The sequence below is a fragment of the Aeromonas aquatica genome, from assembly GCF_000764655.1.
GTDB lineage: Bacteria > Pseudomonadota > Gammaproteobacteria > Enterobacterales > Aeromonadaceae > Aeromonas > Aeromonas aquatica.
This window is the reverse complement of sequence record NZ_JRGL01000121.1, coordinates 1-56,797: the sequence shown is the minus strand read 5'-3', so window position 1 is coordinate 56,797 and position 56,797 is coordinate 1. Positions and strand designations below refer to the sequence as shown.

At 62.4% G+C, this 56,797-nt stretch carries 51 protein-coding genes and 1 pseudogene (1 of these 52 cut by a window edge); 16 read left to right on the top strand and 36 right to left on the bottom strand.

Translation table 11 applies throughout. The features are described from left to right. The 8 genes from mshE to LG30_RS0115785 all read right to left on the bottom strand — a co-directional run. Window positions 1–1,624, bottom strand: partial view of an MSHA fimbrial ATPase MshE gene (mshE, locus tag LG30_RS0115820; RefSeq protein ID WP_033131664.1) — the 5' portion only. 89 nt of this gene lie to the left of the window's left edge; only the first 1,624 of its 1,713 coding nucleotides appear in the window; its start codon is at window positions 1,622–1,624; its stop codon lies beyond the left edge, outside the window. Window positions 1,625–1,760: 136 nt separating this feature from the next. Further along, window positions 1,761–2,912 (bottom strand): tetratricopeptide repeat protein, encoded by a 1,152-nt coding sequence (locus tag LG30_RS0115815; RefSeq protein WP_033131663.1) that lies wholly within the window; start codon window positions 2,910–2,912, stop codon window positions 1,761–1,763. Then, the gene (locus LG30_RS0115810; RefSeq protein WP_033131662.1) at window positions 2,909–3,799 is read right to left on the bottom strand and encodes an ExeA family protein; all 891 of its coding nucleotides are present in this window, start codon (window positions 3,797–3,799) and stop codon (window positions 2,909–2,911) included. The genes LG30_RS0115815 and LG30_RS0115810 overlap by 4 nt, the downstream gene beginning before the upstream one ends. A gap of 53 nt (window positions 3,800–3,852) precedes the next feature. Next, the gene (gene mshL, locus LG30_RS0115805) at window positions 3,853–5,541 is read right to left on the bottom strand and encodes a pilus (MSHA type) biogenesis protein MshL (protein WP_033131661.1); all 1,689 of its coding nucleotides are present in this window, start codon (window positions 5,539–5,541) and stop codon (window positions 3,853–3,855) included. Between the two features lie 70 nt (window positions 5,542–5,611). Further along, window positions 5,612–5,923 carry a SctD/MshK family protein gene (locus LG30_RS0115800; protein ID WP_033131689.1) on the bottom strand — a complete coding sequence of 104 codons (312 nt, stop codon included), beginning with the start codon at window positions 5,921–5,923 and terminating at the stop codon, window positions 5,612–5,614. Window positions 5,924–5,972: 49 nt separating this feature from the next. Next, window positions 5,973–6,620 (bottom strand): hypothetical protein, encoded by a 648-nt coding sequence (locus LG30_RS0115795; RefSeq protein WP_033131660.1) that lies wholly within the window; start codon window positions 6,618–6,620, stop codon window positions 5,973–5,975. Next, on the bottom strand, window positions 6,620–7,213 hold the full coding sequence (locus LG30_RS0115790; RefSeq protein WP_033131659.1) for a PilN domain-containing protein: 594 nt from the start codon (window positions 7,211–7,213) through the stop codon (window positions 6,620–6,622). The genes LG30_RS0115795 and LG30_RS0115790 overlap by 1 nt, the downstream gene beginning before the upstream one ends. Further along, the gene (locus LG30_RS0115785; RefSeq protein ID WP_033131658.1) at window positions 7,213–8,076 is read right to left on the bottom strand and encodes a type IV pilus biogenesis protein PilM; all 864 of its coding nucleotides are present in this window, start codon (window positions 8,074–8,076) and stop codon (window positions 7,213–7,215) included. The genes LG30_RS0115790 and LG30_RS0115785 overlap by 1 nt, the downstream gene beginning before the upstream one ends. A 96-nt stretch (window positions 8,077–8,172) precedes the next feature. On the opposite strand from LG30_RS0115785, the gene LG30_RS0115780 reads away from it, so the two are divergent. Beyond that, a complete protein-coding gene (locus LG30_RS0115780) occupies window positions 8,173–9,093 on the top strand; it encodes a 1-aminocyclopropane-1-carboxylate deaminase/D-cysteine desulfhydrase (protein WP_420796354.1) in 921 nt (306 codons plus the stop codon). A gap of 18 nt (window positions 9,094–9,111) precedes the next feature. Here LG30_RS0115780 and LG30_RS0115775 read toward each other — a convergent pair whose 3' ends face one another. Continuing rightward, entirely contained in the window at window positions 9,112–11,040 is a 1,929-nt protein-coding gene (locus tag LG30_RS0115775) for an EAL domain-containing protein (protein ID WP_033131656.1), read from the bottom strand. 503 nt (window positions 11,041–11,543) lie between these two features. Here LG30_RS0115775 and LG30_RS0115770 point away from each other — a divergent pair. Continuing rightward, window positions 11,544–13,061 carry an EAL domain-containing protein gene (locus LG30_RS0115770; protein WP_033131655.1) on the top strand — a complete coding sequence of 506 codons (1,518 nt, stop codon included), beginning with the start codon at window positions 11,544–11,546 and terminating at the stop codon, window positions 13,059–13,061. Window positions 13,062–13,202: 141 nt separating this feature from the next. After that, window positions 13,203–14,300: a calcium:cation antiporter gene (locus LG30_RS0115765; RefSeq protein ID WP_033131654.1), complete on the top strand. Its 1,098-nt coding sequence runs from the start codon at window positions 13,203–13,205 to the stop codon at window positions 14,298–14,300. A gap of 72 nt (window positions 14,301–14,372) precedes the next feature. Here the strand turns inward: LG30_RS0115765 and hutH are convergent, their stop codons facing one another. The 10 genes from hutH to ftsY form a co-directional block, all read right to left on the bottom strand. After that, a complete protein-coding gene (hutH, locus tag LG30_RS0115760; protein ID WP_033131653.1) occupies window positions 14,373–15,905 on the bottom strand; it encodes a histidine ammonia-lyase in 1,533 nt (510 codons plus the stop codon). Window position 15,906: 1 nt separating this feature from the next. Further along, complete coding sequence (gene hutU, locus LG30_RS0115755) at window positions 15,907–17,610, bottom strand: urocanate hydratase (RefSeq protein WP_033131652.1); 1,704 nt, start codon at window positions 17,608–17,610, stop codon at window positions 15,907–15,909. Window positions 17,611–17,677: 67 nt separating this feature from the next. Next, window positions 17,678–18,616: a formimidoylglutamase gene (gene hutG, locus LG30_RS0115750; protein WP_033131651.1), complete on the bottom strand. Its 939-nt coding sequence runs from the start codon at window positions 18,614–18,616 to the stop codon at window positions 17,678–17,680. Continuing rightward, window positions 18,609–19,844, bottom strand: a complete 1,236-nt coding sequence (gene hutI, locus LG30_RS0115745; protein WP_033131650.1) for an imidazolonepropionase — start codon at window positions 19,842–19,844, stop codon at window positions 18,609–18,611. Before hutI ends, hutG begins: the two co-directional genes overlap by 8 nt. 155 nt (window positions 19,845–19,999) lie before the next feature. Then, entirely contained in the window at window positions 20,000–20,704 is a 705-nt protein-coding gene (gene hutC / locus LG30_RS0115740) for a histidine utilization repressor (protein ID WP_033131688.1), read from the bottom strand. Between the two features lie 11 nt (window positions 20,705–20,715). Further along, window positions 20,716–21,375, bottom strand: a complete 660-nt coding sequence (gene can / locus LG30_RS0115735) for a carbonate dehydratase (protein ID WP_033131649.1) — start codon at window positions 21,373–21,375, stop codon at window positions 20,716–20,718. 213 nt (window positions 21,376–21,588) lie between these two features. After that, on the bottom strand, window positions 21,589–22,443 hold the full coding sequence (rpoH, locus tag LG30_RS0115730; protein WP_033131648.1) for an RNA polymerase sigma factor RpoH: 855 nt from the start codon (window positions 22,441–22,443) through the stop codon (window positions 21,589–21,591). A 473-nt stretch (window positions 22,444–22,916) separates the two neighbouring features. Continuing rightward, window positions 22,917–23,870, bottom strand: a complete 954-nt coding sequence (ftsX, locus tag LG30_RS0115725; RefSeq protein WP_033131647.1) for a permease-like cell division protein FtsX — start codon at window positions 23,868–23,870, stop codon at window positions 22,917–22,919. Further along, window positions 23,870–24,541: a cell division ATP-binding protein FtsE gene (gene ftsE / locus LG30_RS0115720; RefSeq protein ID WP_033131646.1), complete on the bottom strand. Its 672-nt coding sequence runs from the start codon at window positions 24,539–24,541 to the stop codon at window positions 23,870–23,872. Before ftsE ends, ftsX begins: the two co-directional genes overlap by 1 nt. 70 nt (window positions 24,542–24,611) lie before the next feature. After that, a complete protein-coding gene (gene ftsY, locus LG30_RS0115715) occupies window positions 24,612–26,423 on the bottom strand; it encodes a signal recognition particle-docking protein FtsY (RefSeq protein ID WP_033131645.1) in 1,812 nt (603 codons plus the stop codon). A 111-nt stretch (window positions 26,424–26,534) separates the two neighbouring features. On the opposite strand from ftsY, the gene rsmD reads away from it, so the two are divergent. Further along, window positions 26,535–27,164 carry a 16S rRNA (guanine(966)-N(2))-methyltransferase RsmD gene (rsmD, locus tag LG30_RS0115710; protein WP_033131644.1) on the top strand — a complete coding sequence of 210 codons (630 nt, stop codon included), beginning with the start codon at window positions 26,535–26,537 and terminating at the stop codon, window positions 27,162–27,164. A gap of 120 nt (window positions 27,165–27,284) precedes the next feature. Next, window positions 27,285–27,599 carry a DUF1145 domain-containing protein gene (locus LG30_RS0115705; protein ID WP_033131643.1) on the top strand — a complete coding sequence of 105 codons (315 nt, stop codon included), beginning with the start codon at window positions 27,285–27,287 and terminating at the stop codon, window positions 27,597–27,599. A 43-nt stretch (window positions 27,600–27,642) separates the two neighbouring features. Here the strand turns inward: LG30_RS0115705 and LG30_RS0115700 are convergent, their stop codons facing one another. Both LG30_RS0115700 and fabR read right to left on the bottom strand, forming a co-directional pair. Beyond that, window positions 27,643–28,008, bottom strand: coding sequence for a YijD family membrane protein (locus tag LG30_RS0115700; RefSeq protein WP_033131642.1), 366 nt, complete (start codon window positions 28,006–28,008; stop codon window positions 27,643–27,645). 18 nt (window positions 28,009–28,026) lie between these two features. After that, window positions 28,027–28,647: an HTH-type transcriptional repressor FabR gene (fabR, locus tag LG30_RS0115695; RefSeq protein ID WP_033131641.1), complete on the bottom strand. Its 621-nt coding sequence runs from the start codon at window positions 28,645–28,647 to the stop codon at window positions 28,027–28,029. Between the two features lie 150 nt (window positions 28,648–28,797). Between fabR and LG30_RS0115690 the strand changes: the two genes are divergently transcribed. Beyond that, window positions 28,798–29,916 carry an acyl-CoA desaturase gene (locus tag LG30_RS0115690; protein WP_033131640.1) on the top strand — a complete coding sequence of 373 codons (1,119 nt, stop codon included), beginning with the start codon at window positions 28,798–28,800 and terminating at the stop codon, window positions 29,914–29,916. Between the two features lie 473 nt (window positions 29,917–30,389). On the opposite strand, the gene LG30_RS0115685 is transcribed toward LG30_RS0115690, so the two are convergent. Then, window positions 30,390–31,646 carry a phospholipase D family protein gene (locus LG30_RS0115685; RefSeq protein WP_033131639.1) on the bottom strand — a complete coding sequence of 419 codons (1,257 nt, stop codon included), beginning with the start codon at window positions 31,644–31,646 and terminating at the stop codon, window positions 30,390–30,392. A 74-nt stretch (window positions 31,647–31,720) separates the two neighbouring features. On the opposite strand from LG30_RS0115685, the gene LG30_RS22575 reads away from it, so the two are divergent. After that, entirely contained in the window at window positions 31,721–31,876 is a 156-nt protein-coding gene (locus tag LG30_RS22575) for a hypothetical protein (RefSeq protein ID WP_193354280.1), read from the top strand. Window positions 31,877–31,879: 3 nt separating this feature from the next. Here LG30_RS22575 and LG30_RS0115680 read toward each other — a convergent pair whose 3' ends face one another. The 3 genes from LG30_RS0115680 to tatA form a co-directional block, all read right to left on the bottom strand. Further along, a complete protein-coding gene (locus LG30_RS0115680) occupies window positions 31,880–33,352 on the bottom strand; it encodes an MltF family protein (protein ID WP_033131638.1) in 1,473 nt (490 codons plus the stop codon). Window positions 33,353–33,475: 123 nt separating this feature from the next. Next, window positions 33,476–33,772 (bottom strand): YfcZ/YiiS family protein, encoded by a 297-nt coding sequence (locus LG30_RS0115675; RefSeq protein WP_033131637.1) that lies wholly within the window; start codon window positions 33,770–33,772, stop codon window positions 33,476–33,478. 14 nt (window positions 33,773–33,786) lie between these two features. Continuing rightward, on the bottom strand, window positions 33,787–33,948 hold the full coding sequence (tatA, locus tag LG30_RS0115670; protein WP_033131636.1) for a twin-arginine translocase TatA/TatE family subunit: 162 nt from the start codon (window positions 33,946–33,948) through the stop codon (window positions 33,787–33,789). A 273-nt stretch (window positions 33,949–34,221) separates the two neighbouring features. On the opposite strand from tatA, the gene LG30_RS0115665 reads away from it, so the two are divergent. Then, entirely contained in the window at window positions 34,222–35,166 is a 945-nt protein-coding gene (locus LG30_RS0115665) for a LysR substrate-binding domain-containing protein (RefSeq protein ID WP_033131635.1), read from the top strand. Between the two features lie 113 nt (window positions 35,167–35,279). Here the strand turns inward: LG30_RS0115665 and LG30_RS0115660 are convergent, their stop codons facing one another. Next, on the bottom strand, window positions 35,280–35,879 hold the full coding sequence (locus LG30_RS0115660) for a YhgN family NAAT transporter (RefSeq protein WP_033131634.1): 600 nt from the start codon (window positions 35,877–35,879) through the stop codon (window positions 35,280–35,282). Between the two features lie 110 nt (window positions 35,880–35,989). Further along, window positions 35,990–36,235, bottom strand: a complete 246-nt coding sequence (locus LG30_RS0115655) for a YecH family metal-binding protein (protein WP_033131633.1) — start codon at window positions 36,233–36,235, stop codon at window positions 35,990–35,992. 208 nt (window positions 36,236–36,443) lie between these two features. Between LG30_RS0115655 and LG30_RS0115650 the strand changes: the two genes are divergently transcribed. Then, window positions 36,444–37,724, top strand: a complete 1,281-nt coding sequence (locus LG30_RS0115650; protein WP_033131632.1) for a dicarboxylate/amino acid:cation symporter — start codon at window positions 36,444–36,446, stop codon at window positions 37,722–37,724. A gap of 90 nt (window positions 37,725–37,814) precedes the next feature. On the opposite strand, the gene LG30_RS0115645 is transcribed toward LG30_RS0115650, so the two are convergent. Both LG30_RS0115645 and LG30_RS0115640 read right to left on the bottom strand, forming a co-directional pair. Next, on the bottom strand, window positions 37,815–38,129 hold the full coding sequence (locus tag LG30_RS0115645) for a putative signal transducing protein (protein ID WP_033131631.1): 315 nt from the start codon (window positions 38,127–38,129) through the stop codon (window positions 37,815–37,817). 173 nt (window positions 38,130–38,302) lie between these two features. Continuing rightward, complete coding sequence (locus LG30_RS0115640; protein WP_033131630.1) at window positions 38,303–39,205, bottom strand: LysR family transcriptional regulator; 903 nt, start codon at window positions 39,203–39,205, stop codon at window positions 38,303–38,305. Window positions 39,206–39,303: 98 nt separating this feature from the next. On the opposite strand from LG30_RS0115640, the gene LG30_RS0115635 reads away from it, so the two are divergent. Further along, on the top strand, window positions 39,304–40,356 hold the full coding sequence (locus tag LG30_RS0115635; protein ID WP_033131629.1) for an HlyD family secretion protein: 1,053 nt from the start codon (window positions 39,304–39,306) through the stop codon (window positions 40,354–40,356). Further along, window positions 40,356–41,909 carry a DHA2 family efflux MFS transporter permease subunit gene (locus LG30_RS0115630; protein WP_033131628.1) on the top strand — a complete coding sequence of 518 codons (1,554 nt, stop codon included), beginning with the start codon at window positions 40,356–40,358 and terminating at the stop codon, window positions 41,907–41,909. The genes LG30_RS0115635 and LG30_RS0115630 overlap by 1 nt, the downstream gene beginning before the upstream one ends. 66 nt (window positions 41,910–41,975) lie before the next feature. Here the strand turns inward: LG30_RS0115630 and LG30_RS0115625 are convergent, their stop codons facing one another. Then, the gene (locus tag LG30_RS0115625) at window positions 41,976–42,602 is read right to left on the bottom strand and encodes a lysoplasmalogenase (protein ID WP_033131627.1); all 627 of its coding nucleotides are present in this window, start codon (window positions 42,600–42,602) and stop codon (window positions 41,976–41,978) included. 174 nt (window positions 42,603–42,776) lie between these two features. Here LG30_RS0115625 and LG30_RS22570 point away from each other — a divergent pair, with 174 nt between their 5' ends. Beyond that, the gene (locus LG30_RS22570) at window positions 42,777–42,929 is read left to right on the top strand and encodes a hypothetical protein (RefSeq protein ID WP_152599334.1); all 153 of its coding nucleotides are present in this window, start codon (window positions 42,777–42,779) and stop codon (window positions 42,927–42,929) included. Window positions 42,930–43,247: 318 nt separating this feature from the next. On the opposite strand, the gene LG30_RS0115620 is transcribed toward LG30_RS22570, so the two are convergent. From LG30_RS0115620 to LG30_RS0115600, 5 genes are all read right to left on the bottom strand, one after another. Then, window positions 43,248–45,797 carry a TRAP transporter permease gene (locus LG30_RS0115620; protein WP_033131626.1) on the bottom strand — a complete coding sequence of 850 codons (2,550 nt, stop codon included), beginning with the start codon at window positions 45,795–45,797 and terminating at the stop codon, window positions 43,248–43,250. Between the two features lie 104 nt (window positions 45,798–45,901). Beyond that, entirely contained in the window at window positions 45,902–46,873 is a 972-nt protein-coding gene (locus tag LG30_RS0115615) for a TAXI family TRAP transporter solute-binding subunit (RefSeq protein ID WP_033131625.1), read from the bottom strand. Between the two features lie 681 nt (window positions 46,874–47,554). Then, window positions 47,555–49,708 carry a S9 family peptidase gene (locus LG30_RS0115610; protein WP_033131624.1) on the bottom strand — a complete coding sequence of 718 codons (2,154 nt, stop codon included), beginning with the start codon at window positions 49,706–49,708 and terminating at the stop codon, window positions 47,555–47,557. 315 nt (window positions 49,709–50,023) lie between these two features. Continuing rightward, window positions 50,024–50,455: a DUF411 domain-containing protein gene (locus LG30_RS0115605; protein ID WP_033131623.1), complete on the bottom strand. Its 432-nt coding sequence runs from the start codon at window positions 50,453–50,455 to the stop codon at window positions 50,024–50,026. 49 nt (window positions 50,456–50,504) lie between these two features. Further along, window positions 50,505–50,828: a hypothetical protein gene (locus LG30_RS0115600; RefSeq protein ID WP_033131622.1), complete on the bottom strand. Its 324-nt coding sequence runs from the start codon at window positions 50,826–50,828 to the stop codon at window positions 50,505–50,507. Window positions 50,829–51,097: 269 nt separating this feature from the next. Between LG30_RS0115600 and kefF the strand changes: the two genes are divergently transcribed. The 4 genes from kefF to LG30_RS0115580 all read left to right on the top strand — a co-directional run bounded on the left by kefF (window position 51,098) and on the right by LG30_RS0115580 (window position 55,325). After that, window positions 51,098–51,697, top strand: coding sequence for a glutathione-regulated potassium-efflux system oxidoreductase KefF (gene kefF / locus LG30_RS0115595; RefSeq protein ID WP_033131621.1), 600 nt, complete (start codon window positions 51,098–51,100; stop codon window positions 51,695–51,697). Between the two features lie 70 nt (window positions 51,698–51,767). Further along, the gene (gene kefC, locus LG30_RS0115590; protein WP_033131620.1) at window positions 51,768–53,624 is read left to right on the top strand and encodes a glutathione-regulated potassium-efflux system protein KefC; all 1,857 of its coding nucleotides are present in this window, start codon (window positions 51,768–51,770) and stop codon (window positions 53,622–53,624) included. Beyond that, window positions 53,621–54,007, top strand: coding sequence for a SirB2 family protein (locus LG30_RS0115585; protein WP_033131619.1), 387 nt, complete (start codon window positions 53,621–53,623; stop codon window positions 54,005–54,007). Before kefC ends, LG30_RS0115585 begins: the two co-directional genes overlap by 4 nt. Before the next feature lie 331 nt (window positions 54,008–54,338). Further along, window positions 54,339–55,325 (top strand): helix-turn-helix transcriptional regulator, encoded by a 987-nt coding sequence (locus LG30_RS0115580; RefSeq protein ID WP_033131618.1) that lies wholly within the window; start codon window positions 54,339–54,341, stop codon window positions 55,323–55,325. Between the two features lie 1,095 nt (window positions 55,326–56,420). Here LG30_RS0115580 and LG30_RS0115570 read toward each other — a convergent pair. After that, window positions 56,421–56,797 (bottom strand): annotated as a pseudogene (locus LG30_RS0115570) (IS3 family transposase); the annotation flags it as partial.

Sequence of the window (56,797 nt, the reverse complement as noted above, 5' to 3'; positions counted from 1 at the left end):
GGTAGTGTTCATGCTCCCGCGCCGCCCGGGCGAAGCCTTCGGCATCGTTGCGGCGCAGGGCATCCATCATGGCCTGATCCAGCTCCAGCAGCTCGTAGACCCCGATCCGGCCGGAATAACCGGTGAAGTTGCAGCTCTGGCAGCCGCGCCCCTTGTGATACGCATGCTGACCCGGCGCCTCGCCGGAGAGCACGCCGAGCCAGGTGGCCTGACCCGCATCGGGCGCCTGCTCCTCGACGCAATGCTCGCAGACCCGCCGCACCAGACGCTGGGCCACCACGGCCCGCAGCGCGCTCGCCACCAGGTAGCCGGGGGCCCCCATGTCGATGAGCCGCAGGGCGCTGGTCACCGCATCGTTGGTGTGCAGAGTGGTCAGCACCAGGTGGCCGGTGATGGCGCCACGCAGGCCTATCTCCACCGTCTCGTTGTCCCGCATCTCCCCCACCAGCAGGATGTCCGGATCCTGACGCAGGGTGGAGCGCAGCACCTGGGAGAAGGTGAGGCCTATCTTGGCGTTGACCTGTACCTGGTTGACCCGGGGCAGTCTGTACTCCACCGGGTCTTCTACCGTGATGATCTTGTGGCTGGCCTGATTGAGCTCGGAGAGGGCGCCATAGAGGGTGGTGGTCTTGCCGCTGCCGGTGGGCCCCGTCACCAGGATCATGCCGTGGGGGCGTTTGAGCTGACGGCGAAACCGCGCCAGAATTTCCGGCGGCATGCCGGTCTCGGCCAGCGACAAGATGCCGGAGGATTGATCCAGCAGACGCATCACCACGGATTCCCCATGCTGCACCGGCATGGTCGACATCCGCACGTCCACGTCGCGACCGCGTACCTTCATGGCGAAGCGACCGTCCTGGGGTAGCCGCTTCTCGGAGATGTCGAGCCCGGCCACCAGCTTCAGGCGCAACACCAGCGCCTGGGCGATGCGCACCTCGCTGAGGATGTTCTCGTGCAGGATGCCGTCGATCCGCTGGCGGATGCGCAGCACCTTCTCGTCCGGCTCTATGTGGATGTCCGAGGCACCCACCTGCACCGCGTCTTCGAACAGGGAACGCAGCAGCTTGGCCACCGTCGCCTCCCCCTCGTCGGCCCCGCCGTTGAGATTGCTGGCCCCCAGCTCGAACCCCGAGTCCTGATGCTCCTCGTGCAGTTGCACGGCGAAGCTCTCGATCTCGCGGGTACGGCGATAGAGGCGGTCGAAGTACTCGAGCAGCTGGCCTTCCCGCGCCACCGCGAGCACCAGCTCGCGGGGGCGCAGCAGGGCGGCGATGGCATCGAGGGCGCTGAGATCGGCGGGGTCCGACATGGCCACCGTCACCTTGTCGTCGCTGAGGTTGACCGCCAGGGCGCGATAGCGGCGGGCCTGCACCTCGGGCAACAGCGCCACCGCCGCCCCATCTATGGTGAGGTTGTTGAGATCGAAGAAGGGCACGTCCAGCTGACGGGCGAGGAACTGCAGCAACTGCACCTCGCTGATGAAGCCGAGATCGATCAGGGTGGTCCCCAGCTTGCGGCCGGTCTGGCGCTGCTGCTGCAAGGCGAGCTGGAGCTGATCATCGGAGATGATCTGCTCTTGCACCAGCAGGTCGCCGAGCCGCATTTTCAGTCTGGGTTGTGCCATTGCTACTCCAAATTCCTGATTCTGATTACGCCGATTACAGTGATGACACCGCCGCCACCGCGTCCGATTAGGCGACCCTAATCGAACCTGCGAGCCTAACTCGACCTCGATTTGTCCCCTCTCTCCTGGGAGAGGGTCATGGTGAGGGCGCCAACTGGGCGATGCGCTGTTCCAGCCAACGGGCCGATGCCTCGCCGAGGTTGCCGTGCAGCTGAGCGTTGCGATAAGCATCCAGCGCCCGCTGGCTGTGGCCCTGACCATCTTCGGCCACACCGAGCCCGAGCCACCAGCGGCCCTGGTCCGGTTGCTGGCGCAGCAGCTTGACATAGAGCTCTGCCGCCTGGGCATTCTGCCCCAGCTCCTGGGTCAGCCCGGCCCAGGTTGCGTAATAGTCCATGTTGCTGGCCAGCTCAGGTTGATAGCCGGTCAGCCAGCCGAGCGCCTTCTGACGATCCCCCTCGCCGATGGCCACCCGGGCCAGCAGCAACCGAAAATCAGCCTGCTGCGGCGCCAGCCTGAGCCCCTCTTCCAGCACCTGGCCGGCCTCGGTCAGGCGGCCTTCGCCATAGAGCAAGCCCGCCAGCTGCTCGCGCGCCCCCTGATTGTGGGGATCATGGGCCAGCACCTGGTAATAGTTGTCCTGCGCCTCCCGCATCTGGCCCTTGGCCATGGCGGTGGTCGCCTTGCGCTCCGCCAGTGCCGCCAGCTCGGGCTCGGAAAGATCCACCGTTTCGATCTTCAGCACCCCCGGCTTGCGGGGTGGCGCGGCGGCGATCGCCCCCTGCTCGGCGGCCAGCTCGGCCTGCAGATCCGGTTGCAGCTCCTCATCGCTCGGCACGACCTCGTCGTTCGCCATCTCCTCGGGCTCAAGCTGAGGCGCCGGCGGTTCATCGTCAGCGGCGGGCAGATCCTCCAGGGCCGCGGGTTCCATCGTCCCGGCCGGTGATGTGGCCGCGGCGATCGCGGCCTCCGGCGGGGTCGACAGGCTCAAGGCCGCCGACAACGGCATCACGGCAGGAGCCGTTACAGAGGAAGATGCTGCTTTTATGTGGCTGACATCGCTAGTTGACTGCGAAATCCCGGCCATGGCAGTGGGAATCTGCACTCGCTGGCTCTGCTGCCAATAGATCCAGGTGCGCCAGCCGAGGATGCCGATGGCCAACCCGCACAGCAGGGTCAACACCAGCATCCACCAACCCTGTCGGCGCACCGGCGCCACATAGACGGCGGCCTCGGTTCCGCCCTGACGCTGCTCCAGATCCCTGAGCATCTGATTGATCACGCTCATGACCAGACTCCGTAAACCAGGGCGCCACCCAATAACAACAGCAGCGGCCACCAGCGGATGAAAGAGAGGTGACTGGCATCGTCGGTGTCGCGGATGGCGAGGCGCACCAGTCGGCTCCCGATCCGGCGCTCACCGCGGCCATAGGCCAGCATCAGGCACTTCTGGGCCAGCACGTTGATGAGCCGGGGCACCCCGCGCGCCGCGCGCCACAACAGGCGCAGGGCGCGGCTGTCGAACAGGGCCGCACCGCGATAGCCGGAAACGTGCAGCCGATGCTCCACATAGGCGCGGGCCTCGTCAAAGCGCAGGGCACGCAGACAGTAAGAAAAACCGATGCGCTGGCGCAGCTGGCGCAAGTGGGGTTTGGCCAGCCTGGCATCCAGCTCGGGCTGGCCGAACAGCACTATCTGCAGCAGCTTGCTCGATTCCGTCTCCAGGTTGCCGAACAGCCGGATCGCCTCCAGCGTCTCGTCCGGCAGCGCCTGCGCCTCGTCGATCAACACCACCACCCGCTGGCCCTGCTGATGCAGGGCGATCAGGTGGCGATGGATACGATCGGTCAGATCCAGCTCGCTGCCATCGTGCACCGACAAGCCCAGATCGAGCGCCAGCGCGGTGCGAAGCTCGGCGGGGGTGAGATGGGGATTCGGCAGCCAAGCGAGGCGCACCGGCCTTTGCTCGGAACCGAGCTCGGTCAGCAGCTTGCGACAGAGCAGGGTCTTGCCGGTACCCACCTCCCCGGTCACCTTGATGAAGCCCTCCCCCTGTGCCAGCGCCCAGTTCAGCACCTGCAGGGCCTCCTCATGGGGCGGCAGCCCATAGTAGAAGCCGGTGTTCGGCGTCAGGCCAAAGGGCGCCTCCTGCAGTCCAAAGTGACTCAGGTACATGAGGCCTCCTGTGACCCTGGGCGGTGCACGACCAACGGATGCGCTGTCATGGCTTAGCCCTTGGACGGGTACCATTTGTCGAGCAGCTCGGAGGAGCGCTGCAGCTCCTTCTGCCAGGTGTCGTTATCCACCACGGTCGGCTTGAGCAGGATCACCAGCTCGACCTTCTGGGTGCTCTCGCTGCGGTTGGTGAACGCCTCGCCGACCCAGGGAATGTCGCCGAGCAGCGGCACCTTGCTGACGACTTCTTTTTTGTCGGTCTTCATCAGGCCGCCGATGACGATGATGTCGCCGTTGTTGGCCTGCACCACGGTATCCGACTCGCGGATGGAGCTCTTGGCGAGCGGCAGCACCAGCGGATCGGCGGTGCCGACGTTGATGGTCTTGTTCTGCTCCTCGGTGTCGATGACGGAGGGGTGGATGTGCAGCAGCACCCGGCCCTGCTCGTCGATCTGCGGGGTCACGTCCAGCGCTATGCCGGAGAAGAAGGGGGTCAGCTCCACGTTGGGAGTGACGATGGGGGCCGAGTTGCCCGAGGTGGTGGTGGTGGTGGAGGCGTTGGTGACGAAGTATTCATCCGTCCCCACCTTGATCACCGCCTTCTGGTTGTTGGTCGCGGTGACCCGCGGGCTGGAGAGGGTGTTCACGTCGCCCTGGGTCTTGAGCAGGTCAACCGCCACCACGAAGTTGCCATCCGAGATGGTGAAACCGGCGCCGCCACCGATGGCGTTGAAGATGGGATTGCTGGCACCGACCTGGCTGTTGCCAAGGCTGCCACCGCCCCGGATCCCCTTGTTGCCGTCCCAACTGGCGGAGAGACCGTTCCAGTCCACCCCCTGCTCATAGCCTTCGTTGAGGGAGACCTCCAGGATCCGCGCCTCCAGCACCACCTGACGCTTGAGGTGCTCGCCGGATTGATCCAGAAAATCGCGTACCGCCTTGAGCTCCTTCGGATAGGCCCGCACCGTGACCAAGCCCGCCTGAGGGCTGGTGATGACCGCCCGCCCCTCGCCGGTGCCGATCAGCGTCTGCAGGGAGTCGCGCAGATCGGTCCAGTAGTCGTTGTTGCTGTCCGTCTCGATCCGGGTGCCATTGCTGTTGTCGCTGTTGCTGCTGTCACCGTTGGAGGAGGAGCCGTAATTGTTGTTGCCGTTATTGCCGTTGTTGTTGCTGCTGCCGTCGAAGTTGTTGTTATTGCCGTTGTTGTTATTGTCGTTCGCGGTGACGCCGCCGGTGCTGACCGAGGTGCGGGAGAGGCCGCGGCGGGCCATCATCAGGTAGTTGACCGGTATGGTCTCGGTGCGAAGCCCCGCCGGATAGACGTGGAACACGTTACCCTTGCGCTGCACGTCGAAGCCGTACATGTCGCCCACCACCGCCAGGGCTTCCTGCAGGGTCACATCCTTGAGCTCCACCGAGATGGAGCCCGCCACCCCGGGGTGTACCGCCACGCTGTAACGGGATCCCTTGAACAGGGAGCCGAAGAACTCGACGGCGTCGACGTCATGGGCCGCGATGCGCAACCGCTTCTCCGGCACCGCCACCGGCTGCTGGAGACGATTGAGCTGCAGCAGCTCGCTTTGCACCGAGGGGGGCAAGGTGGTCAGGGGGGCGGTCTGGTTCTGCTCGGTCATGGCCTGCTTGAGGGCATCCTTGGCCTGCACCGGCTCAGGATGCTTGTAGGTCGTACAGCCCGCCATCGCCAAGGCGAGGGGAAGCAGACAGAAATGTGGTTTCTTCATATTATTCATGCACCTGACTCGCAATTAAACTCGATGACTCTGGCCCGCAGCAGTCTGCGTGGAACCGGCTTCAATTTCTGATCTTGCTGCCAAACAGGGTCAACGCCTGGCGCTTTCCCCCCTTCTCCAGCACCACGGAATCGGCGCTGATCGCCACCAGCTGATAGCCGTCGACCCGCTGGCCAATCCGGTAACTCTGGCCATTGAGCACCGCCAGCGCCGGACCGTTGCCGAGGATGATGCTCTGCAACCTGGGCAAGCCGGCCGCCTTGGTGGGGCTGGCCCCCGTGCTGGAGCCGGCCAGGGGCGCGGTAGGGTCCTGCAGCACCTCGGCCAGGGCCTGCGGACTCAGCAGACTGCCCCACAATGCCAGCCAGGCCAAGCCGGCCCGGTTGCCGGGGCGCGGCAGGGTAATGAATCTGGTCAGCCACTTAGCCACGGATAAACTCCTTGCTGGTGCTGAGGGTGTAGATCTCCATCTCCACCGTCGCCTTGGGGTGTTCGATCACCCGGTAGTCAAAGCTTTTCCAGTAGAAGTGGCGCGGCAGCGCTTCCAGTGCCTTCAAGTACTGGTAGACGTCGAAATAGCCGCCCTCCAGCTGGAGCCGGATGCCGTGCTTGAACAGGTTGGCCTTCTGCTCGCCGGCCATCAAGGGTTCTGGCTTCTGGGAGGTGAGCGCCAGCATATGCAGGTTGGTGGAGCGAGACAACAGCGCCTCCAGCACGGCGGGCATCTCGTGAGCCGGGATCAGATCCACCGTCTGGGCCCTGAGCTCTGCATCCAGCCTGGCGAGACTCTGTTCGGTGCTGCCGAGTTGTTCACGCACCTGTGAGTTCGGGTCCCGCGCCAGTCGGACCTGCTTACCCTGGTTCTCGAGTGTCAGGATCTCCAGATCCCGCTGGGCCGCCGTCAGGGCCTGCCGATCCTGCTCGAGACGGGTGCCGGCGGCATCCAGCCAACCGTAGACGCCAGCGGCGCCAAGCAGGATCACGCCAGTCAGCAGGAGCAGGAGCCGCTCCCGCAGGCTGAGGGCGTCGACTTTCTGCGCACACCCCTGCCACTGTGTTTTCAATTCCATCAGGGTTTCTCCCGCTCGATGCCACTGAGCTGGAAGGCCAACTGACCCCCCTTGTCCCGGCTCAGCGTCAGTTCGCCAAACTGCTTGCCCGCCAGGGACGGCGTCTGCTTGAAGCGATTTACCCAGGCGGGGACATCCTGGCTGCGATCCGCCAGACCGGAGAGGTTGATGTGTCCGTCGTTTATCTCGATCCGCTGCAAGGAGAGATGGGGATCGCGTAAACGGGCGAGATCGGCCATCACGCCGGCGTAGCCTTGGGATTTTTGCAAGGAGAGGCTACCCAGCTGTTGCATCAGCCCCTGCTTGGCACTCAGTTCTTCCTGTTTATTGAGGAGCTGCTGCTGCAACTGGCTGTCGGCCAGGTGGCGAGCCAGCTCGGCGTCCAGGCGCTGCGCCTCGCCACGCTTGATCTCCAGCACCGCTTGCAACTGCGCCAGCTCGCGGCTGACCCCCTGCTGCTGCCAGCCATAGGAGAGGCCGATGCCGGCCAGCAACAACAGGCTGATGCCCCAGATCAGGGCCATCTGGTTGAGGCTGGCCCACTGACGCTTGGGCCTGAACTCGGCGCCGTAGAGATTGATATGATGCTTCATCATTCACTCCTGCCGAGGGCGGCGCCATAGGCGGAGAGATACTCAACCCCGGCCAGCACGGCTTTATTGGCCATGGCGGAGACCGGGAAGCCGAATGCCTGCTCCAGGTGACGCACCAGCGTGCCGATGAAGGGTGAGCCGATGGCGAGCTGCATCTGACCCGGCTCCGGCAGCTTGAGCTGGCCGGCGAGGTAGTCGAGAGAGCGCTGGATCTCCAGGGTCAGCCCATCGAGCAGATCGCGATCGGGCTCCTGGGCACTAGTCAGGGCGCCGAATCCGCGCAGCTGGCGGGAGAAACAGAGCCCGCTCCGATGGAACACCAGCAGTTGCAGATCCTGCCCCCTGGGCTGCCACAGCAGCATGCGCACCGTCTGATCCGCCTCGTAGAGGGCCGTCATGGCCAGCTCGTCGCTGACGATGGCCTCCAGGGTTGCCACATTATTGACCGCATCCGCCAGCTGCTTTACCCGGTTCTTGGGGACGCAGATCACGTTGATGCGCGGTCGTCCCGCCGGCGGCGTCGGCAGATCCACATAGTCCATGGCGAGCTGCAACACCGGTTCGTTGACGAAATCCTTGATGGCCCAGGGCAGGGCGCCGACCATCTCGGCATCGGGCACGGCGGGCTTGTCGATCTGGATCTGTTGATAAAGAGTGGCGGCCAGGGCGACCCGCACCTTAGACTTGGCCAGGCCATGCTGGCCGAACAGCTCGCTCATGGCCTGCGGCCATTCGTGGGGCCCATTGACGGCGCGGCTGGTAAAAAGGGGGCGTGGCTCCACACAGGCCAGCAGGATACGATCGCTGGCCAGCAGAAGCCCAACCCGATGGCCGGGGGCTGAACGTCGGAAAAATGATTTCATCGAGACCTGCACCTGGCTGCGTGAAACGGGTTAAACCTTAACATAAACAGAGCATTAGCCTCCAGACTTATGACAGACGATGCATCGATGACCACTATGCCAAACCAGAGTGAGGCTCTTCTGGCCCCTGGCCAGCTCCCCTCGCCACTGCACCCGATCCAGCATCCCTTGCTGGATGCCCATGGGGTTCGGTTCTGGTGCAAACGGGATGATCTGATCCATCCGACCCTTTCAGGCAACAAGTGGCGCAAGCTCAAATACCACCTGCAACAGGCCGAGGCCTTAGGCAAGACCCACTTGCTGTCGTTTGGGGGCGCCTACTCCAACCACATCCATGCGCTGGCGGCGGCGGGGCGCAGGTCTGGACTGCGCACCACCGGCATCATACGCGGTGAACCCGAGGCCGTCAGCAACGCAACCCTGAGCGCGGCCAAAGGCTGGGGCATGGATCTCATCTTTGTGGACCGTCAGAGCTACCGGCGACGCCAGGATCCAGAGTGGCTGGCCCGCTTCATGGCGCCGGACACCCTGATAGTCCCCGAGGGGGGCAGCAGCCCGCTCGCCATCCCCGGGGTGGCCGAACTGGTAGCCGAAGTCCCCTTCTCACCGGATCTCTGGGTGTTGCCCTGTGCCAGCGGTGGCACCCTTGCGGGGCTCATCGCGGGCAAACGGGAACCCGAGCAGGTGCTCGCCATCGCCGTGCTCAAGGGCGGTGCCTTCATCCATGACGAGGTGTGCCGGCTCCATCCCGCCGCCGCCAGCACGACCGGTTGGCACATAGCGCTGGAGCACCACGACGGCGGCTATGCCAAGTTCAGCCCGGCCCTCTGGCAGTGGGTACAGGCCTTCAGTGCCCAGACTGGTCTGCCACTCGAGCCCATCTACAGCGGCAAGGCAATGTGGGGGCTGTTTCGGGAGCTGGCTGCGGGCCATATCCCCCGTGGCAGCGAGATCGTCTTCATCCACACCGGCGGCCTGCAGGGATTGGCGGGACTGAGAGAGCAGGGCCGCCTCTGAGGCGGCCCGACAAACCACTCAGGCTTCGTAGTTGTCCATCACCAGCGGCTGTGGCTCGGCGAACCAGGGCCCCTGCCCCGCATGCACCCCGAGGTGGCGCAACATCTTCCACTCGTCGCCGCTCTCCACCCCGACCGCGATCACCCGGGTCTGGGTGTTGGCGCAACCGCCGACCAGGCTGCGCACCGCCATCTGATTGACCTGACGACGGTGGATCTCCCGCACCAGGCTGGGGTGAAGCTTGAGGAAGTTGATCTCGAACTCCTTGATGTATTGGGTGCTCACCACATCCTGACCGGCATGATCGATGGCCAACTGGCAGCCCAGCATGCGCAGCGCCCGCAGTGGCCGCTTGAGGGCCTCGTAGTGGCGGGTCACCTGGGCCTCCGACAACTGCAGCACCAGCTTCTCATTGATGCTGCGCGGCAGTTGGAACAGATCGAAGAAGAGTTCGCGCTGGAACTCCCGATTGAGCAGATTCTGGGCACAGAGCGACAGGCTGACGGGGCAACCCGGTTCCGGATGCTGGCGCAGCAGGCGCAGGGTCCGGGCGACCACCAGCCGATCCAGCGGCAACAACAGGCCCGCCTTCTCCGCCATCGGCATGAAGACCCCGGCCTGCAGCTCCCGACCCTGTTCGTCATGGATGCGGATCAGCAGCTCCTGCTGCAGCACCGCTTGCGCCGGCTCCTGCTGCACCGGCTGCAGGTAGAAATGGATCCCATGCTCCTCGATGCGGCGGCTGATCAGGGTCCGCCAGCGCACAGTCCCCTTACTGCTCGGCTCTTCGCCCAGCGCCTTCTCGTAGAGGAACCAGCCGCTGTGGCCCTGCAACTGTGCGCTCTTGAGTGCCAGCTCGGCCTCTTCCTGCACCTTGAGCAGGGAGTCCTGCGCCTGATAACAGACGGCACCGAGGTAGACGGCGGTCTCGACATTGACCGATTCGGGCCAGTGCAACCGTTGCAGGCTCTTGAGCAATTGGTTGGCCCCATCCACCATCTCGCTCTCGGACATGTTGGGCAGCAGCACGGCAAATACCTGGGCGCCGTAACGGGCCTGCAGGGCGCCGTTGTGTTTGCGCACGAAGGTACCGATAGTGGCGCTCGCTTCCATCAGCAACTCCTGGCTCGGGCGCCCGCTCAGCTCGGGATCCAGCTCCTCCAGCCCGGCCAGCTCGATCAGCATGACGCCCCCGCTGATCACGCTCGCCTCCATGATGGCGCTCTCCAGCCGGTTATCGAAGAACAGGCGGTTGCCGATGCCGGTGATCTTGTCGACGAAGGCGTTGCTGCGGATGAAGTTGTCAAACCGGCTGCGCTCCTTGCGGGCATCCGCCAGATCGGCCAGCAGGTGACTGAGGGCCTGACTGGCGGACACGGGCCACTCATCGGCAGGATCGTGGGCCAGCTTGGTGAGTTTGCCATCCAGGATCAGCTGGGCCCGTTCGGCCAGCAGCTCGGCGCCGCGCAGTTGCAGCCGCAGCCATCGGATGGAGTACCAGAGCCCGAACACCACGATGAAGACGCCAAAGGAGATGCCGGACATGGCCTGCATGGAGTACTCGAACTCCTTGAACGGCCTGTCCAGCTTGAACTCGGCCCGCATGCCGCTCTGGTGGGGGATGGTCTTGCTGTAGGGGATCAGCAGGCTCTCATCCGTCTGTTGCTGCACATCACGAAACCAGTAGACCCGTTGCTTGCCCTGGCGGATCTCCAGCTCGACCACATGGGTGGCACGCAGCAAGGAGGGCAGCCAGCGAGCCAGATCCTGTTCGTCGTCAGCCGCGCTCAGCTGCTTGTCGATGATATCCACCAGGGAGTCGACCCGGTTCTGCTGCATCTCCATGCCCATCTGGCGGAAGCTGAATACCCCACCGAGCATCACCATGGTCATGGCCGCGATCACGCACAGCGTAATAAAGGAGACGAGTTGAGTGGTCAGTTTCATGTGCCTTTCCGTAGCCGACAGCATCCATATGGCCTCATGGTACCAGCCTTGGCCAAAGCCCGCCTATGGGTGAAGCTCCCGCTTCTGCAATTAAGCAACCCATCATTTTCGTCGTGCACAGGGAGGATATCGTCAGGGGAGAGGTAGAAAACGGGGAGGAAGCTGACTCGCGGGCAGAAAAATGGTCCCACAGTGGGGACCAAAAGAAACACTCAATATCAAAACTAACACTCTGTGCTACTGACAAAAATAGATACAGGAGTATTGAACACACGGTGAGTCAAACCGCAGGGCTACTCTAAACCAGTTCAGATAAGCTGGACAATTGTCACTTATGACAGGTCAGCGATTGAATCTTCACCACCACTTTATAACTAATACATAATTATCAATTGGTTAGCCTGTTAATTCACTAATGTTCCAACCGGAGTCTCAAATCGAACCAGCTAATGGACTATGATGACATACCCTCGGCGCCGCCCCTTTCATCGAACAGGACTGATGTGAAACGATTATCACCCCTCTGGATCAGCCCGTTGCTGTTCAGCCTCCCCATACTGGTCTGCCTGTTGCTGAGCCAGCCGGTGAGCAACGCCCTGGCCCACTACCTGCTGGAGCAGAAGCTGGCCGAGATAGAATTGGCCATGAATGAGCGCCAGCAGACGCTGGAAAAGAGCATCGATGATCAGATGGCCCGCTTTGCCTTCGACTGCGGCGAGCAGGACATGACGCTGTTGCGGGATCCCTGGCACTACAACCGTCACATCCGGCTGCAGGGATTGAAGCTGGCCTCAGGCAAGGGCTGCTCCAGCCTGGGGCCGGATCTGCCGCTCATCGACGCCAGCACCCTGCCCGATCCTGAGATCGATGGCTTCGGGCTGACGGCCACTCCCCCGGCGTTTGGTACCGAGCAGGAGCTGGTCATCTTCTCCAAGCGAGGAGACCAGCTCGCCTACTGGGTGCTGAGCAACAGCTGGATCCGCACCATCATGGAGAAACCCTGTTCCGCCTGCTTTTACATCGAGTTCACCCCGCTGGTGCCCGGTCTCGCCCGCCACAAAATCTTCCCCCGCGGCGAGCAGGCCATCAAGCACGAGCCCGGCAGCGAAAGCCTGAGTTTTACTACCCCCGACAACAAGATGCAGCAAACCCTGTGGTCCGGCCTGGCCTTGCGGACCTATGCCCAGAGCCTGGTTTATCGAGGTACATTCTGGGTCGGCGGGACCCTGGGCGCCCTGCTGCTCACCGGCTACTGGCTGCTACGCAACTACCGGCGTTCCCTCAAGGGATTGCTGCACACCGGGCTGGCCCGCCAGGAGTTTGTGCCCTTCTATCAGCCCGTTGTCGACAGCCGCAGCCAGCGTGTCGTCGGCTTCGAGGCACTGCTGCGCTGGCAGCGTGACGACGACGTCACGGCGCCGGGCGCCTTTATCGCCTATGCGGAGCAGCAGGGGTTGATCCTGCCGATGACGGAACAGTTGCTGGACAGGGTGATCGCCGATCTGCCGCAGCTGGCGCCGGAGCAGTGGGTCAGCGTCAACCTGGTCGCCGCCCACATCGAGCAACCCCATCTGCGCAACCTGCTGCAACACCATGACTGGCCCTCTCCGACCCGGCTCACCTTCGAACTCACCGAGCGCGAGCCCATCATGGACATAGAGGCCGCCACCAGCGAAATCTCGGCGCTGCAGGAGAAGGGATATCACTTCAAGCTGGACGATTTCGGCACCGGCTACGGCGGCTTCGCCTATCTGCAGCGGCTCGGCATTCGACAGATCAAGATCGACAAGATGTTTGTCGACACCATAGGCACCGACGATCCCAAGCGCAGCCTGCTGGACGCCATCATCGCCTTCGGCCTGGAATCCGACATGGAGATGATCGCCGAAGGCGTCGAGACTCAGGCCCAGGTCGACTACCTCGCCCAACAGGGCGTCTATCTCATTCAGGGCTATCTGTATGCCCGTCCCATGCCGTTGCCCGAGCTGCTGCACTGGCAACAGACCAGAGGCGGACACTGACGCGGCGGCGGCAAGGCCCATGAAAATGATTTTCCCCGAACGGGGTAACTGCCTTTATCATGTGCAGGATTCGCCATGGTCCAGCCGGACTTGTCCCTGTCCCCGTCGGCCCTAGCCGCCCCGAGATGAGAACCCATGCCTATGAAGTCATTTATCCGGCAAGAGATTGCCCTGCCCGTTGGCCTGCTGACCCTGTTGTTCTTCAAGACGCTGGGTAGCGAGCTGCTGACGGAGGCCACGCCCCTTGCTGTTTACCTGCCGGTATCCCTGGCCCTGCTCGCCGTCGTCACTTGGGCCATCTTCTCCGTCGTGCGCCATTCCGATGCCCTGGCCATCAAGCTGGGCGAGCCCTTTGGTACCCTGATCCTGACCCTGTCGGTCATCTCCCTCGAGGTCGTGATGATCTCCTCCGTCATGCTGACCGGCGACCCCAATCCGGTGATGGCGCGGGACACCATGTTCGCGGTGGTGATGCTGGTGACCAACGGCCTGGTAGGCTTCACCCTGCTGTTCGGCGGCTGGCGCTATCACACCCAAAATTTCAATCTGGATGGGGTGAAGTCCTATCTGGTGGCCATCATACCGCTGGCCCTGCTCTGCCTGGTGCTGCCGAACTTCACCGAAGGGGGCAATCTCGGCAGCATGTCCAGCGCCATGTCCTGGATGCTGATCATCATCTCTGTGCTGCTCTACGGCGTCTTCCTGCTGATCCAGACGCGTAGCCACAGCCACTTCTTCGTCGACAGCGATAACGAGGATCACGAGGAGCACCACGGCATACTGCACAGCAACGTCTACCACACCCTGCTGCTGCTCGCCTACCTGGTGGTGGTGATCCTGCTGGCCAAGACCCTCGCCATCCCCATCAACTTCGGGGTCCATGTGATGGAAGCCCCGGCCGCACTCGGCGGCTTTATCGTGGCCTGTATCGTGCTGGCTCCCGAGGCGGTCGGCGCCATCAAGGCGGCCTTCAACAACCAGTTGCAGCGCGCCATGAACCTCTACTTCGGATCTGTGCTGGCCACCATAGCCCTGACGGTGCCTGCTGTGCTGCTCATCGGCTCCATGCTGGATCAGGAGGTGCGCCTTGGCCTCGACCCTGCCGACATGGTGCTGCTGTTCACCACCCTCATGGTCTGTAAAGTGACCTTCAGCAGCGGCCGCACCAATGTGCTGCACGGTGCCACTCACCTGGTGCTGTTCGTGGTCTATTTGTTCCTGATGTTCGAACACGCATAGCTCGGCTCAGGCCAGATAGCAAAAGACCGCCCCGAGGGGCGGTCTTTTGCTATGGGTCGATCAGGCTCGGGCTCAGAGGCTCGGCAAGATCCCGGCCGGGATCAGATCGTTGTAGCTGGCGGCGCCCAGCAGGGCCGCGGCCGCTTCGATATCCGGCGAGAAGTATCTGTCCTTGTCGTAGAAGCTGACCTGCTCACGCAGCCGTCCCTTGGCCAGTTCGATCAGCTCGGTGCTGCGCAACGGGGCACGGAAATCCAGCCCCTGGGCGGCGGCCAGCAACTCGACCGCCAGTATGCCGCGGGTGTTCTCCGCCATATCCGCCAACCGGCGCGCGGCGAAGGTGGCCATGGAGACGTGATCCTCCTGGTTGGCGGAGGTGGGCAGGCTGTCCACCGAGGCCGGGTGGGCCAGGCTCTTGTTTTCGGAGGCAAGCGCCGCCGAGGTGACCTGGGCGATCATGAAACCGGAGTTGACGCCGCCGTTGTTGACCAAAAATGCCGGCAGACCCGACATGCGGGAGTCGATCAGCAGCGCCATGCGCCGCTCGGACAGCGAACCAATCTCGGCAATGGCCAGCGCCAGGTTGTCGGCGGCAAAGGCCACCGGCTCGGCGTGGAAGTTGCCACCGGACAGGATCTCCTCATCCTCGGCGAACACCAGCGGGTTGTCGGAGACCGCATTGGCCTCGCACACCAGCACCTCGGCGGCCTGGCGGATCTGGGTCAGACAGGCCCCCATCACCTGGGGCTGGCAACGCAGTGAATAAGGATCCTGCACCTTCTCGCAGTTGTGGTGGGACATACCGATCTCGCTGCCCTCCACCAGCAGTTGGCGATAGCAGGTGGCCGCATCTATCTGACCACGCTGGCCCCGCACGGCGTGGATACGGGCATCGAAGGGGCGGCGGCTGCCGAGGGCGGCCTCCACGCTCATGGCGCCTATGGTGATGGCGCCGGCAAACAGATCCTCGGCGTGGAACAGTCCCTCCAACGCGAAGGCCGTGCTGGCCTGGGTGCCGTTCAGTAGCGCCAGCCCCTCTTTCGGCGCCAGGGAGATGGGCTCGAGGCCGGCGATCTTGAGCGCCGTGGCAGCGTCCATCAGCTCACCCTTGTGGCGGGCCTTGCCCTCCCCGATCAGCAGGCAGCTCATGTGGGCCAGGGGGGCCAGGTCGCCGGAGGCGCCGACGGAGCCCTTCTTCGGCACCACAGGATAAACTTCGGCGTTGATGAGCCGCATCAGGGCCTCGAGCACCGTCAGGCGGATGCCGGAGAAGCCGCGCGCCAGGGAGTTGACCTTGAGCACCATCATCAGCCGCACCGTGGCGTCATCCATGTAGGTGCCGATGCCGGCGGCATGGGAGAGCACGATGGAGCGCTGCAATTCGTCCAGCTGCTCCACCGGAATGCGGGTGTTGGCCAGCAGGCCAAAGCCGGTGTTGATGCCGTACACCACGCGATTCTGCTCGATCACCTTGGTGACCAGGTTGGCGGAGGCGTGGATCCCCGGCAGCGCCGCCGGATCCAGGCTGATATGAACCGGCTCGCGGCTGACGCGGCGCAGGGTGGCGAGGCAGAGCTTGCCCGGTAACAGGTTGAGTTCAAACATCTTATTTCTCTCCTTTGCCGGCAGCAGCCAGCATGGGTAAGTCCAGTTTCGCCTCATGGGCACAATCGATGGCAATCGGGTAGCCCGCGTCCGCATGACGCATCACGCCGGTGGCCGGATCGTTGCGCAGCACGCGACCGACCCGCTTGGCGGCGTCATCTGTGCCGTCACAGACGATCACCACCCCGGAGTGCTGGGAGAAGCCCATGCCGACCCCGCCACCGTGGTGCAGGGAGACCCAGGTCGCGCCGCCCGCGGTGTTGAGCAGGGCGTTGAGCAGCGGCCAATCGGAGACGGCGTCCGAGCCGTCCAGCATGGCTTCGGTCTCCCGGTTCGGGCTCGCCACCGAGCCGGAGTCCAGGTGATCGCGACCGATGACCACGGGCGCTTTCAGCTCGCCATTCTTCACCATCTCGTTGAAGGCCAGGCCCAGGCGTACCCGATCCTTGACCCCGACCCAGCAGATCCGTGCCGGCAGGCCCTGGAAGGCGATGCGCTCGCGGGCCATGTCGAGCCAGTTGTGCAGGTGAGGATCGTCCGGGATCAACTCCTTCACCTTCTGATCCGTCTTGTAGATGTCTTCCGGGTCACCGGACAACGCCACCCAGCGGAAGGGACCAATGCCCTCGCAGAACAGCGGACGGATGTAGGCGGGCACGAAGCCGGGGAAGTCGAAGGCGTTCTTGACCCCTTCATCCAGCGCCACTTGGCGGATGTTATTGCCGTAATCCAGGGTGGCGGCGCCACGGGATTGCAGGGTCAGCATGGCCTCCACCTGACGGGCCATGGAGTGGCGAGCCGCCTGGTTCACCTCCTGGGGGGCGGATTTTTGCAGCGCGCGCCACTGGGCGACGCTCCAGCCCTGGGGCAGGTAGCCGTGAATCGGGTCGTGGGCCGAGGTCTGGTCGGTCACCACATCCGGGGTGATGCCACGGGCCACCAGCTCGGCGAACACGTCGGCGGCGTTGCCGAGCAGGCCGACGGAGACGGCGCTGCCGCTGCGTTTGGCTTCCTCGACCATGGCCAGCGCCTCATCCAGGCTGTGGGCCTTCTTGTCGACGTAGCGGGTCTTCAAGCGGAAATCGATGCGGGTCTCGTCGCACTCGACGGCGATCATGGAGAAGCCGGCCATGGTGGCGGCCAGCGGCTGGGCGCCGCCCATGCCCCCCAGACCACCGGTCAGGATCCAGCGGCCCTTGGGTTCGCCGTTGAAGTGCTGATTGGCCACCGCGAAGAAGGTCTCGTAGGTGCCCTGCACTATCCCCTGGGTGCCGATGTAGATCCAGGATCCGGCCGTCATCTGGCCGTACATCATCAGGCCCTTCTTATCCAGCTCGTTGAAGTGCTCCCAGTTGGCCCAGTGCGGCACCAGGTTGGAGTTGGCGATCAGCACCCGCGGCGCATCCTTGTGGGTCTGGAACACCCCGACCGGCTTGCCGGATTGCACCAGCAGGGTCTCGTCTTCCTCGAGCCGGGTCAGCACCTCGACGATCTTGTCGTAGCAGGCCCAGTTGCGGGCGGCGCGGCCGATGCCGCCATACACCACCAGCGACTGGGGATGCTCGGCCACTTCCGGATCCAGGTTGTTCATCAGCATCCGCAGCGGCGCCTCGGTGAGCCAGCTCTTGGCGGTCAGCGTCGTGCCACGGGGGGCACGGATGACTCGGCTCGGGTCCTGACGGGGATCCTGGTGTTGCTCAGACATACACACTCCTTGTTTTATCAATGTCGCCGCCATCATGGGCGCTGCTGGCACCCGGCGAGTCGGCTGGCTACTTGGTGAGTTGATGGATCAGGCGGGCGGCCACGCGGGCGCTGCGGTTGTCCAGATCCAGACTCGGGTTGTACTCGGCCAGATCGGCGAGCCTGAGCTTGCCGCTGGCCCGGATATGGGCGATCAGGGGTTCGATGACGGCCAGCTCGACGCCGCGGGCGGCGGGGGCGCTCACCCCCGGCATGACGGCGCCGGGTAACACATCGAGATCGATGGTGAGATAGAGGTGATCGCAGCGGGCGATAAAGGCATCGAGCCCATTGAGCAGCTCGGGCAGATCGGCTTGGGTCATGGCCTCGTCCAGCACGTGCCAGACCCCCAACGACTCGGCGCGAGCGAACAGGGCCGCCGTGTTGGCGGTCTCGGCCACCCCGAGACAGGCGTAGTGGAAGGAGGAGCCCTGGGTGGCGCACTGCTCGGCAATCTGAAAGAAGGGGGTGCCGGAGCTGGCCTGATCCTGCTTCATGCGCAGATCGAAGTGAGCATCCAGGTTGATGATGCCGACCCGGCCCTTGCCACCCAGATGGCGATTGAGGCCGCTCCAGCTACCGAAGGCCACCTCGTGACCACCTCCCAGCACCAGCGGGAAGTGGCCCAGATCCAGCGCACGGGCGACCCGCTCCGCCAGACGGTCGTGGGCGGCATCGAGATCGCCGTCCTCGCAGGCCAGATCGCCGCCGTCATGGACGGGACGGCTCAGATGCCAGGCGCTGTTGGCGAGCAGCTTGCGCACCGCCAGCGGGGCAGCGGCGGCGCCGACCCGCCCCTTGTTGCGGCGCACCCCTTCGTCACAGGCAAAACCGAGCAGCACCACGCCGGGCTCGCTGCCTGCTTGCCAGGGTTGCACCTTGTTGTGCCAGCGCAGGGCCAGTTCACCATCTTCCGGATCCTGGCGCCCCTGCCAGACCGACATGTCGGCCGCGTTGAACTTATCCATGGAGCGTCTCCTCCCCGTTGAGAACCCGGCTGACCAGTTGATCGACCCCGATCAGGTAGCTGATCTCCGAGGGGTGGGCGCAATTCCAGACCAGAAAATCGGCCTGCATGCCCACTCTCAGCTGCCCCAGACGCTCCTGCTCGCCGAGCGCCCGGGCGGCGTGGCGGGTCACCCCGGCCATGGCCTCGACCGGGGTCAGGCCGAACAGGGTGCAGGCCATGTTCATGGCCATGCGCAGGGAGACGATGGGGGCAGTGCCCGGGTTGATGTCGGAGGAGACCGCCATGGGCACCCCCGCCTTGCGCAGGGCGGCGACCGGCGGCAGCTTGGTCTCTTTGAGGAAGTAGAAGGCGGTGGGGAGAAGGGTGGCGACCACACCACGGTGGGCCAGCGCCTGGATCCCGTCCTGATCCAGATATTCCAGGTGATCCACCGAGAGGGCACCGAAGTTGGCGGCGAGCGTGCTTCCCCCCAAGTTGGAGAGCTGCTCCATGTGCCCCTTCACCGCGAGATTGTATTGATCCGCCGCCAGATAGACCTGCTCTGTCTGGGCCAGGGAGAAGCCGATCTGCTCGCAGAAGACATCCACCGCATCCGCCAGACCCGCCTCGGCGGCCGCCGGGATGATCTCCTGGCAGATGGTCTCGACCCAGGAGTCGGGATCGTCGCGGTACTCCGGCGGCACCGCATGGGCGGCCAGCAAGGTGGTCTTGACCCGGATGGGCAGCGCCTCCCCCAGGCGGCGGGCGACCCGCAGCATCTTGAGCTCGTCCACCAGGGTGAGGCCATAGCCGGACTTGATCTCCACTGTGGTGACCCCTTCCCGGATCAGGGACTTGATCCTCGGCACCGCCAGCTCATAGAGCTGATCCTCGCTGGCCGCGCGGGTGGCCCGTACGGTGGAGAGGATGCCACCCCCCTTGCGGGCGATGTCGCTGTAGGGCACGCCCTGCTGGCGCAGCTCGAACTCCTCGGCGCGGCTGCCGGCAAAGATGAGGTGGGTGTGGCAGTCGATGAGGCCAGGAGTCACCAGCCTGCCCTTCATGTCACGCCAGTGGGCGGGATGGGGTCCCTTGAGATCCTGCATGGGGACCAGGGCGTGGATCCTGCCTTCATGCACGCCGAGGGCATGGGGTTCCAGCAGACCGTAGTCCGCCAGATCGGAGCGCAGGGTGGCGGGTGTCACGTTGAGCCAGACCCGCTCGCAGTTCAACAGTTCCTTGTTCATACCGACCTCTAAATGTATATACAATAATTTATAGCCGATCTCTGACGAGAAAGAAAGGATCAAGTTCACATCTTGATAACAGCGATTTCATTAGAGTTTAAGCACAAAAAAGCCCACCAATGGGTGGGCTCTTAAAACAAGATATGTATATACAATCAAGTCAATCGGGTCTTGGAGCTCAGCTTGTAGCGGGAGCCTGGCGAGAGCAGCCTGGCGTAGGAGACCAGGAAGCCATCCGACCAGGTGCGGCGGTGCAGCAGCAGGCAGGGGGTATCAACCCTCACCTGCAGCAAGCCCGCCTCGCCAGCGCTCGGCAGCACGGCTTCCACCACGTGCTCCATCTCGGAGAGGGGGCAGACTTCCATCAGATAGCTGTTCGGTGTCTGTTTAGTGAAGTCCTGCTCGCCATAGCCGGGCAGGCGCTCGGCATCGACGAAACGCTCCTCCAGTTGCAGCGGCTCCCCATCGGCCTGATGGACGATGAGGCTGTGGAAGGTGGGCGCCCCGACCCGCAAACCCAGTCGCACCGCCACCTTCTCGTCCGCAGCCTGGCGCTGCAGGCGGATCACCCGGGCGCTGTACTGGCTGCCCCGCTCGGTGATCTCGTCGGCTATGTTGCGAATGGCCAGCAGCGGCGACTCGGCACGCCTGTCCGCCACGAAGCTGCCGGAGCCGGCGGTGCGATTGAGCCAGCCCTCGGCCACCAGTTCACGCAGCGCCTTGTTGACCGTCATCCGGCTCACGGCAAACTGTTCGCACAGGGCGGCCTCGGTCGGGATCCTGTCGCCTGCCTGATAGTGGCGTTCGCGGATCCCGTCCAGGATGTGCTGTTTGATCTGCAGATAGAGGGCGGGTGCCACCAATGGGTTCCTCAGCGACGACGGTGAGGCGGACGCATGTCCGGCCAGGCGCGATAGACATCCGCAATCTGATCCGGGCCGCTGATGCAGAGATCCAGATCGTGCAGCAGGCCGTCCTTGATGCCGTAGATCCAGCCATGCACCGCCAGCTCCTGGCCCTTGCGCCAGGCGTTCTGGATGATGGTGGTGTGGCAGACATTGGCCACCTGCTCGGCCACGTTCAGCTCGCACAGATAGTCGTGGCGCTCGTGCTCATCTTCGATGGCATCCAGCTGCTCACGATACTTGAAGTAGACGTCCTTGATGTTGCGCAGCCAGTTGTCGATAAGCCCAAGCTCTTCGTTGCGCATGGCCGCACGCACGCCGCCACAGCCGTAGTGGCCGCAGATGATGATGTGTTTCACCTTGAGCACTTCGACCGCGTATTGCAGCACCGAGAGGCAGTTGAAGTCGGTGTGTACCACCAGATTGGCAACGTTGCGGTGGACGAAGACATCCCCCGGCAGCAGGCCCATCAGCTGGTTGGCGGGGACCCGGCTGTCGGAGCAGCCGATCCAGAGATATTCGGGCGCCTGCTGGGCGGAGAGGGTAGCGAAGAACTCGGGATCCTCGGCCTTGATCCGTTCCGCCCACTCGCGGTTATTGGTAAACAGGTCGTTCAACAGTTTCACTTCTGCTCTCCCTAGAGTGTTAATGGCGGCAACATACCATATTCGACGGGATTGGGGGCAAGGCGCAACAACAGATCCGATCTGATGCGCGGATACAAAAACAGGGCCATCAGGCCCTGCTTTGTATTGGAGAATGCCCTCAGGCATCCATGGCGTCTTTCAGCTTCTTGAGTGCGTTCTTCTCAAGCTGACGCACGCGTTCGGCGAATGCCCTCAGGCGTCCATCGCATCCTTCAACTTCTTGAGAGCATTTTTCTCGAGCTGACGCACGCGTTCGGCGGAGACACCGTAAGTATCGGCCAGCTCCTGCAAGGTGGTCTTGCTCTCCTCATCCAGCCAGCGGGCGCGGATGATGTGCTGGCTGCGCTCGTCCAGGGTGGCCAGGGCCGCACTCAGACGACGGGTGGCGTGGTTGTCCCAGTTGTCGCTCTCTATGGTGGCAGCGAGATCCGAGGACTTGTCTTCCAGATAATGAACCGGGGCGAAGCCACCTTCATCTTCATCATCACCGACCAGGTCGAAGGCCTGATCGTAGTTGCTCATCCGTGCTTCCATCTCGGTCACATCGGTCGGGGAGACCCCCAGCTCGGCGGCCACGGCCTGCACCTCGTCGTGGCTGAACCAGCCCAGACGCTTCTTGGATTTACGCAGGTTGAAGAACAGCTTGCGCTGCGCCTTGGTAGTCGCCACCTTGACCATGCGCCAGTTGCGCAGGACATATTCGTGGATCTCGGCCTTGATCCAGTGCACTGCGAAGGAGACCAGCCGTACCCCGACGCTCGGGTCGAAGCGCTTGACCGCCTTCATCAGACCGATATTGCCTTCCTGCACCAGATCGGCCTGAGGCAGGCCATAACCGGCGTAGCTTTTGGCCACGTGAACGACAAAACGCAGATGTGACATGACCAGCTGACGGGCAGCCTCGAGATCGCCACCCTGCTGCAAGCGCGTCGCCAGTTCACGCTCTTCCTCTGCGCTCAGCACAGGAATCGAGTTAACTGCCTGGATATAGCCTTCCAGACTACCTTGCGGAATCAGAGCCATAGTGCGCTGCAATGAAGTTCCCATGTGCTACCTCTTACTTTTCAATCGAACCAGTCTAACACCCTGAGAGGGTCTGTCTACCGACCGGGAGCCATTCTGCGGCTCACGTCAAACATAAGTCAAACATCAGCCCCAGCGTGAACCCGGCTTATCTTATGCCGACGGGATGAATCATAAATGAACAGTCAAAAAAAGGGGGTCACAGTGAAGGACCCCCGAAAAGTAGCATGCTAAGTCCATTGTTGCGGAGCTCGCAACCTTCACATGCTTGCCAAGTCAGACGAGCAAGGCAGAGGGCCACACCCGTATACATTCTGTCGCACTAGATAGACTGCTTATAAATCAGAAGGTTCCCAAGATCCTTCCTAGGATCCAGCGACGCCTGCAGAGCAGTATCGTTCAGATTACTCCCTGAACTGGAGCTGTGCCAGAAACGGGCAACTCTTTTACTTGATCCAGTTCTCAAAATCCAGTGCTTTGCTGCGATGAAAAATCAATCAAGAGGGTTCTATGTCGCGAATGTGCCTGTGCACCGAGAACCAGGACGCAATCAGCCCCAAAATAGCACCGAGCAGTATCAGATTGAAGCCATCGAACGCCCCCATCCCCACCAGCCGGAAGTTGCTGTTGTAGAGCCCGGCCAGCTCCTTCACCACCCCCTCACTCCAGATCACCATCACCTCGGTCAGCCACCAGGCCAACATGCCACCGATGACCCCGAACCAGATGCCGGTATAGAGGAAGGGACGGTGAATGAAGGCATCGGTCGCCCCCACCAGCTTGAGCACCTCGATCTCTGAACGCTGGTTGAGGATATTCAGGCGCAGGGTGTTGCCGACGATCAGCAGCACGGCGGAGAGCAGCAGCACGGCGATGCCGGTGATGGTGTGACGCAGCAGGTTCATGATGCCTTGCAGCCGGGTCAGCCACTGCAGATCCAGCTTGCCCTGCTCGACGCCGGGTTCATTTTCCAGTTTGGCGAGCAGTTCGGCGGCGCCGTCAGGGTTCTGCCAGCGTGGATCCGGGATCACGCTCAGCACAGGCGGCAGCGGGTTGCTGTCGAGATAATCGAGGGCATCGCCGAAGCCGGAGATCTCGCGAAACTCCTTCAGTGCCTCGTCCCGGTTCATGTAAGTGACGGACTCCACCTCGGGGTAGAGCAGGATCCGCTGCTTCATGTCGAGGATGCTCTGCTCCGGCAGATCCTTGCGCAGATAGAGGGAGATCTGGGAGCTGGTCTGCCAGCTGCCCTCCACTATCTCGGCATTCTTCAGCAACACGTGGAAGCAGGACGGCAGCGCCAGGCTGACACCGAGCACCGCCAGCGTCATCAGGGAGGCGAGCGGATTGCGCCACAGCTCGCCCATGCTGGAGAAGGCCTGGCGGGCGTGATCCACCCAGTACATGCCCAGCCGCCGGAGCAAAGGTTGTTTATGACGAACGATGGCCATCAGCTCTCCTCCTGCTCTTGCGAATACATGCGACCCGCCTTGAGGGTCAGGGTGCGGTAACGCATGCGGGCGATGAGCCCGAGATCGTGGGTTGCGATCAGCACCGAGACCCCGAAGCGGTTGAACTCCTCGAACAGCCGCATGATGTCCATGGAGAGCTGGGGATCCAGGTTGCCGGTCGGCTCATCCGCCAGCAGCAGCGGCGGCTTGTTGACGATGGCGCGGGCGATGCCGACCCGCTGCTGTTCACCACCGGACAGCATGCGTGGCTGGTAGCGCTCCTTGCCGAGCAGGCCGACCTTGTCCAGCGCCGCCGCCACCCGCTTGTTGATGTCGGCATGGCTGTAGCCGTCGATCACCAGCGGCAGCGCCACGTTGTCGAACACGGTTCTGTCCATCAGCAGCCGGTGATCCTGGAAGATCATGCCGATCTGGCGGCGCACATAGGGGATCTGGCCCCGCTTGATCTGGCTGACGTCATCGCCGTGGAAGAAGACCCGGCCATCGGTCGGCCGCTCCATCACGCTGATGAGCTTGAGCAGGGTACTCTTGCCCGCCCCCGAGTGGCCGGTCAGGAAGGCCATCTCCCCCTTGCGCAGGTGAAAGCTGACCTTCTGCAGCGCCTGGTGGCCGCCGCTGTATACCTTGCTGACCTTATCGAAACGAATCATAACGGATCCCTGACATTGACAAACCCCGACCAGAGTCGGGGCCTGTGGCGTTTACTGATCATGCCTGAGCTTACTCATCGCGACTGAACAGTGCCTCGATAAAGTCGTTGGCGACGAAGGGACGCAGATCGTCTATCCCCTCGCCCACCCCGATGTAACGGATCGGGATCTGGAACTTGTCCGCCATCGCGAAGATGATCCCGCCCTTGGCGGTACCGTCCAGCTTGGTGAGGGTGATGCCGGTCAGGCCCACCGCTTCGCTGAACAGCTTGGCCTGGCTCAGGGCATTCTGGCCGGTGCCCGCATCCAGGGTCAGCATGATCTCGTGCGGCGCCTCTTGATCCAGCTTCTTCATCACCCGCACCACCTTCTTGAGCTCTTCCATCAGGTTGCTCTTGTTCTGCAGGCGGCCGGCGGTATCGGCGATCAGCACGTCGGCGCCGCGGGAGCGGGCGGCCTCGATGGCATCATAGATGACGGAGGCGGAGTCGGCGCCGGTATGCTGGGCGATGACCGGAATGTTGTTGCGTTGACCCCACACCTGCAGCTGCTCGACGGCGGCGGCGCGGAAGGTATCGCCGGCGGCCAGCATGACGCTCTTGCCCTCGGCCTGGAACTGCTTGGCCAGCTTGCCGATGGTGGTGGTCTTGCCCACCCCGTTAACGCCGACCATCAGGATCACATAGGGCTTCTTGCTGGTGTCGATGACCAGCGGCTTCTCGACCTGAGCCAGTATCTCGCCCATGTCCTGCTTGAGCAGGCCGTAGAGCGCCTCGGCATCCTTGAGCTGCTTGCGATCCGCATGCTTGATCAGACCGTCGATGATGCGACTGGTGGTGTCGACCCCGAGATCCGCCGTCAGCAGCTGGGTCTCCAGCTCCTCGAACAGCTCGTCGTCGATCTTCTTGCCACGGAACAGGCCGAAGAAACCTGAACCTATATTTTCTTTGGTGCGCACTAGGCTGCGCTTGAGGCGGGCGAAGAAGCCCTCTCGCTGCGGCTTGTCCTGAGTGTCGTCGTCCACCTGGGCGGCCAGCGGCAAGGCGGCCAGGGCGGCGGCCTCCGCCTCCATCTCGGCGACCAGACGAAGATCTTCCGCTCTCTGGGCCTCTTTGGCGATACGAGCCTCTTCGGCAGCCTGGGCTTCGGCGGCAATGCGAGCCGCTTCCACAGCCTGAGCTTCGGCGGCAACACGAGCAGCTTCCACAGCCTCTGCCTCGGCGGCAACACGGGCAGCTTCCACAGCCTGAGCTTCGGCGGCAACACGGGCGGCTTCCACAGCCTCTGCTTCGGCGGCAACACGGGCGGCTTCCAGAGCCTGCGCCTCGGCGGCAACGCGAGCGGCTTCCGCAGCCTCTGCCTCGGCGGCAGCGCGAGCGGCTTCCAGCGCCTCTGCCTCGGCAGCAACGCGGGCGGCTTCCACAGCCTCTGCCTCGGCGGCCACACGAGCCGCTTCCAAAGCCTCAGCCTCGGCGGCAGCGCGAGCAGCTTCCACAGCCTCTGCCTCGGCAGCAACGCGGGCGGCTTCCAAAGCCTCTGTCTCGGCGGCAATACGAGTCGCTTCCAAAGCCTGCGCCTCGGCGGCCACGCGAGCCGCTTCTTCGGCGGCCCCATCAACGAGCAGCGCCTCATTGACGATGACGGGCTCGAGCTCGGCCTCAGGCTCTTCCACCACCAGCGGGCCTTCGTCCGGCATCGCCAGCGAAGCCTCGGGCTGTGCGGCAGGAGCCCCGGTCAGGGGGATATCAGCAGCGGGAGCGGAGGCAACGGGGGCCTCAGGCTCGGCGATAACCGGGGTGGCTTCCGGGGCCTGTGGTTGGACGGCCTCAGCCTCTTCTTTCTTGCGGCCGAAACCCAGCCAGGAAAACAAACCTTTTGCCATCTAAAAAATACTCACTTCGTTGGCTGACTGCTAAGATAGCCGTCCCTCGGTGGGTCGGCATAAAAATGAACCGCCTTATACTAACACTTTATTTTCTGACGACGAAACGCGATGCCCAGAGTGAAATCCAGCCGTAACAGCCCCAATAAAAGCCCAATTCCGCAGGGAAAAGCGGGTGTTGTAAGAATCATCAGCGGTCAGTGGAAGGGTCGCAAATTGCCGGTCAGGGACCTGGATGGTCTCAGGCCGACCACGGATCGCATCAAGGAGACCATCTTCAACTGGCTGGCTCCCCATGTGCGCGGCACCCGCTGCCTCGACTTGTTTGCCGGCAGCGGCGGTCTGGGGCTGGAGGCGCTGTCCCGTTATGCCGAGCAGGTGACCCTGGTCGAGATGGACAAGGGCGCCGCCGATCAGCTCAAAAAGAATCTGGTCGCCCTTGGCAGCCAGCAGGGGAGTGTGATCCAGACCGATGCGGTGAGCTGGCTGCAAGGCCCGGCGACGCCGTTCGATCTGGTGTTCCTCGATCCGCCCTTTCGCCGCGAGTTGCTGCCCCAGGTGTGCGAACTGCTGGAACAACGTGGCTGGCTGGCGCCGGACGCGCTCATCTATCTTGAGCGGGAGAAGGAGATGGGGGATCTAGCCCTGCCCGCCAGCTGGCAATTACTCAAGGACAAACAAGCCGGTCAGGTCTGCTATCAACTTTATCTGCGGGACACCAAGAATGACGCTGCGGTTTAAACACCGTACGGGAGGGGAAATGGGCTATGGGCCCCTCCCCGTCGATTTGGGCAACTACTCAAGGACAAGCAGGTCGATCAGATCAGGTCTGCTATCAGCTCTATGTAAGGGAGGTAAACGATGAAGCGCGTGTTTAATCTGTTGGCGATGGGCGTCTTGCTGTTCTTCTGGCTGGGGGTGGTGCTCGCCCTGTTTGGTACCTTGCCGGGCAAGTTGAACGGCTTTCTGCCGGTCTGCGGCCTGATCGTGGCCCTGATGCACTGGGTACAGGCCAGCCTGATCAAGGCCGCCTGCAAGCCCTACTTCCCGGTGACTCGCCTCGAATTCACCCAGGTACTGGTCTTCGGGGTGTTCGGCATGATGGATATTCGCGCCAAGCTGCAGGCCATCATTGATGCCAAGCAGAAGGGCTGGACGCCCCCTCAAGCCGACTGAGGCAGGCGCCTTACATCCTGACACTGTCTGAAGGAGTGACTCGTCACTCCTTCACTTTTTTCCCCACGCTGATGCCGAGTTTGATGGAGAGCGCGGCGAGCAACAGCAACATGGCGATCAGGGAGAAGAAGTTGCTGCCCAGTTCCGGATATTGCACCTTGATCAGCGCCGAATGACCAAAAACGCCGATGAAAAAACTAAGGATCATACAGATAGGGGTATTCCCCACCATGGGCTCGTGGCGATAGTGCTGGTAGAGCTGATAGGCCGCCAGCAGCAGGGCGATCAGGGGGAAGAAGGAGAAGGGCACGGCCGATTCGGTCAGTACCGACAGGAAGGCATCCCCACAGATCCCGATGAGCAGGGCCAGCAACAAGGGTTTCTTGGGGATAGCGTTCGGTTCATGCATGGACTGTTCATCCTTGGCTTAAGAGAGGGGTTCGCGGCGCTTGCGGTTCTGGACCTCGGCACCCATGGCGATGATGCGCAGCTGACTGATGGTGCGATCGGAGAGCGCCTTGCACTCCTCGCTGGTCATGTCGAGGGCGTCGGCACCGGCGCTGAAGACGATGGTGACCATGGCTTCGGCCTGGATGTAGGCCTCCTCCCGTGGCGCCTCCGTGGTCGCCTCCAGATAGTCGGTCAGCTCGGCGATGAAGTGCTGGATCTCGCGCGCCACCGCCTGACGGAAGGCCGCCGAGGTACCGGAGCGCTCACGCAGCAGCAAGCGGAAGATGTTCGGGTTGTTTTCGACAAACTCCATGAAGGTCTGCACCGAGGTGCTGATGACGCTGCCGCCGCCGGCGATGCGCTGGCGGGCCTGACGCATCAGCTGACGCAGGGTCAGCCCCCCCTCGTCCACCAGGGTCAGCCCCAGCTCTTCCATGTCGCGGAAATGACGGTAGAAGGAGGTCGGCGCTATGCCCGCCTCCCGCGCGACTTCCCGCAGGCTGAGGTTGGAGAAGCTGCGGTTGGCACAGAGTTGACTGAACGCCGCGTCGATCAGCGTACGCCGGGTTTTTTCTTTTTGTTGCGCGCGAATACCCACGAAATACAGTCACCTTGAGGTTAGCGAGGCCAAATGATAACCCGAAGGGGGGGCCGGGATCAGGTTTGTCTCCGACTTTTTTACCATTGACCCGCATTCCGGCTCAATGGAGAATAGTGAACAGCTGTTCGCTGAAAGGAGCCGAGTAAAATGGACCGCCCCCCGATCATCATGAGCAACACCCTGCTGTTTGCCCTCTCCGGGCTGGCGGCACTGATCGCCGTGCCCTGGTACGGCATGACTCACGGCTACGACCTCTGGCAGTGGATCTGCTTCCTGCTGTTGTTCTGCTACTGCGGCATCTCCATCACCGCCGGTTACCACCGACTCTGGTCCCACAAGACCTACAAGGCACACCCGATCCTGCAATGGATCTTCGCCATCGGCGGTGCCCTCGCCCTGCAAAACTCGGCACTGCACTGGTCGTCCGATCACCGCCGTCACCACCGTCACGTGGATGACAACCAGAAGGATCCCTACAGCGCGGGCCGCGGCTTCTGGTACTCCCACATCGGCTGGATGCTGCGGGAATACCAGCGCGAGATCTACCACGACTACAGCAATGTGCGGGATCTGCAGAACAACGCCATCGTCGCCTTCCAGCACAGGCACTATCTGGCCTTGACCCTGGCCACCAACATCGGCATCCCGCTGCTGCTTGGCCTGGTCCACGGCGATCTGCTCGGCATGCTGCTGCTGGCCGGGGTGCTGCGCATGGTGATGACCCACCACACCACCTTCTTCATCAACTCCCTCGCCCACATCTGGGGCAGCCAGCCCTTCACCGATCGCAACAGCGCTCGGGACAACGGCATCCTGGCCTTCTTCACCTTCGGCGAGGGGTATCACAACTTCCACCACCTGTTCGAGAACGACTACCGCAACGGCATCCGCTGGTGGCAGTACGATCCCACCAAGTGGCTGATCCGCAGCGCCGCCTGGTGCGGGCTGGCCAGGGATCTGCGCGCCTGCCCCGAGGAGCGCATAGAGCTGGCCAAGCTGGAGATGCAGCTTAAACGCGCAAAGGCGAAGCTGCGCAAGAAAGAGGATCGGGAGTTGTGGCAGGCACTGCTGCAAGAGGAGTACGACAAGCTGAGCCTGCAGCTCCAGCACTACTACGCCAGCCGCAAGCGGCTGCTGGAGCAGCGCAAACGCACGGCGCTGGCCCGCTACGATAGATTCAAGCTGCAGTTGGAGTATCGCAATCTGCGCGATGGCTTCCTCGCCGGCAAACGCAACTGGAGCCGATTGCTGGCCGGCATCGCCTGATACCGTCCATGTGATGTCCCATATTCGAGACCGCCCGTTGGCGGTCTTTTTATGGGCACAGGGCGACAGGACGCGATAAAAAAGTGGGGCGACATTCGCATGTCACCCCCTCGCAAATAGCATGTTCCATATTGGGATCCGGCCATAAGGGGTACCGATGCCGCTTCACGGGTTTCCGCTCCCGATCCGGGCGTCTGCCGGAGCAATCCGACCGACCAAGTACCCTCATCACCTTCACCCACACGGCAGACCAGCCACCGTGTTTGTCCTTGCAGTTGAAATACTACGCAGTTAAATAAAATAAAAAACCATTTTTTGCAGACAACTATGCAATCACTCTGAGGGCCACCTGATTCAGGTCCTGGCACAAAATGATTAAAAACAATGCGATATGGCATTATTTCGACATCGCCTCGCAACGAATGTCTTCTATGGCGCACAAGGCTTTGCGAGATCTCGCACAAGCTTGGCCCTCACAACCAGGGATGCAGTGACGACAACCCCTTGCTCAACCGGGCCAGCAGGCGTCGCAGCGCCGAAGGATGAGGTGCATCCCGCCGCACGGCGGCCTGCTGCCAGCCCGTCAGCCACTGCTGCAACTCGGCGCAGAGCGCGGGGCAACGCAGGTGCAACATCAGCTCGGTGTTGAGCATCAGGGAGCGGGGATCCAGATTGAAGCTGCCGAGCAGTGCCTCCTCCTCTCCCATCAGGATCAGCTTGGCATGCAGGCTCTGCGCATCCCCTTCCAGCTCGAACAGCGTAATTCCCTGCCGCACCAGCCAGGGGCGATGACGGCGATAGGCGCCATATACCAGCGGCACATCGGTGCTGGCCAGGGAGTTGGTCAGGATCCCGATGCTCACCCCCGCCTGCCGCTGCCGTTTGAGACGACGGCGCAGCCCGCGCGTCAGGATCAGGTAAGGACTCACCAACCGCAGCGCCCCCCGGTTGCCGGCCAGCTTGCGCCCCAACTCGACTGCCATGGTCGGTCGGGAGATCAGCCCTTTGCCGGGGCGATCGAACCAGAAGGTGCCCTGACCCTGATGCCAGCACAGGGGCACGGGCTCGTCGTCGAACAGGCTGGCGGGTAGATCGTAGACGGCAGCCACCGCCGGCTCGGTCAAGGTGAGCAGGAAGTCGTTCACGGCGGCTATCTCGGCAGGCTGCAGGGCGCGTCGCCACAGGCGTCGGATGGGGCGACTCCAGCGGCTCTGCCAATACAGACTGAAGCCCTGCCCGGCCTGCTGGCAGAGGGCCCCCCGGCAGACGATATCCAGATCGATGAAGTGAGGCGCCTCTCCCAGGCCAAAGTAGCGATCGCCGATGTTGCGGCCACCGATCACCCCCTGGCAGCCATCCACCAGCAACAGCTTGTTGTGCATGCGATGGTTGATGCGTCTAAAGCTGAGCAGGCCTTCGAGCAGCAGGGCCAGCGGACGCCAGCCCCTGAACCAGAACGGATTGAACAGCCGCACCTCGATGCCGGGCTGATGGGCCACCACCTCCAGGAAACGGTTGTCGCCGGCATAGAGGTCGTCGATGAGCAGTTGCACCCGCACCCCGCGCCTGGCCGCATGCAGCAGCTCGGACAACAGCAGCTTGCCGCTATTGTCTTCCTCCCAGCTGTAATACTGGGCCTGGATCCGGCTGCGGGCCCCACGGATCAGCTGGCAGCGCACCCTCAGGGCCATGGCAGGATCGTCGAGCAGGGCAAATTCGGCGGGGATCAAGCGTCATCTCCTTGTCATGGGGCCATGGCATAACCCGGACAGCCCCCCGATCGCCACGAGCCAAGGAGTCGACCATGGAACTCTGTGACCGCCCCTCTCTGTGCCATAGGCCCCAGGCCAGCCAACCGGATCCCACCCCGGCCAGGCCACTTGCCCCCTGGTATCTGCAACACCGGGATCAAGGGTGGGAAGCCCCCGGCGCCGCTCATCAGAGTCAGCACTCAGGGTAATGCTCAGGGTTGTACCGCCTCTTTGGCGTCGGAGATAGCCTCGGACTTGCCCTCCAGCTGAGGCAGACTGAAACGATAGGCCACGTAGTATTTGTAGATGGTGCCGACATAGTTGATGGGCCCCTGGCCGACCTCGTTGGCCACCAGCTGCTCCACGTTGCCAAACCAGACGTTCGGATCCAGCCCCCTCTCTTTGGCCTTGGCCTGCAACGCCTGCACCCGGTTCGGGCCCGCGTTGTAGGCCGCCAGCGCGAACAGATGACGATTGATATTGTCCATCCCGGGGTCGTTGAAATAGGTATCCAGAATGTGCCGCAGGTAACGGCAGGCCGCCTCCACATTGCCCTCCAGGCTGCTGAGTCGGGCCCCGCGGATCCCCACGACGCCGCCGGTGCTCGGCAGCAGTTGCATGATGCCGACCGCCCCGCCGTGGGAGCCGATATTGGGATTGAGCCCCGACTCCTTGTAGCCAAGCGCCGCCAGCATCAGCCAGTCCAGCCTGTATTTGGCCGCCTGGGTCTCGAGTACCTGGCGGATGGTCGACAGCCGCCCCAGCGGGTCTGGCGCCAGAATGTTGCTCATCTGCTCGCTCTGGGCCAGCAGGCGACGCAGGGTCATGTCGCTGTAGAGGGTGCGCTTGCTTGACTCCGAGATATAGGCGTTTACCGCCTTGAGCAGCTCGGGGCTGTTGTTTCGCAAGGCCCAGGCGCTGCGCCCCTTGTCTCGCAGCGGGATCAGCTTGTGCGCCTTGAGGCCGCCTATCATGTCGAGCCAGATCCGCCCCTTGAAGCTGTCGGTCACGGTCAGCGGTATGATGCCGGCGGCCACCATCTCCATCAGGTCTCCGTCCTGCAGATACTCGGGCACCGTCTCTATGTACACCGGGGGCAGCCCCAGCTCGCGAAACAGCCAGTTGAGCTGGTGCAGGCTCTCGTAGTAGCTGGAGCTGGCCCGCACCCAGATCCGCCGCCCCGACAGCTGGGTGATACGGTTGAAACCGGGCAAGGCACGCTGGCTCACCACCCACTCCTCGATGGGCGAGATGATGGGAGCAGAGAAGGTGACCTGCTCACGCCGGGTCGGCGTCACCGTCATGGTGGCCGCCACCAGATCGCCGCGCCCCTCGGTGAGATAGTCCAGCAGCTTGTCCTGACGGACCGGGATGTAGATGATCTTGAGCTTGAGCTTCTCTTTGGCGAGATAGGTCTTGTTTAGCCAGCGCTCGAAGCCTTGCAGCTGATTGACCAGGATGCCGTACTGGGCGCCCTTGTCGAAGAAGAAGAAGCCCCGTTCATAGACCACCAGGGCCCTGAGCTCTTTTTTTTGCAGGATGTGTTCGAGGTCCCCGGGTTGGGGCAAGCGTTTCGGTTTGACGTCCACTACGCGTGGAGGAGTACTCTCTGGCCGGGGCAGGGGATCCACCGCCAGCAGAGGAAGACACCAGCAGGCCAACAGGCCCCAGATCCATAGCCGCATCCTCTCTCCTTCTGTTGACCGACTCGTATCGGGCGAGCCGTCCGTGGGATAACTCACTATAGAACGGGGAGCTGCGGCTGCAGGGTCAATACGGCAGGCGGGCCTGCCGTATCATCAGATTGCTCAGACTGAGCGGGCACGCAACTCGAAGATCAGCTTCTCGGCGGTGCAGGTGAATTGCAGGCGAGCCTTGAGGATCACGCCCTCGCCACCCTGGCTCAGCTCGCTGCTGACGCTGGCCTCGGCAGTCACCTGCTTGGCCAGTGCCTCATAGGCCGCCAGCTTGGCGCGAGCATCGGCTTCTGTCGCGGCCTCGATCACCAGCTCCATCAGCTCGTCACCCTCACCTATGATGGTGCCGATCTCGGCCATGCTGCCACAGCTCTCACAGGTTTCCTGCACTATCTCTTTTACAGACATCATTCAACTCCTACTTATTTCGGCTGCGTATCATCGTTACGCAAGGCCTTGCGAAAATCCTTGATGGCGGTGCCCAGATCCTCTCCGGCGCCGGCCAGGCGTTTACTACCAAACACCAGAACGACGACCACGAGCAGGATCAACAAATGCCAGATATGAATTCCACCGAGTCCCATGGGGATGCTCCTGACTGATTGATATCGATAGCTTGTATCAAAAGAACGCGTAGCGATTGTTGGGCGAAATCAAGGCAGGTGCAAGTTTGTGAATCAATCGGCAAAAAAAATACGGCGACCCATGGTCGCCGTACGAATCGGTGCTACTTGTCCCCCTCAACTACTACATCCTGTAGCAGTACCATAACGGCGTGAGACGTTTCGAGCATAGGGTCGCCAAGATATGAAAACAAATGGTATAAATTCATCTAAGAATTGAAGGAGATTCATATCATGTTGCTGGAACAGCTCGGGCGCATAGACCTTAATTTATTGATTATCCTGCAAGTCTTGCTGGAGGAGCGCAATGGCAGCCGGGCCGCCCGCCGCCTGCACCTGAGTCAATCGGCCGTCAGCAAGGCCCTGGGCCGCCTGCGGGACACCTTCGACGATCCCCTGTTCGTGCGCTCCGCCTACGGGCTGGAGCCCACTCCCCGCGCCCTCGGTCTGCAGCAGCAGTTGCAGCCCATCTTGCTGTCGCTGGACAACCTGATCCAGCCGCCGGATTTCGATCCTGCCCATACCGAGCGTGAGTTCGTCATCGCCAGCATGGACAGCGCCTTCACCCTGTTCGCCCCCCTTTACCTGAGCGAACTCAAGCGCCAGGCGCCGGGGATCCGGCTGCGCTACGAGGAGTGGACCGAGCACAGCCTGACCGAGATGAGCCAGGGCCAGGTAGACATCGCCTTCACGGTGCGGGAGAACTGCATCACCTCCGACTACCGGCTCGACACCCTGCCCGGCAGCATCTGCCAGCGGTTGCTCGCCATCGATGACCTCACCTGCCTGGTACAGCAGGATCACCCGGCGCTGCACGAAACCGAATGGGATCTCACCCGCTACCTCGCCTATCCCCATGTGCAGACCTACTGCGAGGGGCGGGATCGCTGGATGCTGGATCACAAGCTGGCGGAGCAGGATCTCTATCGCCGGATAGAGGCGACCGTGCCCTCGTTCGAGGCGGCGCTGCGGATGGGGATGCATTCGAACATGATAGTGACCCTCTCCAAGCTCTATGCCCGCCACGCGACCCAGGTCTACCCGCTGGTGCCGCTGCCGCTGCCCATCGCGCTGGACAGCATCTCCCACCTGCTGATCTGGCACCAGAGTCACGAGGAGGATCCGGGCCACCGTTGGCTGCGGGAAACCCTGCTCGCCCTCATCATGAGCAAGCTCTAGACCTCAGCGACCGAAGGATCCTGAGCGTCGGCACTGACTGCCGGTGCGCCGTTTCACAGGCAAAAAAACGGGGCTCTGTGCAGCCCCGTTCATTCACGCCATCATGCTGACGGTCAGTTCTGGCCGGTCACCGCCAGATAGTGGTGCACGCCGTCCAGCAGCATCTGCACCGAGATCATCACCAACAGCATGCCCATCAGCCGCTCCACTGCGGTGAGTCCTCGCTCACCCAGCAGCTTGTTGAACAGCTCGTAGAACATCAGGATCACGGCGCTGGCGCCCCAGGCCAGCAGCAGGGCCAGCGACCAGTCCGCCATCCGGGTCGGCTCCTGGTTCGCCAGCAGCAGCAGAGAGGCCAGGATGGACGGACCCGCGATCATGGGGATGGCCATGGGCACCAGGAAGGGCTCCTCGCCGGCGGCCAACCCGGTCACCCCACCGGGCGTCGGGAAGATCATCTTGATGGCGATGAGGAACAGGATGATGCCCCCGGCGATGCTCACCGCCTCCTGGCGCAGATTGAGGAAGCTCAGGATCTGCTGACCGGCAAACAGGAAGCCCAGCATGATGGCCAGGGAGAACAACAGCTCACGGATCATCACCTTGCGTCGCCGCTTGGGATCGACATGGCGCAAAATGGAGAGGAAGACCGGCAGGTTGCCCAGCGGATCCATGATCAGAAACAACATGACGGCAGCGGAGAAAGTATCCATACGATTGACGGGCAATGCCCGGGCCAAGCCTTCGACAGAGAAAAAGAGGGGGAAATACTAACAAAGGGAAGAAGATTGCGCGAGCCGCAGGACACGGCTCGCCGCCGGCCTCAGCCGTGATTGCAGATCTTGTCGGCGCGGGTCTGGAAGCCTTGCTCCGACTCGATGAACTTGCCGCGCTTGGCCAGCAGTTCGATCAGGGCCTCTGCATCCATCTTGCTGGCGCTGCAGGTGTGAAAACGGGCCTCGGCACCGAAATGCGCGTCGATCGCCTGCTTGAGGCTGGCGCGGGTAAACTGGCCATCCTGGGTCAGCATCATCTCCATCACTTCGTGACCATGTATCGACTGGGACATCTCAAACCTCGTTAATTATCATGTCAGATGTCCATTAAAGCCGGAATGGCCAAATCCGATCTTGATGTAAACCAATAAATTGGCGTTTTTAACAACCGCGGGCTGGCCGTGAGCACCGCTTTGTCGATAATGTGGCAACCTGGGCAGGGGATGGCTACACTAGCGCCCCTTTTTGCCATCGCAGACAGAAAATAAGGACATCGGCGTCATGCTGTTCCATGGATTGGCCCTCAAGCCCTGGCGGATCTGGACCCGCCGCCCGCTCTGGTTGAAGACCCTGCTCGGCATGCTGACCGGGATAGGGCTCGGGCTCGGCTTCAGTGAGCAGGCATTGCTGCTCAAACCCATCGGCGTCCTGTTCGTCAACACCATACAGATGCTGATGGTGCCCCTCATCTTCTGCTCCGTCATCGCCGGCCTCACCTCCCTGCTCAAGGGCAAGACCCTGGATCGGATCGGCAGCAAGGCCATCGGCCTCTATCTGTGCTCGACCGCCATCGCCATCTGCATCGGGCTGATGATGGGCTGGCTGCTGGAGCCCGGCATGGGTGCCAATATGGGGCCTTACGAGCGGACCGGTGTGGTAGTGCAACCGACCCTGGCCAGCGTGCTCAGCCATCTGGTGCCGCGCAACCCGATCCAGGCCATGGTGGATGGCAAGATCCTGCAGGTGATCGTGTTCGCGGTGGCCCTCGCCCTCGCCCTCAACGCCAGCGGCCGCCGCGGTCGGCCCGCCATCCTGTTCTTCACCTCCCTGGCGGAGGGCATGTTCAAGCTGACCCAGATGGTGATGACGCTGGCGCCCTACGGCGTCTGTGCCCTGATGGCCTGGATGACGGGCAAGTACGGGCTGGATCTGCTGCTGCCGCTACTCAAGGTGATAGGTGCCGTCTACCTCGGCTGCCTGCTGCACGTGCTCGGCGTTTACAGCAGCCTGCTGATCCTGCTGGCCCGCCTCAACCCGTTGCACTACTTCAAGAGCATCCTGGATGCCCAGGCAATCGCCTTCACCAGCAGCTCCAGCAGCAGCACCCTGCCCATCAGCCTGGCCTGCGCCGAGCGCCGACTCGGGGTCTCCCCCGCCATCACCGCCAAGGTACTGCCCATAGGCGCCACCATCAACATGGACGGCACCGCCCTCTATCAGGGGGTCACGGCCCTGTTCGTGGCCCAGGCCTTCGGGGTGGATCTGCACCTGGTGGATTACCTGACCATCATCAGCATCGCGACCCTGGCCAGCATCGGCACCGCCGGCACTCCGGGCACCGGGCTGATGCTGCTGACCCTGACGCTCACTGCGGTGGGCTTGCCGCTGGAAGGGGTGGCGCTGATCGCCGGCATCGATCGCCTGCTGGACATGGCGCGCACCACGGTCAACGTATCTGGGGATATTCTGGTGTCCGTGTTGATCGCCCGCAGCGAGGGAGAGCTGGATCTGGAGACCTATCACGATGCCAACGCGGGCGAGGACATCGACTTCCCGCGTTGAGGTGCGCTTTTCGCAACCTATTGGTGCTCTTTACTCCCTTCTCCCACGCTTCTTCAAATAAGGCGGGTGAAAGCTCGAGGATGAGGGTAATCAGTGCTCGTGGGGATCGTGATGACAGCGCCAGCAGATGTCGAAGTTGGCGCCGTTCTCCTCCCCGCACTGGCCACACAGCCAGCCATTGCCCTGGCGTTGCTGGTAGCGCTCGATGATCCGCCCTGCCCGGCTGCGATCCTGCTCGCGCACCAGCAGGGTGACCTGCAGCAGATCCACCGGCAGCTCCCCCAGCGCCCCCGACAACCCTTCTCCGCTGAGCCGCACCAGCACCCCTTCGACTTCCAGTGCCCCCTTCAGGGCATAAGCTTCCAGCGAGTGAGAGGCCCGATACAAATTGATCCATGGCTCCATGTCTTGTCCTCAATACTGCTTGTCGATACGGTCATCGGCGCCAGCGCTATCACCCTCTCAGGCATAAGCTCCCAGCGAGTGGGAGAGCCGATAGAGATTAATCCACTGTTCCATGTCTTGTCCTCACAGTGCGCTCATATTCATTCATGTCCCGACCTTGACAGCCTCGCCGCTCACAGCAAGTTGTCGATACCGTACTCTGGCCCATTGGCTATCAGGAAATCGATAAACACCCGCAACTTGCGCGGCATCAGCCGCCGCTCGGGGAACAACAGATAGATCGGCACCTTGGGCTGCTGCCAGTCCGGCAACAGGGCCATCAGGGAGCCTTCGGCCAGCTCATCATGGCACAACATGGCGGGCAGAGAGGCGAGCCCCAACCCGGCCTTGGCCGCCTCCCTTGCGCAGGTGATGTTGTTGACCTGGAAGCGGGAAGGGGGATCCACCAGCACCTCGCGCCCATCCAGTTCAAAACACCAGTGAGAGGCCAGAAAGCCGCTGCTGACCGCCACCCGCTGGTGCTGCACCAGATCCTCGGGTCGGGTGATCGCCGGGTTGCGCGCCAGATAATCCGGGCTGGCGCAGAGCAGGCGCCCGGTGCTCCACAGTCGCCGCGCCGCCAGGTTGGAGTCGCTCATGTCACCGATCCGCACTATGGCATCCAGCCCCTCGCTGATGGGATCCACGATGCGATTGGTCAGCTCCAGATCGACTCGCAGGCCCGGATAGGCTTGCAGGAAATTCGCCACCAGCCGGCCGACCACCAGCTGGCCCGTTTCGATGGGTACCGCCAGCTTGAGGGTGCCGGTCACCTCCTGCTGGCTGGCGCTCAGCATCAGCTCGGCCTGGGCCAGCTCCTCCACCGCCTTGCTGCAGCGCAGATAATATTGCTCTCCGGCCTCGGTCAGGGTGAGCTGGCGGGTGGAACGGTAGAGCAGCCGCACGCCGAGCCGCTGCTCCAGCTCGGCGATGCGGCGGCTGACCGTCGCCTTGGTCATCCCCAGCTCCTGGGCGGCGGCGGTGAAGGAGCCCTTGTCGACGATGCGCACGAGGATTAAGGCTGCGTTCAAGTCCATTGTCTCACCAGTGAAACTGTATATCTCATGAATGGATACTAATCGAAACAGTCGGCCGATGTTAGCCTGCCCCCCACAGTTCAGGAAAAACCAAAATCATGAGTCAACACAAGAAGATTCCCCTGCTGGCCGCGCTGCTGCTGGCCCTGCTCGGCGTGCTGTTCGCCGCTTACTGGTATCTGCACGGCCGTTACTTCGAGAGCACCGACAACGCCTATCTGCAGAGCGAGGTGACCGGCATCGGCTCCAAGCTGCCCGGTTATATCGGCGAGGTGCTGGTGACCGACAACCAGGAGGTGAAGGCCGGGCAGCTGATCGCCCGCCTGGACGATCGGGAATACAAGGCCAAGGTGATCGAGGCCGAGGCCGACCTGCACCTCAACCAGGCGACGGCGGAGAACCTGGCCGCCACCCGTATCCAGCAGCAGAGCCTGATCCGCCAGGCCGAGGCCAAGGTCGCCTCGGCCGACGCCGAGCAGGTACGCTCCCGCCAACAGGTCGATCGCATCGGCCAGCTCAAGCAGCGCAACTACAGCTCCCAGGACAATCTGGACGAGGTGAAGGCGGGCTTGCGCGTCAACCAGGCCCTGATGCAGGAGGCCAAGGCCGCCCTGCAGGCCGCCCGCGAGCGCCTGTTGGTACTGGATGCGGAGGCCAAGCAGAATCTGGCCAGACTGGCCCTGAGCGAGGCTCAACTCGAGCAGGCCAGACTGGAACTCGGCTACACCGAGCTGCGGGCCCCGGCCGACGGCATCATCGGCAAGCGCAGCCTGCGGGAAGGTCTCTACGTGCAGTCCGGCATGCAGGTCGCCAGCCTGGTGCCGCTGCAGCAGGTCTGGGTCGAGGCGAACTTCAAGGAGACCCAGCTGCAGAAGATGCAACCGGGTCAGAAGGTCGAGGTGATCCTGGATGCCTATCCGGATCAACCGGTCGAGGGGATCATCGACAGCCTGGCCCCCGCCACCGGTGCCAAGTTCGCCCTGCTGCCGCCGGAGAACGCCACCGGCAACTTCACGAAAATCGTGCAGCGGGTGCCGGTCAAGATCCGCATCCCGGAGCCCGGCGTGCTGGCAGGCAAGCTGAGACCGGGCCTCTCCACCGAGGTGATCGTCGATACCCGTGATCCCGAGCCCGTGGTCGCGGCTCACTGATGGAAGCCATCCCGCGTCGCAACTGGATCGCGGTCATGGGGGGCCTCATCGGCGCCTTCATGGCCATCCTCGACATCCAGATCACCAACGCCTCCCTGAAGGACATTCAGGGAGCCCTGTCGGCCACCCTGAGCGAGAGCTCCTGGATCTCCACCTCCTATCTGGTGGCGGAGATGATCGCCATCCCCCTGAGCGGCTGGCTCAGCCGGGGCCTGAGCGCCCGTCGCTACATGCTGTGGAGCACGGGCGCCTTCATCGTCGCCTCCGTGCTCTGCTCCTTCAGCTGGAACCTCACCAGCATGATCGTGTTCCGGGCCCTGCAAGGCTTCACCGGCGGTGCCCTCATCCCCATGGCCTTCTCCCTCATCATCAGCCTGTTGCCGCTGCACAAGCGGGCCACCGGCATGGCGCTGTTCGGCCTCTGTGCCACCTTCGCCCCCACCATAGGACCGACCCTGGGGGGCTGGCTGACGGAGCAGTTCTCCTGGCACTACATCTTCTATCTGAACGTGCCCCCCGGCCTGCTGGTGATGGCCATGCTGGCCCACGGTCTGGACAAGAAGGCGGTGGACTGGGAGGTGATCAAACGGGTGGATCTGGTCGGGATCCTCACCATGGCGGTGGGGTTGGGCCTGCTGGAAGTGGTGCTGGAGGAGGGCAACAGGGAGGACTGGTTCGGTTCCAGCTTTATAGTGCGACTCACCGTCATCTCCGTGGTGGCGCTGATCTTCTTCGTCATCAGCCAGTTGCTGCGTCGCCACCCACTGGTCAACCTGCGGCTGCTGCACAGTCCGCGCTTCGCGATGGCCTGCTTCGCCTACCTGGTGCTCGGTATGGGGCTGATGGGCTCCATCTATGTGCTGCCCCTCTACATGACCCAGATCCACAACTACAACGCGCTGGAAATCGGCGAGGTGCTGATGTGGATGGGGCTGCCGCAGCTGCTGGTGCTGCCGCTGGTGCCCAGGCTGGTGACCAAGATAGATCCCCGCTATCTGGTGAGCTTCGGCTTCCTGATCTTCGGGATAAGCTGCTTCATGAACATGAACATGAGCGCCGACTACGCCGGGCCCCAGCTGATCCAGTCGCTGATCGTGCGGGCACTGGGCCAGCCCTTCGTCATGGTACCGCTCTCCCTGGTGGCGACCGCCAGCCTGACCCCGGACGAGATCCCCTCCTCTTCCACCCTGCTCAACGTGCTGCGCAACCTCGGCGGCGCCTTCGGCATCGCCATGATCGCCACCATGCTGGACAACGACACCCGCATCCAGTTCAGCAACATCAGCAGCACGCTCGCCGCCAGCAGCATAGAGGGGCAGAGCTACCTGCTGCAGCTGGCCCAGAGCATGATGGCGCAAGGTGCCGGCCCGGAGCAGGCACAGTTGCAGGCCCAGGCCATGCTGTCGAACACCATCAACCGGGAGGCCACCATCATGGCGTACAACCAGGTGTTCTTCGTGATGGGGGTCTTCCTGCTCATCGCCAGCGCCATGATGCTGCTGCTCAAGCAGCCGCCCCCCAGGGCCGCCGACGCCGAGCCCATGGAGGCATGACGCAGCAACGAAAAACGGGCCAGCAGGCCCGTTTTTTTATGGTCGGTTTGGCATTCGTGCCGGGGCTCAGCCCGCCAGGGAGGCAGCAATCAGGAACTGGGCGGCATAGTAGCTGCTCATGATCCAGGCCTTGGCATGGGGGAAGGGGCGGCGGAACCTGTCCAGCGCCAGCATGCTGTCGGAGAAGAGGAACATCAATGCCCCCACCAGGGCGGCGGAGCAGCCCGCCGTGAGCGAGGCATGCCAGGCACCGGCGGCCACCCAGGCCATGCCGATGATCACCAGCATGTAGCAGAACACCGGGATCTTCATCTCCCCGAGCTTGCCCCACAGCAGGCCGAACACTAGGCCCGCCACCAGCAGCAGCATCAGGCCATCCACCAGCTTGAGCACCAGCGGCCCCTGGGCGAAGCCGACGATATAGCAGACATGTGCGACAAAGAATGCCGCCAGCCCCTGGATGAAGCGATCCTTTGGCAGCATCAGCAACACGTCCCCCGCCAGCGACAGGCAGAGGCCCAGCAGGATCCAGGCGTGGGAGCCATTGTGGTCGTCACTCTGGTAGCCAAACGCCAGCGCTATGATAAACAGCATGGTCAGCGGCTTGCTGATATAGAACTGACGGGAGTCTGAGCCGTAGGCGGTGCGGATATGCCACCAGCCCGATGCGATGATCAAGAAACTCAATAACATGCCCTGCTCCTCATCGGTTGCTCGCGCTCGGATGGCAACCTCTTTAATGACTGCCAGATTAACAAATTCCCCCGACCAGTGGCAGGGGGAATGCAGCAGATGGCACTCTACGCCTAAAGTCTAATTGCCCCGCCCCCGCGGCTCGGGCATAAGAATCAGCTCAGGAAGATCACCATGGAAGACGCAATGACCAACTATCTGCCCGCTATCGACATCATGATGTGTCATCTGGGGATTAGCTTCGAGCAAGCCTGCGAGCAGCTGGGCCTGAGCCCGCAGGAGCAACAGGCTCTGGATCAGTTGCAGCAGCAGGCTCAGTCAAACTAGCCCTCCCGGTATGGACATCATGATGTGCCATCCGGGGAGCCGCTTCGAACAGGCCTGTGAACAGCTCGGCCTGAGCCCGCTGGAGCAACAGACTCTGAGCCAGATACAGGCGCAGGAGCTGTCGGAATAGCTCAGTCCCGGTATCGACATCGTGATGTGTCATATGTGGGAATCAGCTTCGAGCAAGCCTGCGAACAGCTGGGCCTGAGCCCGCTGGAACAGCAGAACCTGAGTCTGCTGCAAGAACAGCAGCCAGAGTAACGCCCCCCAAGATTGAAAACGGCGCCTTCGAGGCGCCGTTTTTATTGTGGGTGCTGATTAACGCAAGGTCCGTCGTCGCTGCAGCCAGACCACCAGCGCAAACAGCAGGAAGCCCGGCAACCACATCAGCTCCTTGTGCCAGCGTTCGGTAGGCGCCTTGACGGAGAGGATCTCCTGATCGAACTCCATGCCGGCCGCCGCCGCCGGGCTGCCGAAGGTGACGCTGTCGATCAGCGTCTTGCCGTCCTGCTCATACAGGGCCAGCCCCAGGCTGGCCAGACGGGCCTCCCCATCCGCACCGGCCGGCACCGCCAGCAGCACCGTGGATTGGCGCAGCTTGCCCACCGCATCCTCCCCCTGGATCCGCAGCCGCAGGGTGCTATCCGCCTCCACCTCCCCCAGGGTCTGGGCGAACTGGGCCGGCGCCGTGTCGCGATAGGGATCCTGCACCATGTCCATCCAGAAGCCGGGGCGGAACAGGGTGAAGGCCACCAGCAACAGCAGCACGCTCTCGTACCAGCGGCTGCGCGCCAGGAACCAGCCCTGGGTCGCGGCGGCGAAGATCAGCATGGCCACGGTGGCCACCATGAAGATCAGCACGCCGTGGGCGAAGTCCACATCGATCAGCAGCAGATCGGTGTTGAAGATGAACAGGAACGGCAGCGCCGCGGTGCGCAGGCTGTAGTAGAAGGCGGTGATCCCGGTCTTGATGGGATCCCCCTTGGAGACGGCCGCCGCCGCGAACGACGCCAGCCCCACCGGCGGAGTCACGTCCGCCATGATGCCGAAGTAGAACACGAACAGGTGCACCGCGATGAGCGGCACTATCAGGCCGTTCTGCTGGCCGAGCGTCACCACCACGGGCGCCAGCAGGCTGGACACCACTATGTAGTTGGCGGTGGTGGGCAGCCCCATGCCGAGGATCAGGCTCAGCAAGGCGGTCAGCAGCAGCATCAGCAGCAGGTTGCCCATGGAGAGGAACTCCACCAGATCCGCCAGCACCAGGCCGACCCCGGTCTGGGAGACGGCGCCCACTATGATGCCGGCGGTGGCGGTGGCGATGCCGATGCCGATCATGTTGCGGGCACCGGCCACCAGGCCCTCCCTCAGATCCACCAGGCCATCGCGGGCCGAGCCGTAGTGGTGCTTGCCATCGGTGCGCAGCCAGTTGAGCAGCGGCCGTTGGGTCAGCAGTATGATGGTCAGCATCACTGTGCCCCAGAAGGCCGACAGCCCGGGCGACAGTCGCTCCACCATCAGGCACCACACCAGCACCACCACCGGCAGCAGGAAGTGCAGGCCAGATAGCAGCACGGCGCGGGTGTTGGGCAGCTCGGTCAGCGGCTGATCCGGATCCTCGGCAGGCAGCGGCTCATTGCTGGCCGCTATCTTGAGCAGGCCCAGATAGGCGGCTACCAGCAGCAGGGCGACCCCCGGCAGGGCATAGTCACCCAGCGCCGGTTTGAGCCAGCCCAGACCGTAATAGACCGCCATCGACAGGCCGCTGATCAGGGCGGCGCCGAAGGCAAAGCCGGTCAGGCGGCGCAACCAGGGCTTGGGTTGGTGGTTGCCGATGGGCTCCATACCGAGCTTGAGCGCCTCCAGGTGCACTATGTAGAGCAGCGCTATGTAGGAGATGGTCGCCGGCAGGAAGGCGTGCTTGATGATCTCGACGTAGGGAATGCCCACGTACTCCACCATCAGGAAGGCGGCGGCCCCCATCACCGGCGGCATGATCTGGCCGTTGACCGAGGAGGCCACCTCGACCGCCCCCGCCTTCTCCTTGGAGAAACCGACCCGCTTCATCATGGGGATGGTGAAGGTACCTGTGGTGACCACGTTGGCGATGGAGGAGCCGGAGATGACCCCGGTCAGCGCCGAGGCGACCACGGCCGCCTTGGCCGGCCCGCCGCGCAGGTGGCCGAGCAGGCTGAAGGCGAGCTGGATGAAGTAGTGACCGGCGCCGGCCCGCTCCAGCAGGGCACCGAACAGCACGAACAGGAACACGAAGCTGGTGGAGACCCCGAGCGCTATGCCGAACACCCCCTCTGTGGTGATCCACTGGTGGTTGGCCAGGGCGGTGAAGCTCACCCCACGGTGGGCCAGCAGCCCCGGCATCCAGGGACCGGCCAGGCTGTAGCCGAGGAACACCAAGGCGATCACCGCCAGGGCGGGCCCAAGGGCGCGGCGGGTCGCCTCCAGCAGCAGCGGGATGCCGATGCAGGCGGTGACCAGATCCGAGGTGGTGAGATTGCCGGGGCGCTGGGCCAGGGCCTCGTACATCACGAACAGATAGATGGCGGCGCCGGCGGCGATGAGGCCGAGGGCGATATCCCCGAGCGGGACTCTATCCCGGGGGGAGCGGCGGAACGCCGGAAACACCAGGTAGGCCAGCAACAGGGCGAAGCCGAGGTGGATGGCGCGGGTCTCGGTGTCGTTGAGGACGCCCACCCCCAGCATGAAGGGCAGCGGTGAGGCGATCCAGAGCTGGAACAGGGACCAGGCCAGCGCCAGTCCGGTAATGAGCCAGCCCATGAGGCCGAGCGGCAGCCGGGCGCCCACGTCCTGGGCGATCAGCTCCTCGGTGGAGAGTTCTTTATCTTGCATAGGATTTACATCTGCCTACGAGTACAACAAGAACAACACCCGCTGCGACAGAGGAAGCGGCAGACGGGTGTTGAATGGCATCACAAGGGCCCGTGGGCCGGGGATCAGAGCCAGCCGCGCTCTTTGTAGTAGCGAGCGGCGCCTTCATGCAGCGGGGCGGAGAGACCCACCTTGATCATGTCGGCCTCTTTCAGATCGGCGAAGGCCGGGTGCAGGCGCTTGAAGCGGTCCAGGTTGTCGAACACCGACTTGACCAGCTGATAGACCACTTCAGGATCGGCCTTGGCGCTGGTGGAGAGCACCGCCTTGCCGCCGATGGACGGGGTCGGCTGGTCGCTGCCCTTGTAGAGGCCACCGGGGATCTCGGCCTTGGTGTAGTAGCTCTTCTCGGCCAGCAGCTTGTCGATGTCGGCCCCGGTCACCGGTACCAGTACCGCGTCCGTGGTGGTGGAGGCTTCCTGGATGGCACCGTTCGGGTGACCCACGAAGTAGCTCATGGCGTCGATGTTGTTGTCACCCAGCGCCGAGGCCTGCTCCGCCGGTTTCAGCTCGGAGACCAGGCCGAAGTCGCCCTTCTTCCAGCCTTTGACCGCCATGATCTCTTCCATGGTGTCGCGCTGGCCCGAGCCCGGGTTGCCGATGTTGACGCGTTTGCCCTTGAGATCGTCGAAGCTGGCGATCTTGGCATCGCGCCGGGCCAGTATGGTGAACACCTCGCTCTGCAGGGAGAAGACGGCGCGCATGTCGTCCATAGCCCCCTCGGCCTGGAAGGGAGCCAGCCCCTTCATCGCCTTGTACTGATGGTCGGACTGCATGATGCCGAAGTTGAACTCACCGCTGCGGATGCCGTTGACGTTGGCCACACCGCCGCCGCTGGCCGGGGCGTTGCATTTGATCTGGTGATCGGCGGCGCCGCGGTTGAGGAAACGGCAGATAGACTGGCCCGCCACATAGTAGACACCGGTCTGGCCGCCGGTGCCGATCGTCACGAAGCGCTCCTGCGCCTGGACCTGACCACCAAACGAGACGCCAACCAGGGCAGCCGACAAGGCACACGCCAGGGTTAATCCTTTCATGCTTTTCATCCTTTTCATTGTTTTATCTCACCCGATTCCCGGGTGAATATGAGCCAGGCCCGCATCAAGACTGGACCTGACGATACGACCTCGTGTGAGGAAAGGGTCGGGCACCGCTGGCCCTGCCCAAAGTCACCATCATCCTGTGGTGAGACAGTCAGCCTCATGCCGACTCTGGGTGATTTGACCAGAAGAGGGTCAGATCAAAGTTGCAACCACTTGATTAGGCACATACCGCCAACATAAATCAAACAAAACGGCAAAATGACGGATTTAAATAGCGAGAAATTTGAAGCGGATCATCAATTGTCTGATCAAGGATTAATTGAGCGAGTCATCAGGCGAGACCAGGCGGTGGGAAGGCGAGATTCTATTGCGGACCTTGTCTGACAAGGGTTTGCGCGGCAGTTGGTTATGCTTTAAATCGTTAGATATACGGAATAAATAAAAATAAGATCGCCCTGTAGCAGCAGAACCTGATGCCTCCGGACGAGGTGTCGCCAGCGGCAATTGAGCCAGTGCGTTTTAACAACTGCGCATCATGTCACCGGGCCTGCGGCGCCGTCAGGCCCGGCATAGAGACAAGCTCCTGGGGCAGGCATGCTCGGATAGCAAAAGGCCCGGCGCCCCATGATCGGAGGGCGCCAGGCCTTTCTGTTGCCGGGATAAAGCCCCAGCGGTTTATGCCTTGGGCTTGGCCAGGTCCAGGATAAACGCGAACTCCAGTGCGATGTCCTCATAGGCCTTGAAGCGGCCCGACTTGCCGCCGTGGCCGGCATCCATGTCGGTGTTGAGCAGCAGCAGGTTATGGTCCGTCTTCAGCTCCCGCAGCTTGGCGACCCACTTGGCGGGCTCCCAGTACTGCACCTGGGAGTCGTGCAAGCCTGTGGTGACCAGCAGATTCGGGTACGCCTGCGCCTTGATCTGATCGTAGGGGCTGTAGGCCTTCATGTAGTCGTAGTAGCGCTTCTGGTTCGGGTTGCCCCACTCGTCGTACTCGCCGGTGGTGAGCGGGATGGATTCGTCCAGCATGGTGGTGACCACGTCCACGAATGGCACCTGCGCCACTACCCCGCGATAGAGCTGGGGCGCCTGGTTGATGACGGCCCCCATCAGCAGGCCGCCGGCGCTGCCGCCCATGGCGTAGACCTGATCCTGGGCGCCGTAGCCCTGCGCCACCAGCGCCTCGGTCACGTCGATGAAGTCGTGGAAGCTGTTCTGTTTCTTGAGCAGCTTGCCGTCTTCATACCAGCCGCGACCCAGCTCCTCCCCCCCTCGCACGTGGGCGATGGCGTAGACGAAACCGCGGTCCAGCAGGCTCAGGCGCGCGGTGCTGAAGTCGGGATCCATGCTGGCACCGTAGGAGCCATAGCCATAGACCAGCAGCGGGTTCTGACTGTCTTTCTTGAACTTGTCCTTGCGATAGACCAGGGAAACCGGCACCTTGACGCCGTCACGGGCGGTCACCCAGAGCCGCTCGCTGGCATACTTCGCAGGCACGAAGCCCGCCACCGCCTGCTGCTTGAGCAGGGTGCGCTTGTCGCTGTCCATGTCCAGCTCGTAGGTGGAGGACGGCGTGGTCATGGAGGAGTAGCCATAGCGCAGTTGGCTGGTGTCGGGCTCGGGGTTGTAGGCGAGCCAGGTGACATAGGCGGGATCGTCGAAGGCGATCTCTTTTTGCTCGCCACTCTGCCAGTTGACCTGACGCAATCGGGTCAGCCCCTGGCTGCGCTCCTCCAGCACCAGCCACTCCTTGAACAGGGCATAGCTCTCCAACAGCACGTCCGGGTTCGGGGCTATCACCGCCTTCCAGCGATCCACCGGGCTCTCCTTGGTCTCGTACAGGCCGAAGTTCTTGCCGTCCTTGTTGGAGCGCACGTAGAAGCGACCACGGTAGTGATCCAGGCTGTATTCGTGATCCACCTGACGGGGCAGGAACAGCCGCGGCGTCTGGGTCGGCACATTGGCATCGATGAGCCGCGCCTCGCCGCTGGTGGTGCTGGAGAGGGCGATGACGATGAAGTCTTCCGAGGTGGTGGCGTAGAGGCTGACGTAGAAGCTGTCCTCCTTCTCCTCGTAGACCAGCTGATCCCGGGCCTGATCCGTGCCGAGCACGTGACGATAGACTTGATAGGGCAGCAGGGTCTTGGGGTGCTTGCGCACGTAGAACACCGTCTTGCTGTCGTTGGCCCACACCAGGTTGCCGGAGGTGTTTTCCAAGGTGTCGCCGGCCCAATTGCCGCTCTCAAGATCCAGGAACTGGATCTGGTACTGACGGCGGGAGAGCAAGTCTTCCGCCACCGCCAGCCAGCGGTTGTTGCGGCTCACCTCGAGGGCGCCGAGGGCATAGAATTCGTGCCCCTCGGCGCGCTGGTTACTGTCCAGCATCAGGCTGGCCTCCTTCTCCCCCAGCTTGGTGCGGGAGTAGATGCCGTACTCCTTGCCCGGCTCATAGCGGGTCTGATAGCGGTAGCCGTTCTTCACGTAGGGCACCGACTCGTCCTGCTGGGGGATGCGGGCCACCATCTCCTGATAAAGCTGCTCGCGCAGGGGCTGGGTCGGCTTGAGCATGGCCTCGGTGTAGGCATTCTCGGCCTTGAGATAATCCAGCACCTCGGGCTTCTGGCGCTCGTCGTCCCGCAGCCAGTAGTAGTTGTCGACCCGGACGTCCCCGTGCTTCTTCAGGGTATGGGGATGTTTGGCGGCCACGGGAGGGAGAATAGCCGGCGGTGTGATGGTATCGCTGGTAGGCATGGCGGACTCTTCATTGGCATGGGTACAGGGCGCGGCAGCCAGGCAAGCCAGCAGCAGCAACCCTCGGGAAAAGATGAACATGTCGCATCCTTTGCGCGGTAACAGGGTCGGCGGGCTCGCGTCCGCACCATACATCGACGATCAGGCTGCGGCCCAGGACTCCGCGCGGCGGCGGCAAGGCGGGCAAACCCGAACATCACCCCTGTGATAATAAATGGCGATCAATCTGCCCCTTGTCGCCCCGGGTTGCAAGTGATCCCCGGACATTCGGCCCAAATCCATGAAAAAGGCCACCATCTCGCGATGGTGGCCCTCTCCTCTGGCCATGAGCGGCACGGGTTCGCTCAGGTGTGCCTCACATGATTAGGAATAGTGCCGGCTCATGACCAGTGTTCGTCAGCCGGGGTAGCTCGACCAGACTTTGGTCGCGCCCTCCTCGCTGATGCTCAGCACCTGGTAGGGCTGACCCGGAATGTCCATGCCCGGCGCACTCTGGGGCATGCCCGGAATGGTCAGGCCACGGATCGCCGGTTTTTCCTTGAGCATCTTCTGCACATCGGCGGCGGGCACATGCCCCTCAACCACATAGCCATTCACCACCCCGGTGTGGCAGGAGGCCAGCTGCGGGGTAATGCCATATTGCTGCTTGATGGGATCGAGCTCCTCGGTTTCCACGACCTTGACCTCAAAGCCGTTATCTTCCATGTGCTTGATCCAGGTCTTGCAGCAGCCGCAATACTGGGACTTGTAGACGGTCATCCGCTCCGTTGCCAGGGCAGAAAAACTGAGAGTACCGGCCAGCACGGCCAGTAACAGGGACTTGTACATAACTCACCTCGGATAAGAAGAAATGCCCAACGATAGGGTAAGAATCGACTCAACCGAGATGACGAGGGGGACGTTCGAGCCGCTCGCGCGGCACATCCGGCATAAACAGGGAGGGAGAGAGGAAATCCGGGGCATCGGGTTCGAGTACGGCCACCGTCAGGCTGTCGCCGCTCAGCACCGTCATGGCGAGGGCCGAGGTGAAGCTGCCACAGGGCATGGCTTTCTCCAGGGTACGCTCGCTCTGGCTGCAATGGGGCGTCAGGGTACAGAGATCCGTCGCCGCCCGGCTGCCAAACGACATCAACACCATCAGCAGACTCCACAGGGGGAGCCAGCGGCGGGCGCGAGCGAGTTGGCGGCGGGTCAGAACCATGACGGACCTCGGTTATCAAAGGAGGCCTATGGTAACCCTTGGCCCCGGGGGAGGGTCAAGCCTGCCACCTGCGGGAGATCAAAAGAGAGTGAGATAGCGGGTGGGACATGCCACACTGGCCCTCATTTACGGCGCCAAAAGAGCCACATCCGGCGGTGCAGATAGCGCAGCATCGTCAGCCCCCATACTGGCGAGGCTCCGCACTTCTTGATAACGTCGCAGCTGATATCTCTTTCGTCGACACGAGTCTCCACTCAGGTTATGACCCCATGAAACGCATTCTGGTTATCTTCTCACACCCGGCGCTGCAGAGCTCCAGGGCCAACAAGCAGCTGCTGCAGGCGCTCGACGGCCTGGAGGGCATCACCCTGCACGATCTCTACCACCAGTATCCGGACATGTTCATCGACGTGAAACGTGAACAGGCGCTGCTGGCCGCACACGACATCATCGTCTTCCAGCACCCCTTCTACTGGTACTCCTGCCCGGCCATCATGAAGGAGTGGATGGATCTGGTGCTGGAATACGGTTACGCCTATGGCCCCGAGGCTCATTCCCTCAAAGGCAAGCAGTGGCTCAGCGCCATCACCACCGGCGGGGCGCCCGAGTCTTATTGCAGCGCGGGCTACAACCAGCGGCCGCTGCTCGACTTCCTGCTGCCATTCCAGCAGACCGCCCAGCTGTGCGGCATGCGCTGGCTGCCCCCCTTCGTGCTGCACTCCTTCCACAAGCTGGAGGATCCGGCGGCCCTGCGCCGCTGCGGCCAGGACTATCGTCAGCTGATCTGCGCCCTGCGCGACGATCAGCTGAGCCATGCCCAGCTCAATGAGAGTGCTTATCTGCGCGATCTGCTGGAGGGGCTGTCATGACACTCACCTGGAGATCCCCTCGGCTCATCCCGCTGGCGCGGGCGACCCTGTTCGGATGGAGGGCCCGCTGATGGGACACGGATTGCTGTTTGATGCCTTGATCTATCTGTCGGCGGCGGTGATCGCCGTGCCGCTGGCCAAGCGTTGGGGGCTGGGCTCGGTACTCGGCTACCTGCTGGCCGGCATCATCATAGGTCCCTTCCTGCTCGGCCTGGTGGGGGAGCAGAAGGATGTGATGCACTTCGCCGAGTTCGGGGTGGTGCTGATGCTGTTCCTGGTCGGCCTGGAACTCAGGCCCGCCCTGCTGTGGCAACTGAAGGGGCCCATCCTCGGCACCGGCGGCCTGCAGGTGCTGCTCACCACCGCCGCCCTGACCGGCGTGGGCTATCTCATCGGCCTGCCCTGGCAACAGGGGCTGGCCATCGGCCTCATCCTGGCGCTCTCCTCCACCGCCATCGTGTTGCAGAGCCTGCAGGAGCGCAAGCTGATGCAGAGCGAGAGCGGGCGATCCGCCTTCGCGGTGCTGCTGTTCCAGGACATCGCCGTGATCCCCATACTGGCGGTGCTGCCACTGCTGGCCATAGCGCCTGTGGTCAGCAACGGCAATTCCGATCTGGCGGGCTGGCAGCACGGGCTGCTGGTGGTCGCCGCCATCGCCGGCATAGTGCTGGGCGGCCATTACCTGATGCGGCCGGTGTTTCGTGCCATCGCCCAGTCCCATATGCGGGAAATCTTCGTCGCCGCCGCCCTGCTGCTGGTGATCGCCATCGCCGTGCTGATGGAGTCGGTGGGCCTCTCCCCCGCCCTCGGCTCCTTCCTCGCCGGCGTGGTGCTGGCGGACAGCGAGTATCGCCACGAGCTGGAGGCGGACATTGAGCCGTTCAAGGGGCTGCTGCTCGGCCTCTTCTTCATGTCGGTGGGAGCCGGCATCGACTTCGGCCTGTTTGCCGATCACCCGCTGCTTATCCCGACCCTGGTGATAGGTCTGATGCTCCTGAAATGGGGGGTGCTGATGGCGCTCGGCCTCATTCTGCGGGTCTCTCCCAGTCAGCGCTGGACCTTCGCGCTGGCCCTGGCCCAGGGGGGAGAGTTCGCCTTCGTGTTGTTCTCGTTTGCCGCCCAGAACAAGGTGCTGCCGGGGGCAACCATCTCCTTGCTGACCCTGGTGGTGGCGCTGTCCATGGCGCTGACCCCGCTGCTGCTGATCCTCAACGACAAGGTGATCCAACCCTGGTTCGACTACCGCAACCGGGACGACGTGCCCAGGCACGAGCAACCCGAGTTGGTCGAGCATCCGGTCATCATCGCCGGCTTCGGCCGCTTCGGGCAGATAGTCGGTCGTCTGCTGCACGGCCACGGCATCGGCACCACCATCCTTGAGCAGGACGCCAGCCAGATAGAAATGCTACGCAAGTACGGCTATCAGGTATTCTACGGCGATGCCAGCCGGCTCGACCTGCTCCATGCCGCCGGGGCCCACAAGGCCAAGCTGCTGGTGCTCTCCATCAACGATCCGGCGACCTCCCTCGAGGTGATCGAGATGGTGAAGAAACACTTCCCGCACCTCAAGATACTGGCCCGCGCCCAGGACAGGCCCCATGCCCACGAAATCCTCCGTCACGGAGTCGACAGCGTGCACCGGGAAACCCTGGGGTCGGCTGTGGATCTGGGGGTAGAGGCCCTGACCCAGCTCGGATTTCGGGCCAACCAGGCCTGGCGCGCCGGCCAGATGTTCAAGCAGTATGACAACCGGCTGCTGCGGGAACAGGTCAACTACCTGGATGACGAGCACACCTATATCAACAAGAGCCTGCAATACCGCGAGATCCTCTCCGATCTGCTGCAAGACGACGAGGAAGGACAGGAGCGTACCCACGCTCACAACTGGAACAGCGGTCTGCCCGACAACGACAAGGAAGCAATATGATTGCCTATTACCCCATGCTCAAACACCTGCACATGACCCTGGCCATGGTCAGTCTGCTGCTCTTCATCTACCGCTGGAGCCTGGCGCTGGCTGGCAGCGGGCGCTTGCAACAGAAGTGGCTCAAGGTGTTGCCCCATATCAACGACACCTTGCTGCTGCTGTTTGGCGTGCTGCTGGCGGTCACTCTGCAGATGAGCCCGGGCCAGCAACCCTGGCTGATGGCCAAGCTGATCGCCCTGGTGCTCTACATCGGTCTCGGCGTCATGGCGCTCAAACGTCCTGGCCGCAACCAGAAGCTGATCGCAGGCGTGGCCGCCCTGGCCGTGTTTGGCTACATGGTGGGTGCCGCCATGACCAAGTCAGCCTGGTCCTGGCTTGCCTGATCACCACTCTGCGGTGAGGGCCAACCCCTCACCGCACTTTCCTTCCTGCCCTCTTCCTCACCCCGCTTCGCACGTTCATTGCTCCCGTCCATTGCGCCGCTGCTCACTCATTTTTTCCTGATAATGACAACAGCCACTCTGGTCCCATGATTATTTTTAGATAAAAAAGGCTTCAAATAACTCCTTGTGTGGCGTATTTTATGATTTCTATCAGTGAGTTATCGAATCCTGTATGAAAATGGCGACAGTTGTCGCAGCAAAACTTGCGACATAGACTGTCGCAAGTGCTGGCTAGGATAACCTCAACGCTAAACCAGTGAAGGCATGCACCATGAGTAAGAAGCTGTTACGACAACTGACCTTGGCGCGTTGCATCCCGCACCGCCCTTACAAGCTGACCGCCAGCCAACTTCAGGTAAAACTGGAAGAGGAAGGCATTCACGTCAGTCTGCGTACCGTGCAACGGGACCTGGAAGAGATGTCCGGTATGGGACTGTTCGACCTCACCTCGGATGAGCGCAGCAAACCCCATGGCTGGTGTTTCGAGCGCCACGGCCTCAACGACTTTGCCAACATCATGCCGCTCTCCCTGGCAGTGGCCCTGAAAACCTGGAGTGACCAGGCGAGCCAACTGTTGCCGGCCAGTGTGCTGACCGAATTGAACCCGCTGATCGACAAGGCCGGCCAGGTCATCCGCGACAGCCAGAGCGAACTGGCGGAACGCTGGCTCGAGAGCGTGCACCAGTCGCCACGTCCCTTCGCCGGCAATCCGGAGATCCGTCGTAGCACCCTGATCCGCGACGCCCTGTGGCGTGGTCGCAAGTTCAGCGCCGAGATCCAGCGCGTCATCAAGGAGCGCACCGTGTGGCTCTGCTATGACCGTATCAACCCGCTCGGCATCCTGAACCAGCCGGATGGCCCCGTGCTGCTCTGTACCCTGTCCGAGCTGGATCCCAAGGTCTACGGCATCCCGTTCGATCACATCAAGAACGTGGAACTGACCAACTTCAGTGCGACCCAGCCGAAGGAGTTCAATATCCAGAAGCTGATCCGCGAGCAAGGCTATCAGGACGTCAGCGGCCCCATCCGCTTCGTTGGCCGCATCGATGCCAACTGCCCGACCCTGATCGATGGTCAGATCCCGGGTCACAACCCGCGCATGACCCGCTACGACAAGCGCAGCGTGGTGGTGGAAACGGAAGTGCAGGACACGCCCGAGTTCCGCTCCTGGCTGAACAACATGAGCGGCAACCTGGAAGTCCTGGCTCCCGAGTCCCTGCGTAAGGCATATCCGACTCCTGGTACCCGGGTCAGCTGATCAGATCCTTCGACAAAGCGCAAAAAGCCGAGATGAGCCTCGGCTTTTTGCCTGTTTTTCAGACATATTTACTCAATAAAATTTTAACTCTTACACCCCTGATTGAACCTTCTGTACCATCGTTTTCCTCCCTGTTTTTGGTTGTAAGAGATCCGCCATTCCCCCTGTAAGACCCCTCATCGTTGAACCGTACGTGAAGCCATCCCATGGTCGCTATGCTTTCTAAGGAAACTAAATAAGTTATTGATACAAAATGAAAATTACTCTGCAAGCTCAATATTTATTCACTACCTTGCTGCTTTCAATGGCGGATCACGCCTTGTTCCCGTTCTCGGTTGCCTTAGTATGGGTCTCACAAGGACGGCGCTGGTTCGGCAGGATGCAGAAACGGCGCATAAACAGGGAAGGCCACAGGATGTGGCAGGACACCTCAGGATGAGGTTGATAACCCGGATGGTTATCACCAAGGATTGACAGGACAGCCACAGGATGTGGTGGACCCCTCAGGACGAGGCAGAGTGGTACGGATTACCGCTCTTCAGGATGTAAGGAACCTCGCCGGAGGCGACAGGAACGGCTTCAGGATGAAGCGAGATAACTTGGATGGTTATCTGTCAGGAAGACGCAAGGAACACCACGGGATGTGGTAATGGACACCTCCAGGATGGAGAGGGTGAAGCAATCAGGAGCGATTGCTAGGCTAGGACGGCCACAGGACACCCCAACGGATTGGGAAGGGGAAATTCCAAAGGACAGGATAAAGAGTCAAGGATTGCAGGGAGCATGGCAGTTCAGGGACTGGACTAGATGACTTGAGGGGACGGCAAACGCCGTCCCCTTTTCTTTATGCCTGGCATCAGGGATTAACAGCTCCGTCGCTATAACCACCGATCCCACACCGCCATGCCATTGTTACCGTTTAGCCTGGCTACCAGAACGTCCCATCTCGTTAGTTCTTCTACTGACACGCTGATCGTAGCGGCCTCAACCAGTCATTTGCAGAGCGCCATCAGGCTGGCTTAACCGAGCCCCTTGGCCAGCCGACCATCTGACGACCTTCCTAAACTGGTGTCCGGGATGATTAGACCACTACAACTCTGACTTCAGGCTTCTGAACAACCGCTCCATCGGGGCGTTATCCCAGCAGTTGCTACGCCGACTCATGCTCTGGGTCATGCGATAGCGCCACAGTCGTTGCCGAAATGCCCGACTGCCGTATTGGCTGCCCTGGTCAGAGTGAAACAGCACACCAGAGGGGCAACCTCGTTGCTGATAGGCCATCTCCAGCGCTTTGATTACCAATTCTGCATCAGGCTTGTCAGACATCGCCCAGCCAACGACCCGGCGGGTATGGAGGTCAAGAACCACTGCCAGGTAATTCCAACAACCTCCGACCCAGACGTAGGTAATATCGCCACACCACACCTGATTGGGTTGCGGAGCATCAAATTCGCGGGCCAGCAGATTGGGAA

What these genes read in the sequence shown, in the direction of transcription:
- LG30_RS0115815 (WP_033131663.1), bottom strand. Translation starts at nt 2,912, where the DNA reads ATGAGCGTGATCAATCAGATGCTCAGGGATCTGGAGCAGCGTCAGGGC.
- LG30_RS0115810 (WP_033131662.1), bottom strand. Translation starts at nt 3,799, where the DNA reads ATGTACCTGAGTCACTTTGGACTGCAGGAGGCGCCCTTTGGCCTGACG.
- mshL (WP_033131661.1), bottom strand. Translation starts at nt 5,541, where the DNA reads ATGAAGAAACCACATTTCTGTCTGCTTCCCCTCGCCTTGGCGATGGCG.
- LG30_RS0115795 (WP_033131660.1), bottom strand. Translation starts at nt 6,620, where the DNA reads ATGGAATTGAAAACACAGTGGCAGGGGTGTGCGCAGAAAGTCGACGCC.
- LG30_RS0115790 (WP_033131659.1), bottom strand. Translation starts at nt 7,213, where the DNA reads ATGAAGCATCATATCAATCTCTACGGCGCCGAGTTCAGGCCCAAGCGT.
- LG30_RS0115785 (WP_033131658.1), bottom strand. Translation starts at nt 8,076, where the DNA reads ATGAAATCATTTTTCCGACGTTCAGCCCCCGGCCATCGGGTTGGGCTT.
- LG30_RS0115780 (WP_420796354.1), top strand. Translation starts at nt 8,173, where the DNA reads ATGCCAAACCAGAGTGAGGCTCTTCTGGCCCCTGGCCAGCTCCCCTCG.
- LG30_RS0115775 (WP_033131656.1), bottom strand. Translation starts at nt 11,040, where the DNA reads ATGAAACTGACCACTCAACTCGTCTCCTTTATTACGCTGTGCGTGATC.
- LG30_RS0115765 (WP_033131654.1), top strand. Translation starts at nt 13,203, where the DNA reads ATGAAGTCATTTATCCGGCAAGAGATTGCCCTGCCCGTTGGCCTGCTG.
- hutH (WP_033131653.1), bottom strand. Translation starts at nt 15,905, where the DNA reads ATGTTTGAACTCAACCTGTTACCGGGCAAGCTCTGCCTCGCCACCCTG.
- hutU (WP_033131652.1), bottom strand. Translation starts at nt 17,610, where the DNA reads ATGTCTGAGCAACACCAGGATCCCCGTCAGGACCCGAGCCGAGTCATC.
- hutG (WP_033131651.1), bottom strand. Translation starts at nt 18,616, where the DNA reads ATGGATAAGTTCAACGCGGCCGACATGTCGGTCTGGCAGGGGCGCCAG.
- hutI (WP_033131650.1), bottom strand. Translation starts at nt 19,844, where the DNA reads ATGAACAAGGAACTGTTGAACTGCGAGCGGGTCTGGCTCAACGTGACA.
- rpoH (WP_033131648.1), bottom strand. Translation starts at nt 22,443, where the DNA reads ATGGGAACTTCATTGCAGCGCACTATGGCTCTGATTCCGCAAGGTAGT.
- ftsX (WP_033131647.1), bottom strand. Translation starts at nt 23,870, where the DNA reads ATGGCCATCGTTCGTCATAAACAACCTTTGCTCCGGCGGCTGGGCATG.
- ftsE (WP_033131646.1), bottom strand. Translation starts at nt 24,541, where the DNA reads ATGATTCGTTTCGATAAGGTCAGCAAGGTATACAGCGGCGGCCACCAG.
- ftsY (WP_033131645.1), bottom strand. Translation starts at nt 26,423, where the DNA reads ATGGCAAAAGGTTTGTTTTCCTGGCTGGGTTTCGGCCGCAAGAAAGAA.
- rsmD (WP_033131644.1), top strand. Translation starts at nt 26,535, where the DNA reads ATGCCCAGAGTGAAATCCAGCCGTAACAGCCCCAATAAAAGCCCAATT.
- LG30_RS0115705 (WP_033131643.1), top strand. Translation starts at nt 27,285, where the DNA reads ATGAAGCGCGTGTTTAATCTGTTGGCGATGGGCGTCTTGCTGTTCTTC.
- LG30_RS0115700 (WP_033131642.1), bottom strand. Translation starts at nt 28,008, where the DNA reads ATGCATGAACCGAACGCTATCCCCAAGAAACCCTTGTTGCTGGCCCTG.
- LG30_RS0115690 (WP_033131640.1), top strand. Translation starts at nt 28,798, where the DNA reads ATGGACCGCCCCCCGATCATCATGAGCAACACCCTGCTGTTTGCCCTC.
- LG30_RS22575 (WP_193354280.1), top strand. Translation starts at nt 31,721, where the DNA reads ATGGAACTCTGTGACCGCCCCTCTCTGTGCCATAGGCCCCAGGCCAGC.
- LG30_RS0115680 (WP_033131638.1), bottom strand. Translation starts at nt 33,352, where the DNA reads ATGCGGCTATGGATCTGGGGCCTGTTGGCCTGCTGGTGTCTTCCTCTG.
- LG30_RS0115675 (WP_033131637.1), bottom strand. Translation starts at nt 33,772, where the DNA reads ATGTCTGTAAAAGAGATAGTGCAGGAAACCTGTGAGAGCTGTGGCAGC.
- tatA (WP_033131636.1), bottom strand. Translation starts at nt 33,948, where the DNA reads ATGGGACTCGGTGGAATTCATATCTGGCATTTGTTGATCCTGCTCGTG.
- LG30_RS0115665 (WP_033131635.1), top strand. Translation starts at nt 34,222, where the DNA reads ATGTTGCTGGAACAGCTCGGGCGCATAGACCTTAATTTATTGATTATC.
- LG30_RS0115660 (WP_033131634.1), bottom strand. Translation starts at nt 35,879, where the DNA reads ATGGATACTTTCTCCGCTGCCGTCATGTTGTTTCTGATCATGGATCCG.
- LG30_RS0115655 (WP_033131633.1), bottom strand. Translation starts at nt 36,235, where the DNA reads ATGTCCCAGTCGATACATGGTCACGAAGTGATGGAGATGATGCTGACC.
- LG30_RS0115650 (WP_033131632.1), top strand. Translation starts at nt 36,444, where the DNA reads ATGCTGTTCCATGGATTGGCCCTCAAGCCCTGGCGGATCTGGACCCGC.
- LG30_RS0115645 (WP_033131631.1), bottom strand. Translation starts at nt 38,129, where the DNA reads ATGGAGCCATGGATCAATTTGTATCGGGCCTCTCACTCGCTGGAAGCT.
- LG30_RS0115640 (WP_033131630.1), bottom strand. Translation starts at nt 39,205, where the DNA reads ATGGACTTGAACGCAGCCTTAATCCTCGTGCGCATCGTCGACAAGGGC.
- LG30_RS0115635 (WP_033131629.1), top strand. Translation starts at nt 39,304, where the DNA reads ATGAGTCAACACAAGAAGATTCCCCTGCTGGCCGCGCTGCTGCTGGCC.
- LG30_RS0115630 (WP_033131628.1), top strand. Translation starts at nt 40,356, where the DNA reads ATGGAAGCCATCCCGCGTCGCAACTGGATCGCGGTCATGGGGGGCCTC.
- LG30_RS0115625 (WP_033131627.1), bottom strand. Translation starts at nt 42,602, where the DNA reads ATGTTATTGAGTTTCTTGATCATCGCATCGGGCTGGTGGCATATCCGC.
- LG30_RS22570 (WP_152599334.1), top strand. Translation starts at nt 42,777, where the DNA reads ATGGAAGACGCAATGACCAACTATCTGCCCGCTATCGACATCATGATG.
- LG30_RS0115620 (WP_033131626.1), bottom strand. Translation starts at nt 45,797, where the DNA reads ATGCAAGATAAAGAACTCTCCACCGAGGAGCTGATCGCCCAGGACGTG.
- LG30_RS0115615 (WP_033131625.1), bottom strand. Translation starts at nt 46,873, where the DNA reads ATGAAAGGATTAACCCTGGCGTGTGCCTTGTCGGCTGCCCTGGTTGGC.
- LG30_RS0115610 (WP_033131624.1), bottom strand. Translation starts at nt 49,708, where the DNA reads ATGTTCATCTTTTCCCGAGGGTTGCTGCTGCTGGCTTGCCTGGCTGCC.
- LG30_RS0115605 (WP_033131623.1), bottom strand. Translation starts at nt 50,455, where the DNA reads ATGTACAAGTCCCTGTTACTGGCCGTGCTGGCCGGTACTCTCAGTTTT.
- LG30_RS0115600 (WP_033131622.1), bottom strand. Translation starts at nt 50,828, where the DNA reads ATGGTTCTGACCCGCCGCCAACTCGCTCGCGCCCGCCGCTGGCTCCCC.
- kefF (WP_033131621.1), top strand. Translation starts at nt 51,098, where the DNA reads ATGAAACGCATTCTGGTTATCTTCTCACACCCGGCGCTGCAGAGCTCC.
- kefC (WP_033131620.1), top strand. Translation starts at nt 51,768, where the DNA reads ATGGGACACGGATTGCTGTTTGATGCCTTGATCTATCTGTCGGCGGCG.
- LG30_RS0115585 (WP_033131619.1), top strand. Translation starts at nt 53,621, where the DNA reads ATGATTGCCTATTACCCCATGCTCAAACACCTGCACATGACCCTGGCC.
- LG30_RS0115580 (WP_033131618.1), top strand. Translation starts at nt 54,339, where the DNA reads ATGAGTAAGAAGCTGTTACGACAACTGACCTTGGCGCGTTGCATCCCG.